This is a genomic window from Psychrobacter sp. SCQQ22 (assembly GCF_015864605.1).
Classification (GTDB): Bacteria; Pseudomonadota; Gammaproteobacteria; order Pseudomonadales; family Moraxellaceae; genus Psychrobacter; species Psychrobacter fozii.
Map to the genome: position 1 here is coordinate 132,653 of NZ_JADYWZ010000002.1, position 57,671 is coordinate 190,323.

The 57,671-nt window shown below is 43.5% G+C and carries 42 protein-coding genes and 1 pseudogene; 25 read left to right on the forward strand and 18 right to left on the reverse strand.

Annotation, left to right across the window (positions count from 1 at the left end):
- Positions 1-76: 76 nt before the first annotated feature.
- Together purB and I6E84_RS03370 are read left to right on the forward strand one after the other, a co-directional pair.
- Positions 77-1,480: an adenylosuccinate lyase gene (gene purB, locus I6E84_RS03365; protein WP_197216143.1), complete on the forward strand. Its 1,404-nt coding sequence runs from the start codon at positions 77-79 to the stop codon at positions 1,478-1,480.
- Positions 1,481-1,520: 40 nt separating this feature from the next.
- Entirely contained in the window at positions 1,521-2,168 is a 648-nt protein-coding gene (locus tag I6E84_RS03370) for a DUF2238 domain-containing protein (RefSeq protein WP_197216144.1), read from the forward strand.
- Between the two features lie 25 nt (positions 2,169-2,193).
- Here the strand turns inward: I6E84_RS03370 and I6E84_RS03375 are convergent, their stop codons facing one another.
- Positions 2,194-2,379 (reverse strand): NF038104 family lipoprotein, encoded by a 186-nt coding sequence (locus I6E84_RS03375; RefSeq protein WP_110922951.1) that lies wholly within the window; start codon positions 2,377-2,379, stop codon positions 2,194-2,196.
- A gap of 143 nt (positions 2,380-2,522) precedes the next feature.
- Between I6E84_RS03375 and I6E84_RS03380 the strand changes: the two genes are divergently transcribed.
- Positions 2,523-3,695: a cupin domain-containing protein gene (locus I6E84_RS03380; protein ID WP_197216145.1), complete on the forward strand. Its 1,173-nt coding sequence runs from the start codon at positions 2,523-2,525 to the stop codon at positions 3,693-3,695.
- Between the two features lie 240 nt (positions 3,696-3,935).
- Here I6E84_RS03380 and guaD read toward each other — a convergent pair whose 3' ends face one another.
- From guaD to I6E84_RS03420, 8 genes are all read right to left on the reverse strand, one after another.
- Positions 3,936-5,378: a guanine deaminase gene (gene guaD / locus I6E84_RS03385; RefSeq protein ID WP_197216146.1), complete on the reverse strand. Its 1,443-nt coding sequence runs from the start codon at positions 5,376-5,378 to the stop codon at positions 3,936-3,938.
- Positions 5,379-5,607: 229 nt separating this feature from the next.
- Positions 5,608-6,693, reverse strand: a complete 1,086-nt coding sequence (locus I6E84_RS03390) for an XdhC family protein (protein WP_320158620.1) — start codon at positions 6,691-6,693, stop codon at positions 5,608-5,610.
- Entirely contained in the window at positions 6,686-9,256 is a 2,571-nt protein-coding gene (gene xdhB / locus I6E84_RS03395) for a xanthine dehydrogenase molybdopterin binding subunit (protein WP_197216147.1), read from the reverse strand. Before xdhB ends, I6E84_RS03390 begins: the two co-directional genes overlap by 8 nt.
- Positions 9,257-9,479: 223 nt before the next feature.
- On the reverse strand, positions 9,480-11,114 hold the full coding sequence (locus I6E84_RS03400; RefSeq protein ID WP_197216148.1) for a xanthine dehydrogenase small subunit: 1,635 nt from the start codon (positions 11,112-11,114) through the stop codon (positions 9,480-9,482).
- Positions 11,115-11,375: 261 nt separating this feature from the next.
- On the reverse strand, positions 11,376-12,737 hold the full coding sequence (locus tag I6E84_RS03405; RefSeq protein WP_320158621.1) for a uracil-xanthine permease family protein: 1,362 nt from the start codon (positions 12,735-12,737) through the stop codon (positions 11,376-11,378).
- A 369-nt stretch (positions 12,738-13,106) separates the two neighbouring features.
- Positions 13,107-13,796 carry a 1-pyrroline-5-carboxylate dehydrogenase gene (locus I6E84_RS03410; protein WP_110922956.1) on the reverse strand — a complete coding sequence of 230 codons (690 nt, stop codon included), beginning with the start codon at positions 13,794-13,796 and terminating at the stop codon, positions 13,107-13,109.
- An 11-nt stretch (positions 13,797-13,807) separates the two neighbouring features.
- Entirely contained in the window at positions 13,808-17,059 is a 3,252-nt protein-coding gene (gene putA / locus I6E84_RS03415) for a bifunctional proline dehydrogenase/L-glutamate gamma-semialdehyde dehydrogenase PutA (protein WP_197216149.1), read from the reverse strand.
- Between the two features lie 775 nt (positions 17,060-17,834).
- Positions 17,835-19,130 carry an NCS2 family permease gene (locus tag I6E84_RS03420; protein ID WP_194197501.1) on the reverse strand — a complete coding sequence of 432 codons (1,296 nt, stop codon included), beginning with the start codon at positions 19,128-19,130 and terminating at the stop codon, positions 17,835-17,837.
- A 487-nt stretch (positions 19,131-19,617) separates the two neighbouring features.
- Between I6E84_RS03420 and tolQ the strand changes: the two genes are divergently transcribed.
- The 4 genes from tolQ (at position 19,618) to I6E84_RS03440 (ending at position 23,318) form a co-directional block, all read left to right on the forward strand.
- Complete coding sequence (gene tolQ, locus I6E84_RS03425; RefSeq protein ID WP_197216150.1) at positions 19,618-20,331, forward strand: protein TolQ; 714 nt, start codon at positions 19,618-19,620, stop codon at positions 20,329-20,331.
- A 13-nt stretch (positions 20,332-20,344) separates the two neighbouring features.
- The gene (gene tolR / locus I6E84_RS03430; RefSeq protein ID WP_110922960.1) at positions 20,345-20,803 is read left to right on the forward strand and encodes a protein TolR; all 459 of its coding nucleotides are present in this window, start codon (positions 20,345-20,347) and stop codon (positions 20,801-20,803) included.
- A 72-nt stretch (positions 20,804-20,875) separates the two neighbouring features.
- Entirely contained in the window at positions 20,876-21,889 is a 1,014-nt protein-coding gene (locus tag I6E84_RS03435; protein ID WP_227681285.1) for a cell envelope integrity protein TolA, read from the forward strand.
- A 136-nt stretch (positions 21,890-22,025) separates the two neighbouring features.
- A complete protein-coding gene (locus I6E84_RS03440; protein WP_197216152.1) occupies positions 22,026-23,318 on the forward strand; it encodes a PD40 domain-containing protein in 1,293 nt (430 codons plus the stop codon).
- 327 nt (positions 23,319-23,645) lie between these two features.
- Here the strand turns inward: I6E84_RS03440 and I6E84_RS03445 are convergent, their stop codons facing one another.
- The 4 genes from I6E84_RS03445 to I6E84_RS03460 all read right to left on the reverse strand — a co-directional run bounded on the left by I6E84_RS03445 (position 23,646) and on the right by I6E84_RS03460 (position 29,079).
- Positions 23,646-24,308, reverse strand: coding sequence for a cytochrome c (locus tag I6E84_RS03445; protein ID WP_197100275.1), 663 nt, complete (start codon positions 24,306-24,308; stop codon positions 23,646-23,648).
- 30 nt (positions 24,309-24,338) lie between these two features.
- Positions 24,339-25,940, reverse strand: a complete 1,602-nt coding sequence (locus I6E84_RS03450) for a flavin monoamine oxidase family protein (protein ID WP_197216154.1) — start codon at positions 25,938-25,940, stop codon at positions 24,339-24,341.
- Positions 25,941-26,112: 172 nt separating this feature from the next.
- Entirely contained in the window at positions 26,113-27,612 is a 1,500-nt protein-coding gene (locus tag I6E84_RS03455) for a cytochrome c (RefSeq protein WP_197216156.1), read from the reverse strand.
- Positions 27,613-28,467: 855 nt separating this feature from the next.
- On the reverse strand, positions 28,468-29,079 hold the full coding sequence (locus I6E84_RS03460; protein ID WP_197216158.1) for a flavodoxin family protein: 612 nt from the start codon (positions 29,077-29,079) through the stop codon (positions 28,468-28,470).
- Between the two features lie 490 nt (positions 29,080-29,569).
- On the opposite strand from I6E84_RS03460, the gene I6E84_RS03465 reads away from it, so the two are divergent.
- Entirely contained in the window at positions 29,570-30,826 is a 1,257-nt protein-coding gene (locus tag I6E84_RS03465; RefSeq protein ID WP_197100271.1) for a YeeE/YedE family protein, read from the forward strand.
- 96 nt (positions 30,827-30,922) lie between these two features.
- Here I6E84_RS03465 and I6E84_RS03470 read toward each other — a convergent pair whose 3' ends face one another.
- Positions 30,923-31,819, reverse strand: coding sequence for a polyphenol oxidase family protein (locus tag I6E84_RS03470; RefSeq protein ID WP_197216160.1), 897 nt, complete (start codon positions 31,817-31,819; stop codon positions 30,923-30,925).
- A 220-nt stretch (positions 31,820-32,039) separates the two neighbouring features.
- Positions 32,040-33,284, reverse strand: coding sequence for an RluA family pseudouridine synthase (locus I6E84_RS03475; protein ID WP_413786931.1), 1,245 nt, complete (start codon positions 33,282-33,284; stop codon positions 32,040-32,042).
- Between the two features lie 822 nt (positions 33,285-34,106).
- On the opposite strand from I6E84_RS03475, the gene I6E84_RS03480 reads away from it, so the two are divergent.
- The 16 genes from I6E84_RS03480 (at position 34,107) to yfaE (ending at position 52,766) form a co-directional block, all read left to right on the forward strand.
- Positions 34,107-35,198, forward strand: a complete 1,092-nt coding sequence (locus I6E84_RS03480) for an outer membrane protein assembly factor BamD (RefSeq protein WP_197216162.1) — start codon at positions 34,107-34,109, stop codon at positions 35,196-35,198.
- A gap of 206 nt (positions 35,199-35,404) precedes the next feature.
- Complete coding sequence (locus I6E84_RS03485) at positions 35,405-37,594, forward strand: DNA primase (RefSeq protein ID WP_197216164.1); 2,190 nt, start codon at positions 35,405-35,407, stop codon at positions 37,592-37,594.
- A 505-nt stretch (positions 37,595-38,099) separates the two neighbouring features.
- On the forward strand, positions 38,100-40,019 hold the full coding sequence (rpoD, locus tag I6E84_RS03490; protein WP_197100267.1) for an RNA polymerase sigma factor RpoD: 1,920 nt from the start codon (positions 38,100-38,102) through the stop codon (positions 40,017-40,019).
- A 325-nt stretch (positions 40,020-40,344) separates the two neighbouring features.
- Positions 40,345-40,788 (forward strand): MarR family winged helix-turn-helix transcriptional regulator, encoded by a 444-nt coding sequence (locus I6E84_RS03495; RefSeq protein ID WP_197216165.1) that lies wholly within the window; start codon positions 40,345-40,347, stop codon positions 40,786-40,788.
- Positions 40,789-40,800: 12 nt separating this feature from the next.
- Positions 40,801-41,595 (forward strand): siderophore-interacting protein, encoded by a 795-nt coding sequence (locus I6E84_RS03500; protein ID WP_197216166.1) that lies wholly within the window; start codon positions 40,801-40,803, stop codon positions 41,593-41,595.
- Between the two features lie 248 nt (positions 41,596-41,843).
- Positions 41,844-43,805, forward strand: coding sequence for an oleate hydratase (locus I6E84_RS03505; RefSeq protein WP_197216167.1), 1,962 nt, complete (start codon positions 41,844-41,846; stop codon positions 43,803-43,805).
- 199 nt (positions 43,806-44,004) lie between these two features.
- Positions 44,005-44,931: a bestrophin family protein gene (locus I6E84_RS03510; protein ID WP_194197490.1), complete on the forward strand. Its 927-nt coding sequence runs from the start codon at positions 44,005-44,007 to the stop codon at positions 44,929-44,931.
- A 234-nt stretch (positions 44,932-45,165) separates the two neighbouring features.
- The gene (locus tag I6E84_RS03515) at positions 45,166-45,486 is read left to right on the forward strand and encodes a YbeD family protein (protein WP_194197613.1); all 321 of its coding nucleotides are present in this window, start codon (positions 45,166-45,168) and stop codon (positions 45,484-45,486) included.
- Between the two features lie 527 nt (positions 45,487-46,013).
- On the forward strand, positions 46,014-48,290 hold the full coding sequence (gene nrdA, locus I6E84_RS03520; RefSeq protein ID WP_197216168.1) for a class 1a ribonucleoside-diphosphate reductase subunit alpha: 2,277 nt from the start codon (positions 46,014-46,016) through the stop codon (positions 48,288-48,290).
- A 154-nt stretch (positions 48,291-48,444) separates the two neighbouring features.
- Positions 48,445-49,449: a DUF2806 domain-containing protein gene (locus tag I6E84_RS03525; RefSeq protein ID WP_197216169.1), complete on the forward strand. Its 1,005-nt coding sequence runs from the start codon at positions 48,445-48,447 to the stop codon at positions 49,447-49,449.
- 331 nt (positions 49,450-49,780) lie between these two features.
- The gene (locus I6E84_RS03530) at positions 49,781-50,041 is read left to right on the forward strand and encodes a hypothetical protein (protein ID WP_197216171.1); all 261 of its coding nucleotides are present in this window, start codon (positions 49,781-49,783) and stop codon (positions 50,039-50,041) included.
- A 79-nt stretch (positions 50,042-50,120) separates the two neighbouring features.
- Complete coding sequence (locus tag I6E84_RS03535; RefSeq protein WP_197216173.1) at positions 50,121-50,372, forward strand: type II toxin-antitoxin system Phd/YefM family antitoxin; 252 nt, start codon at positions 50,121-50,123, stop codon at positions 50,370-50,372.
- Complete coding sequence (locus I6E84_RS03540; RefSeq protein WP_197216176.1) at positions 50,362-50,649, forward strand: type II toxin-antitoxin system RelE family toxin; 288 nt, start codon at positions 50,362-50,364, stop codon at positions 50,647-50,649. Before I6E84_RS03535 ends, I6E84_RS03540 begins: the two co-directional genes overlap by 11 nt.
- Before the next feature lie 94 nt (positions 50,650-50,743).
- Entirely contained in the window at positions 50,744-51,115 is a 372-nt protein-coding gene (locus I6E84_RS03545; RefSeq protein WP_197216178.1) for a hypothetical protein, read from the forward strand.
- 131 nt (positions 51,116-51,246) lie between these two features.
- Positions 51,247-52,380 (forward strand): class Ia ribonucleoside-diphosphate reductase subunit beta, encoded by a 1,134-nt coding sequence (gene nrdB, locus I6E84_RS03550; RefSeq protein ID WP_197216180.1) that lies wholly within the window; start codon positions 51,247-51,249, stop codon positions 52,378-52,380.
- A gap of 119 nt (positions 52,381-52,499) precedes the next feature.
- A complete protein-coding gene (gene yfaE, locus I6E84_RS03555; protein ID WP_197216182.1) occupies positions 52,500-52,766 on the forward strand; it encodes a class I ribonucleotide reductase maintenance protein YfaE in 267 nt (88 codons plus the stop codon).
- Positions 52,767-52,864: 98 nt separating this feature from the next.
- Here the strand turns inward: yfaE and I6E84_RS03560 are convergent, their stop codons facing one another.
- Positions 52,865-54,184: a S1C family serine protease gene (locus tag I6E84_RS03560; RefSeq protein WP_197216184.1), complete on the reverse strand. Its 1,320-nt coding sequence runs from the start codon at positions 54,182-54,184 to the stop codon at positions 52,865-52,867.
- A gap of 481 nt (positions 54,185-54,665) precedes the next feature.
- Here I6E84_RS03560 and I6E84_RS03565 point away from each other — a divergent pair, with 481 nt between their 5' ends.
- The gene (locus I6E84_RS03565; RefSeq protein WP_197216187.1) at positions 54,666-55,490 is read left to right on the forward strand and encodes a Nif3-like dinuclear metal center hexameric protein; all 825 of its coding nucleotides are present in this window, start codon (positions 54,666-54,668) and stop codon (positions 55,488-55,490) included.
- An 86-nt stretch (positions 55,491-55,576) separates the two neighbouring features.
- Here I6E84_RS03565 and I6E84_RS03570 read toward each other — a convergent pair.
- Positions 55,577-56,476: pseudogene (locus I6E84_RS03570) on the reverse strand (RNA-guided endonuclease TnpB family protein); the annotation flags it as partial.
- Positions 56,477-56,491: 15 nt separating this feature from the next.
- The gene (locus I6E84_RS14165; protein WP_265090845.1) at positions 56,492-56,731 is read right to left on the reverse strand and encodes a helix-turn-helix domain-containing protein; all 240 of its coding nucleotides are present in this window, start codon (positions 56,729-56,731) and stop codon (positions 56,492-56,494) included.
- Between the last annotated feature and the right edge of the window lie 940 nt (positions 56,732-57,671).

Sequence of the window (57,671 nt, forward strand, 5' to 3'; positions counted from 1 at the left end):
ATTATTAAATTATTTTTACTGTTGTACTTAAAACGATTTATTTCACTACAATCACTGACTAAGCTAAAGGATATCTATGACCACCTCTTTTTCTGCCTTGACAGCCCTTTCTCCAATCGACGGTCGCTATGCGTCTAAAGCCGACAGTTTACGTCCTTATTTATCTGAATTCGGTCTGATCAAAGCTCGCGTCACCGTTGAGATTCGCTGGTTGCAGTCATTGGCTGATAATAGCGCTATCGGCGAATTGGCAGCATTTGATGAAGCAACGAATGCTTTCTTAAATGCTATCGTTGATGATTTTAGTGAAGCCGATGCGCAAGCTATCAAAGATATCGAAGCCACGACCAATCACGATGTAAAAGCAGTTGAATACTTCATCAAAGACAAATTCCGTGGTCAGGACGCACTCATTGATTCGCTAGAGTTCATTCACTTTGCTTGTACCAGTGAAGACATCAACAACTTGTCATACGCCTTGATGCTCAAAGACAGCCGCGAGATCGTGGTTGCTAAAATGCAGCAAGTGACTGATAGCATCGTTGATTTGGCCATTACTCACGCCGAGCAGCCTATGTTGTCGCGTACACATGGCCAGACCGCTAGCCCAACGACCCTTGGTAAAGAAATGGCAAACGTAGCCTATCGCCTAGCCCGCCAAATCAAACAAATCGGTCAAGTTGAGCTATTGGGTAAAATCAATGGCGCGGTTGGTAACTATAACGCTCATTTTTCAGCCTATCCTGATGTAGACTGGCAATCACATGCCGAAACCTTCATCGGTGAGCGTCTTGAGCTAACGTTTAACCCTTACACCACTCAGATTGAGCCACATGATTATATCGCTGAGCTATTTGATGCCGTCAAACGCTTCAATACTATCTTGATCGATTTTAACCGTGATATTTGGCAATATATCAGCTTAGGCTATTTCAAACAGCGTCTAAAAGACGGCGAAGTGGGTTCTTCTACCATGCCGCATAAAGTCAACCCAATTGATTTTGAAAACTCAGAAGGTAACTTGGGCGTTGCGAATGCTATGTTGGCACATTTGGGCGAAAAACTGCCTATCTCACGTATGCAACGTGACTTATCAGATTCAACCGTATTGCGTAACATCGGTGTTGGTCTGGCACAAAGCATGATCGCTTTTGACGCTTGCTTAAAAGGCGTTGGTAAGCTTGAATTGAATGCGCAGCGTTTGAATGACGATTTGAACAATGCACAAGAAGTATTGGCTGAGCCGATTCAAACCGTGATGCGTCGCTACCGTGTGGAAAACCCATATGAAAAGCTTAAAGCATTGACCCGTGGTAACGCCATGACTCGCGAAGCCATACTAACGTTTGTCGAAAGTGATGAGTTGTCTGCTGTTAGCGACGCTGATAAAGCACGCCTACGTGACATGACACCAGCCACTTATATTGGTAATGCCACTGAGCAAGCCCTTACCATTAAAGATTGGATTGCCAAGCTTTAATTGACTGCTATTAACAGCTAGCAAAAAATAAGCGGGCAAAATGCAGCGACATTTTAAATCTGTGGTTGTCAGTACCATTGCGGTATTCATTGTAATGGTGCTGGCAAGTATTGAGCCTCTAGAATGGTCAAGCTACCTACTACATCAGTTGGGTACCTTGATTTTTTTAGGGTTTATGCTGCTAGCCTATCGTTATTGGCATATTAGGTCACGCTCCTATATTCTCGCTTCAATATTTCTATTCATTCATATTATCGGTGCACGTTATCTATACTCATATGTGCCCTATGATGATTGGACACAGCTCATATTTGGCGCCAGCTTAAACGATTTTTTTGGTTGGCAGCGGAATATGTATGACAGGCTCGTACATTTTAGCTATGGGCTTTTGCTGTTCTATGGGATGGTTGAGAGCTCAAAATTTATCTTTAAGATATCATCCATCAAACTTTTGATAGCGATTGCACTTATGATTAATATGTCGTCAAGTTTGCTCTATGAGCTATTAGAATGGGGAATTGCAACCACCTTATCGCCAGAAGCAGCAGAAGCTTATAATGGTCAGCAAGGTGATGTTTGGGATGCCCACAAAGACATGGCATTAGCACTACTCGGTGGGCTAATTGCTGCGGTGATTACTCTATTTCAAATTCGTTACGATAGGGCTATGATCAACATGATCAAGTAGCCGAAAATAACAGCCGAATAATAAACTAATCATCTTTTTTGTCGTCATCACTATCGCCCGGTATGATGGCTTTACCCACTGCGACCGTACCTTTTACCACGCCTTTAGTAGTTTTATAAGCAATCTTAGCAGGGACAGTCACAAGCTTATGTATACAGCCTTGCAATAAGAACACACTGGCGATAATGACAATAAAATGTAACTTTTTCATAAATTTCCTACGATTAATGAGAGGCTCCGATAGCAAGTATTATACTCGCTATTAGATAGGTGATAATCATAAACTATTAAACCCCTCCTATAAAGCAATCCTCATTATTAATCTTATACCTACCCAAAGACACGGATTTACTCATGACCTCTACACCTCTATGCTTGCCAGCCTCTATCACTGCTGAACAGTTCCTAGCAGAATACTGGCAAAAAAAACCGCTCCTTATTAAGCAAGGCTTGCCACAACTTATTGGCATGTTTGAACCTGATGACATGCTAGGCCTAGCACTAGAAGAAGAAGCCTCAGCACGCCTACTGACCCAGTCTGCGACCAAGACCGAAGGACAAGCACAGTGGCAACTTAAAAAAAGCCCGTTGACTGAAGCTGATTTTGATAACTTACCTGAGCAATGGACGGCACTCGTACAGAATCTAGAGCAATGGTCTCCTGAGCTTGGTCAACTGTGGCAAGCTTTTGACTTTATACCTCAGTGGCAGCGCGATGATATTATGGTCTCGTATGCGCCAAAAGGCGGCTCAGTGGGCAAACACTATGATGATTACGATGTATTTTTGGCACAAGGTTACGGTCACCGCCGTTGGCAGCTAGGCAAATTCTGTGATAAAGGTACAGAGTTCGTCGCCGATGAGCCAATCAGGCTTTTTGACGATATGGGCGAGATTATATTTGATGAGATATTAGAAGCTGGCGATGTGCTGTACGTACCACCTAAATTATCGCACTTTGGCGTTGCACAAGATGACTGTTTGACGTTTTCTTTTGGCTGCCGTCGCCCAAACTTGATGCAAATCATCGATAATATGGCTGATATCGCAACCAACGACAGCGATTTATTTATACCGATGCTACTGCCACAAGCGCTACAGGCATCAGGTGAGCTACAAGCTGACAGTATCCAAGCGATCAAAAACCAGTTATTGCAAATGCTACAATCTGATCGTGGTGATGACATGATTCGCCAAGCAGTGTCTGAAGTGGTTAGCAAGCGTCAATATGATGCACTCGTACCAGAAGAAACTTTGGATACAGACGAGCTGATGCAAGCTTTGGCTGAAGGCGCAACACTGCAAGCTGACTATAACAACCGCTTGATCTACAGCCACACTGATGATGGCATCCTACTATATGCGAACGGTCAACGTATTGATGGGCTAGATGATGCGTCAACGACGGTGTTGATACGCTTGGCCAGTGGCGAGCATTTAACAAAGCAAGATGTCACGGATATTGAACCAGATGAATTGAGTGAATGGTTAGAAAACGGCTGGGTTTGGATTAATTATCCTGAATAATGTGCTAATGCTGGTATTTAACTAAAGCTTAAACAGGCTTCATAGCGAAACATGCTCAGTGTCTATTTACAGAGTAACTTTAGTAAAATAGACACTGGGTGCCATTCAAATAAAGGCTATTAAAATAAGAGCCCTTCGAATAAAAGCCATTCGAATATGGACACTTAAACGCTGTCGTTTGAAGCGCTATACTGTGTTAAACAAACCATATTTTTATCACTTATTCTACAAACACTTATCCTATAAAGTCGTAGATCTTTTATAACGACTCACGCCAGCGATAACGGTCTGCTCAATCACTCTATCATCGCCTAGCATCATCAACACAAACAACTGCTCTTCAAGTGACTTGGTCTGTGTCATACGACGCTCAAGCAACTCCGTACCGCCCATATTTATCACGACAAAATCAGCTTCTTTGTTTGGCATGAAATTGCCAATTTTATCATCCAACAATAACGACTGCGCATTACCCAACGTAATCTGATACAACCCTTGATGGGCTGATAGTGATTTTTTCTGTAATTGCTGAACCTTATAAGCCTCTGATAAAGTCGTCAGCATCGATAAGCTAGTACCCGCCCCCACATCAGTCGCGATACTCACGCCGGTATAACTCAAGGTTTTGGACAAATCGAACAGCCCACTACCCAAAAATAAATTGGAGGTTGGACAGTGTGCTATTTGAGTACCCGTATCACGTAACACTTCATACTCTGAGGTTTCAAGGTAAATACCATGTGCCAGTGTGGTTCGTCTGCCCAGTAAGCCCATATCATGATAAACATCCAAATAGCCTTTGTGATTGGGATAAAGCTCACGTACAAAAGCCACTTCATCAAGGTTTTCGGCCAGATGTGTTTGCAAATAAACACTATCATAACTGCGGTATAGCTCACCCGTCATTTGTAATTGTTTTGGCGTCGATGTAATCGCAAACCTTGGAGTGATGGCCACATGTTGACGTCCATGCTCATGCCATTTATCGATGATATTTTGCGTATCTCGGATGCCTTGCTCAGTGGGCACACACAGATTCTCAGGGGCATTCTGATCCATCAGCACATTACCAGTAATCATGCGTGTGTTCAGTCGAATACTTTCAGTAAAAAAAGCCTCTACCGATTGCGGATGACTGGTCGAAAACACCAATGCACTCGTCGTACCGTTGGCCAATAACTGGTTTAAAAAGAATCGGGCAGTATCATGGGCAACTTTTGGATTACCAAAATTTGCCTCGGTGACAAAAGTATAATTATTGAGCCAATCGAGTAACTGCTCTCCAAAAGCAGCAATCATATCTATCTGCGGGTAATGCACATGAGTATCGATAAAACCTGGCATGATTAGATTGTGTTTACAGTTATGAATCTGTACTGATACTTTACTCTCTTGCTCGCTCTCATTGCCATACTGCGATATCATTGAGGCACAATCACCATAATCCACAACTAGACCTGTTGCATCATCGACTACGAGTGCACCGTCTGCAATATACTCAGGATAAACGTTCACGCCTGCGATGACAGGTAATAGTGAGGTACTGCTATCCAGCTCTATGGTATTGAGATACTGGGCATTGTCTGAATCTTTTGCCGCAGCCTCCAATTCTTTTGATCGGATAGCAAGGTCATCTTCGGTAAGATAATGCAGTAATTGAGCTTGATAAATATGTATAGCCATAAAAAATCTCACATTAATGGATCAGCACTTTGGCACAAGATTAGGCCGTGTTAAACACTCAAGCATGACGAGCATATTTTGAACACAAAGTGACTGAGTGCAGCCTATATATCGTTATGGCGTACAAAGATAAAAAACGAAAGTAATGTCTGAGTAATAAAAAGTTAAACCGTAAAGTTGAACAGTAATGCAAAGTTTATGGGTCAATATCAGTTATGACCTATGACATTTATGCACGATGATAAAGCTGTAAAACTTGAGCAGCGATAGATACCGCAACGGCCATAGGCTCTTTGCCACCAATCTCAAGTCCTATTGGCATGGTTAGCTTGGCAATCGCTTGCTCACTATAGCCGCGCTGAAGCAAACGAGTTCTAAAACGATTTTCTTTGGTTTTTGAGCTGATACAGCCTAGATAAGGCATAGATTGTAATGCGCTATCGTCGGTAGTGGCCTCATGAGCATCGGCATTTATATCTAGAGAAGCATCCAATGCAGCACGCACCAAGTCAAAATCAAGACTATGATCATGAGTCATGACTAATATAAAGTGCTGAGACCCTTTGTTGGCAGCTGCATTCCGGCGGCTGTTTGCAATGAATGGGCGTACAAAGTCCACAGGATCTTCTTCGATATGTGGACGAATATGCGCAGGCAATTGATAAGTGACTTGGTCATCTATAGCATTAGCATCCTGCGTCACATAACGCTCGAACATCTCAGCGCGGCTATCCACCCAATCGACCTGACAAGGTAAATCGGCAAGTATGGTCATTAATGCCGCTGCGACATGCCCTGCTCCAAAAACCAATAACGACATGGGCGGCATCACATTAAAGCACTCAAACATGACGGTGACACTACCACCGCAGCACTGCGCTAACTTGGCACCCAATGGGTAATGTTTGGTATAAACAGCGTCACGGCGTACTGCTTTGGCTTTTTCAGACTTACCTTCTCTTGATGGTTTAGAGCCTTTTGAGTCATCTGTATCTGGCTCACCTTTAAGCAGTTTCCTAGCAGTTATCGTCACATCATGCTCGAGACTACCGCCGCCCAACGTGTCACAGCAATCATCAAGCGTTACAATCATTTTAGACTGTAACTCTCGAGGTGCTGAACCATTAACAGCAACGACAGTGGCCAAAACATGTGCGATACCACGCTGCTGATATTCTGCCAGTCCATCATACCAACGCATCGAGGATATCAAAGGCATCGAGTGTACAGCTGAACACGATAACATTTGTGGCTCAGATAAGTGTGGCTCGGATATTTGTGATACTGGTGTTTGTGGCGCCGATATATTACTCACCGTGCGCAGGACCTCTAGCCGTTGATACATTTGGATCTTTTATCGCCTCGGGCTGATCGTCGAATAGCTGACCTTCAGTCTCTGTCGGATTGATATTTTTGCCATGAGATACTTGCTGCGGTAAGACTCGATCATCATCAATACCGTAATTATCATCAGCTGACGTTAAGCTCTCAATAGTGTCAACATCTACTTTATCAGCAATCTCCCACGCTTGACCTTGCATACGCATCACAGCTTTCAATACGGCCTCTGGCGTCGCTGGCATGGTCAACTCTGGATTTTTCTTATAATCCCCCAAGCTTGCGACCGCATTGTTAATCGCACACCAGACGCTGGCGGCCAACATAAATGGTGGCTCGCCCACTGCTTTAGAGTTATAAATAGTCTGCTCTTCATTCTTACGATCGAACAGTTTCACGCTCCACTGCTTTGGTAAGTCATGAGCCGTTGGAATCTTATAATTCGCCGCGCTATTGGAAGCAAGTTTGCCTGTCTTATCCCAAATCAACTCTTCTGCCGTTAGCCAACCCATACCTTGAACGAAGCCACCTTCAATCTGACCAATATCAATATCTGGATTAATAGATTGTCCAACATCATGCAAGATATCGCAGCGCAGTACCTTATACTCACCCGTTAAAATATCAATCTCGACTTCTGAACACGATGCACCCAGTGCAAAGTAAAAGAACGGACGACCCCATGCTTTTGATCGATCATAAAAAATCTTTGGCGTTTTATAATAGCCAGTCGAAGACAAACTAATACGATGCTGGTAAGCCAGCAATGTTAATTCAGCAAAAGTAAGCGTGGCTTTATCGGCAATATAGACATGATTATTCTCAAACTGAATGCTTTCTGCAACGACTTCAAAATGCTCAGCGGCAAACTCAACCAAGCGCTCTTTAATGGTAATACAAGCATTTTGTGCCGCTTTACCATTGATATCCGTACCCGATGAAGCCGCTGTGGGCGACGTATTCGGCACTTTGTCTGTACGTGTGGCCGTTACTTTTACAGTATCCAAATCTACATCAAATTCATTAGCGACAATTTGGGCAATTTTTACATATAACCCTTGCCCCATTTCAGTACCACCGTGATTAATCTGGATACTGCCATCTGTATAAATATGTACCAATGCACCTGCTTGATTCAAATGCTGTACGGTAAACGAGATACCGAATTTAACAGGCGTCAATGCCAGACCTAGGCGCTTATCACTGCCCTCTACTACAGCCTTTTGGTTGGCCTCTGTTATCTGCTGGCGGCGTTTATCGTATTCATTATCATCGGCTAGCGTCTGCATAATTGTGGCTAAATCAAAATGCTCAATCGGCTGCCCATAATGGGTGCTTTGACCGTCTTTGTATAAGTTCGCCAAACGTACTTGCAGTGGGTCTTTGCCCAACGTATAAGCGATATGGTCCATCATATACTCAGCCGTTAATAGACCCTGCGGACCACCAAAACCCCGATAAGCCGTATTAGATACAGTATGCGTCTTACAACGATGACCTGCTATCTGTGCCGCTGGATAGTAGTAGGCATTATCACAATGAAACATCGCACGATCGACGATAGCATCGGACAAATCAGGTGAATAACCACACAGTCCTGCTAATTGCATATCAACACCGAGAACTTGACCCTCGTCATTGACACCAACATCATATCGGTTAGCGAACTCATGACGCTTACCTGTCACCACCATGTCATCTTGGCGATCTAAACGCATACTTACTGGCACATTATGGCGTTTAGCAACAATGCCACACAGACATGCCCATGCAGCAGCTTGCGTCTCTTTACCACCAAACCCACCGCCCATTCTACGTACGACTGTCGTTACCGCATGAAAAGGCAGGTCAATCACTTCGGCGACGAGCTGCTGTACTTCACTGGGATGCTGCGATGAGGTATAGACTTCGAGGCCACCATCATCACAAGGTACGACGTATGAGACCTGACCTTCGAGATAAAAATGCTCTTGCCCCAACATATGAATATGGCCTGAGATGCGAGTAGTAGCCGATTCAAGCGCAGCGGGAGCATCACCACGCGTCATAAAATGACTGGGACGTACAAACTGTTCTTGATTTAATGCATCTTCAATAGTCAGTATCGCTGGTAATACTTCATACTCTATCACTGCTTTGAGCGTGGCTTTTTTGGCAGCGCGATGACTGGTTGCAACGACGACAAACAAGGTCTGACCCACATATTCTGTGATCTTATCCACCATCAGCGGATCGCCATCAAATACAGGACCGATATCGGTTTTGGCTGGGATATCTTCAAAGGTAATCACGTCGACTACCCCATCAGCCGCTTTTACTGCGCTGAAATCCATACTTAAAACACGTGCATGCGCATGGACACTTTTGCCTATAGCTAAGTGTAAGGTCGATTGTGGTTTTAGCATGTCATCGACATAAGTGGCCGTACCCATCACATGACTGATCGCACTATCATGCTTTGCGCCAGTACCGATTTTGTTTTTAGGTGGACGTACGCGACGGATACTGTAGCTATCAAATAATGAAGAATGATGACTCATGATGATGCTCTCTTATATTTTTGGTCAAACCTGTATGTTCGGCTTCTAGCGTTTTGACGGTATGATAAAAGCTATGTTGCGAACGGCTCTATTGAAAGTTAAGTCAGACGCTAAACTTAATAATATTATTGTCAAAAGCACTGTCGCAAAATCATAACGGTTATAAATATCTATATTTGGGGCAAAGGAAGTTCAGATCCACTTTCGATACCAGCTGTCTCTATCAAGCGCTTATCGTTTGCAGCTCTGCTACCAGTTGCTTACCGCACTTAATGAGCAGTCGTTGCACCACATGCATACGATACTCTCGACTCGCTCTCACATCTGTCATTGGTGATACATCCATTGGTAGCATTTTTGCAGCCTTCTCAAAACTAGCTACCGTCAAAGGCTGTCCAATCAATGCTTGCTGAGATTTTGTCGCTAGCAGAGGGATAGCCGCCATACCACCTAGCCCAAATTTGACATCCTCAATGGTCATGCCATCTGCTGAGATATCCAGTCTTGCTGCAAGCAGACAGGCAGAAATATCATCTTCATAACGCTTACTAATTTTATGGATGTATAGATATTGATTGTCTTGCAGAAGTGGTATATGGACGGCGACCACATAGCTGCCTGCACGTAGCTTGGTTTTTTTATAATCTAAAAAGAATGCTGATAAAGGTATCGTCTCATCAGAGTAAGATGCCTGAGAAACACCGTTACGATTAGCCATATCACAATGACGTAAATGAACCTGCGCATCTAATGCTAATAGAATCGGTGGTAAATCGCCAATCGGTGAGGCATTGGCAATATTGCCACCGATAGTACCCATATTCCGAATTTGTGGTGAAGCAATACGTTCAAATACCGCAGCAAATGTAGGAAAATACTGCTCAAGCACAGGCAGTATTTTTTTATAACTCATACCAGCGCCGAGTATCAGTGATTTTGTAGATGCTGATGCTACGTTTTGCTTATCATCTGATAGCGCATTGGCATTATCATTAGCATCCACCACTGACCAAGTCTTTAGCTCATCAATCGCAGAGAGCTGCACAATCACTTCATGATCAACCAAATGCTGCGTCACACTTAGACCCAGATCAGTCCCGCCTGCCCAAATAGTCGCCTTTGGATTGGCCGCTAGTACTTGATTCAGCGCATCAATTGACTGCGGCATAAATAACTGCCGCGAGTCTTGCGTCAATGCAGGTTCGATAGCATTATCTTTCAGTGGAACAGACGCCTTGCTAGTTGCCATCGCATCGGTAGCTAGCGCTATCGTGAGATCTTTCGCTGCTGTATGCGCTTCGTCGCGCTGCTGACCAATAGTACCCATGGCCAGACCAGCTTCAATAATTGGGCGATAACCCGTACAGCGACATAAATTCCCCGATATTGAAGCGACAATATCATCATAGCTTAGCGCATCTATCGTCGCATCCTGCACTTTTTGCAGACGATGGTTTTCATAAACGCTGGCCAGCGACATCACAAAACCAGGTGTGCAAAAGCCACACTGCGAACCATGACAGTCAACCATCGCTTGTTGGGCTGGGTGCAATGAGGCGCGATCTGGATGATGCTCAGGATTGTCCGCGAGATAAGCCGCTGTCATCAGATGATGACCATCCATCAGTGAAAGCAAAGTAATGCAGGAGTTTAGCGTATAAAAAGGAGTGGTAGATTGTTCGCTATCATCTATAGCCAATCGTTGCGCCATGATGGTACAGGCACCGCAGTCACCACTACCACAGCCTTCTTTGGTATCGGTCTGTCGTTCGTGCAAGCGTAAATACTCAAGTACCGTTGTATTCGGATTGAGGTGGGTTATCTCATGGTGCTTTCCGTTCAGATAGAAACTAATCATAGCAAGACTCGGCTAAAAAATTGGGCTTTATAAAATTAGGCAGCTCAGATAAACCACCAACATAAATATCTACTAAATCGCTCAAAACAATCAATCTATATTTAATAAACCTTAAACAATAATGGCATTTAATAATACTTTTTGGCTAGATAGTTAATTCATTTTAAAAGAGCGTCAAGGCAACCGAGTGCAGATGTAACTGTGATACTTCAAGCGAGGTTAACGCTGTCACTCTTTTGTAGAGGATTGACTATATTTTTATTATATATCAGTGTCTTGAGTATCCACTGGTAAAAACAAACTTAATGTAATGGCTGTGATAGCACCGATTGCTACAGGTGATATCAGCACGTTACGTATCAATTCAGGCACGTGTGATAACACCTCAGGCACCATAGACACACCAATACCCATTCCGACAGAGGTCGCGACAATCAACATATCACGGCGGTCGAGCTTGGCAGTCGACAATACCTTGATACCTGCCACTGCGACTGTGCCAAACATTACTAGCGTTGCACCGCCTAGTACTGGCTGAGGCATGGTTTGCAATAGGGCACCGAATATAGGAAACATCCCTATGATAATCATGAGCGCTGCAATATAAATCCCGACATGGCGACTAGCAACTCCGGTAAGCGCTATAACGCCATTGTTTTGGCTAAAAGTCGTCGACGGCATACTGTTTAAAGTCGCGGCAATCATAGAGTTCACACCATCTGCCAATACTCCACCTTGAATTCGATTGAGATAGACAGGTCCTGTGACAGGCTCTTTGGACACCACAGCATTTGCCGTTAAATCGCCTGTCGTCTCAAGCGCACTTACACAATACAGAATAGCTAATGGAATAAAGGCGGCGATATCAAATTGAAAACCAAATCTAAAGGGAATAGGAACTGTCACGAAGCCAACATTGCTCAGTGAAGAAAAATCCAACCTGCCCATAAAAAAGGCGGCTAGCATACCTAAAACTAAAGCAATAACAATCGAGGAAAGTCTTAATAAAGGATTTTTTGAGCGGTTAAAAACAATCACTGATACCAGTACAACCATACCTAGAAACAGGTTCTGTAAGCTACCAAAATCTTTGGCACCAAAGCCACCTGCAATATCAGTCATGGCTACTTCGATCAATGGAACACCAATGAGAATAATAATAGTACCAGTGACAACAGGCGTAAATATTCTTTTTAATTTATGAATAAAACGACTCAGTACAACTTCGACAAAGGCAGCGCAAAAACTAACGCCAAAGATAGTGGCCAAAATATCTTCTGGTGAACCACCACGTCCTTTTACAATTAGGCCAGCAGAAATAATCGCTGTCAAAAAAGCAAAGCTGGTCCCTTGTAGACTTAACATACCAGCGCCTACGGGACCTATTTTTTTACATTGAATATAAGTGCCAATACCAGAGGAGATTAGAGCACAGCTAATCAAATAAGGAACATATTCACCCAACCCCAAAGTCCCAGCGACAATCAAAGTGGGTGTAACAATAGCAACGATGCTGGCTAATAGGTGTTGTAAAGCCGCGAAGCTTGCCGGCCAAAAACTAGGATTGTCATTGAGCTGATACATCAACTCGCTGTTTTTTTGAGACTCTATAGATTCAGGCACTGTTAATCATCCTTGATTAATATATTTTTAAGTCTACTAACACTTCTTGATAACAGGTGTCAGCAGCCTCGCTAATAGTTTTGGTCTGAGTGATTTGGTGTTAGTGATAACACCGCTTTGAAAGATGACCATTTGGTCAGGTTTTATGATGATATCACTACTGCTGTTTGCCGACAAGCGATAAAATAGCGTTCATAAGTCATAGGATTTTAAGTATTCACCGTCTAAAATATGAAATACTTGAAAAGCAGCCATAAAAAAACGGTTAATGCTCATTTTCTAAGAGTTTTGAAGCTCTTGAAAACAAACATCAACCGTTATTCAAACAATGCTAAGTAGCGTCTTACTACCTAGCACATTTAATTTTTCTTATGTACCAAGCTCAAGTAAGCTAGCATTACCACCAATAGCCGTGGTATTGATGGTTTTGACACGCTCAGTGACAAAACGATGCAGATAATCAGGCGTTAGCATCTCTGACAAGCCTTCCATATCCGTCACGCTGATCACCTGCGTCAAAATACCATCAGTCTTAGCCAGCTCTTGGCTGATGGTCTGTGCATCAGCTCGGCTACCAGACACTGCCACTTGTGCAAGACGATCGATATACAACAAAGTAATGGTCTGTGAGTCATTAGCAACGCTCAACACATCTTCGCTAATGCCCGTTTCATAAAGCACTTTTGCTGCTTCAACACACATCTCATCTTGGCTTGGGCAATGCAATATGACTTCATTGCCTGTCAATAGTGCGGCAACCAGCTGGCCTAGTACGGCCATTGCACGGGCAGACTCACCGCCCACCACCATCGTCTTACCGCGACCAGTGACATACAAGTCGTTTGACTCGCCAGTGGCACCAACCATACGGTGCATCTCATCCAAGCTAGGTGCTGCACTCAATAGATGATTGAATAAGCGCTTGGCCTTGTTGGCATCACCAGTTAGCAGTGCCAGCTTTGGAATGGCTGCTTGTAGATAGGTTGCACGGTTTACTGCGCCCAGTAACCTCCAAGACTCACAGACCTGTGCATGATTTTTTTTGAATTCAGTCGCCATGATGCTACTCCTTATGCAAGTTCTGTTTGAGTGGTGGTTTGGGCTTGGCTATTGCTAGCCTCGATATCAGTCGCTGGCTCTGAGACTAGCTGCATGAGGCGCGATACATAGTGCGGGCCACCCGCTTTAGGGCCAGTACCAGACAGACCACAGCCACCAAATGGCTGGACGTTGACCACGGCACCAATTTGGTTACGGTTGATATAGGTATTACCGACAAACGCGCGGCGCTCGATGTTTTCAGTGGTGGTTTCGATACGACTGTGGATACCCAAAGTCAAACCAAAACCTGTCGCATTAATTGCATCGATCAGCTTGTTCAAATCACGAGCTTGGTAACGCAGTACATGCAAAATCGGGCCAAAGTGCTCACCGCCGATGACATCGATGCTTTTGACTTCAATCGCCGTTGGCAATACAAACGTAGACTGATCTTGGCTCACGACTGAGGTTGAGCTCATTGGTGTCTGTGCCAAAATCGTTGCAGTTGGCTCTGCTTCCATACGCGCGATATGCGCCTCTAGGCCTTGCTTGGCATCCGCATCAATCACTGGGCCCACATCGGTGGCAGCATACAGTGGATTACCAACAGACAGTTCTGCCATGTTGCCTTGTAGCAGCTCGATCAAATCATCTGCCATCTCTTCTTGCACGCACAAGATACGGCAAGCTGAACAACGTTGACCCGCTGAACCAAACGCTGATAATACCGCGTCTCTAACGACCTGCTCTGGCAGTGCCGTTGAATCAACGATCATCGCGTTCTGACCACCAGTTTCTGCGATAAATACTGGCAGCTCACCGCTGGTTTGGGCATGGTCGTTTAGGCTTTGATTGATACGCTGAGCTGTTTGAGTAGAGCCGGTAAAGATCACACCTGCGATGTTGTCAGCCGCCGTCAATGCGCCGCCCACATCACCTGCACCAGTGACCAATTGCAGGGCCGCTGCTGGAATACCCGCTTGATACATTAATTGTGCAGCAAAGTGCGCAATCAAACTGGTTTGTTCAGCAGGTTTGGCCACTACCGTGTTACCTGCAGCTAGTGCCGCCACGATTTGACCGGTGTAGATTGCCAATGGGAAGTTCCATGGACTGATACAGACAAAAGTACCACGTGCTTTGTAGACTTGACGCGCTTGTTTACCAGACAAATCGGTAAACTCATAAGCAGTCGCTTCTAAACGCTCGGCTTCATCTGCATAAAAACGGCAGAAATCAACCGCTTCTTTGATCTCATCAATACCATCTTGCAGAGTCTTACCCGCTTCAACTTGGCACAATGCCATCAATTCAGCGTAGTTCTCTTCGTATAGCTCTGCAATCTTACGCAAGATCTCAGCACGCTTTGCAGCTGATACATTTTGCCACTCATTTTGACCAGCAACAGCAGCATCGATGGCTTGGCGAGCCAGTTGAGCGTTGGCGTATTTGACGTCACCAGCGCTAACTTCATGGTTCCAAGGCGCACGTACCGTCTGAGCATCTAACTGATGCGTTGTGCCATCGACTTCGTAATCATTAACGGCTTTGCCATTGATGATAGGTGTCGCTGACCAAGACTTGTCTAAGTAGCTATCGATAGCCGCTGTAAACGGAGCCCACTGCGAATCAATAAAGATATTAGGACCAAAGCTGGCACGACGTTCACCATAGATTCCTGATGGTAATGGGATATCTGGGTTGTTCAACGTGGCATTGGCCAGCAGCTTGTCATATGGATGTACAGTCAACTTATCAATAGGATAAGACTTGTCTAGTAACTGATGGACAAACGAGCTGTTTGCGCCGTTCTCAAGCAAGCGACGTACCAAGTACGGCAGCAAGTCTTTGTGAGCGCCTACTGGTGCATAGATACGTACTGGAATCTGATAAGCATCTAAAATATGATCATAAAGTGCATCACCCATGCCATGCAAACGCTGGAACTCAAAGTCTCTGTGCGCGCTCATCGTAATGATTGACGCAAGCGTATGAGCATTATGTGTGGCAAACTGTGGCCAGATTAGCCCACGCAAATGATCCGATAATAAGAAACGCGCGCAAGCAAGATAAGCGGTATCCGTGCCTTCTTTACGAGTCCAAACAGGATAGCCTGATAGACCTTTTTGCTGAGCCAGTTTGATCTCTGTATCCCAATAAGCGCCTTTAACTAAGCGTACTGGGATGCGGTCGCCTACTTCACTTGAGAGACAAGCCAACCAAGCAAGCACTGCGATAGCGCGTTTAGAGTAACCCTGTACAACGATACCCAAACCATCCCAGCCAGCCGTCAAGTTATCACGGTATAGAGACTCAAACAGTTTTAGAGAAATCTCAAGACGATCTGCTTCTTCAGCATCGATGCTCAGATCAACATTGACCTCACGTGCCGCTTCAATAAGCAACATGCAGCGTTGACGCAGCAGTCCCATGACTTGCGTTTCTTGCGTGGCTTCATAGCGAGGATGCAGTGCTGATAATTTGATAGATACTGATGGCTTTGGCATGCCGTCTTTGACTTTAATGCTCGCAGTGGCTTTGATGGCATGCAGATAATCGTTGAAATATTTTTCAGCATCTCTATGCGTGATGGCCGCTTCACCTAGCATATCAAATGAGTAGGTGTAACCTCTATTGCGATATGGTTGGCTGTTTTTATTGGCGTCTTCAATGGTTTCGCCCAATACGAACTGATGCCCCATGATACGCATGGCTTTTTGCATCGCACTACGAATGACAGGCTCGCCCATCTTTTTGGTCATACGGTCTAAGAAACCTGATGCCGTTGTGCTGCTATCAATGCTCACGACGCGGCCCGTCATCATCATGCCCCAAGTAGAGGCATTGACCATAAAGCCGTTGTCATTTTTGATGTGCTTTTTCCAATCAGCCACACTCATTTTGTCATGAATCAAGGCATCAGCCGTATAGTTGTCTGGCACACGAATCAAGGCTTCTGCCAAGCTCATAAGCAAGATACCTTCTTGGGTATCAAGACTATACTCAAGCAACAACGAATCGACCATTTTGACAGCTTTGCCATCATTACGCACATGCTCAACCAACTTACGCGTTTGCTCAGCAGCAGCATCGCGCTCTTCATCGCTAGGTTTGGCAAGGGGTAACAGCTCAGACAACCAACGCACTTCATCCACACTATATAGCGGTGAAATACGGGTATGTAAAGCTTCTAATGACTGGGTAAGATATGCCGGCTTCAGCAAATCAACAGCGGAAAACAAGATAGGCTCTTGCGGGGTAAACTGGTCTACTGGGTTCATAATAACTCCATAACTATCGTTTAAAAACCATAATAAATGGTGCTTTAGGAAGTTTGATCGTCCTGTGTGACGGCTCACAACCGCTATCAAATTGAATAGTGGTTATCAACGGATACTCACAGTAATAATCAAAAGACCAAACGGCGCCATCACAAAACTAAAAATCCAGCAGAGGCTGGAGACGGTTAAGTAGGTCGTTCGACTGTTAAACGGGCTACGCTAACAATACAAAGGCAACAACGCAAAGCTAAGCGGCATTAGTGCCTTCTTCTTGTTAGTAGTGAAAGGAGTATGATGGTCAGATACCAGTTTATCAAAACGACATACGGTCGCTTTAATAAACACCAATCTATCATCTTAGGTGACGCTAATTCACTGTAAGAAAAACCTCTACGGCGTTGATTGAGGTGATGCGCTTAACGTGGCTATAATATCATGAAAAAAAATTTCGAACTAACGATTTTTTTTATTTTTATCGATAAATAAATCTTTATATAACAATAGCTTATGTCATTATTGCTGACCATGACGCTTTGGTTATGTTTTTTTGTTTACTATTGCCGATTGATTGTCATTACAGCACTAGATATCAGTATCAAAAATACTAGCGCGTGCCTTCAATTCACTCGATAGTCATCTCAATGGGCTAACACTCGATATAACGCTTATATCAATAAAAACCCCTCCTTATCTGACATAGATAAGGAGGGGTTTTTATTGCAAGCTAAGCTAAAACTGTATCGTTTAGCAAAGACTGCTGACTGGCTTTAAACCGTTAAACAAAGACAATTTTTGCCAATAGTACGAAAGTCAATATCCATACTGGAATGCTAATGTCAGAAAACTTACCCGTCAGTGCTTTGGTCGCCGTATAAGTGATGAAACCAAGTGCGATACCATCTGCGATAGAGTAAGTCAGTGGGGTAAATAATAATACGACAACGACTGGCGCTGCTTGAGTCAAGTCAGACCACTCTACGTCTTTTAGAGTGCCTAACATCAATACCGCCACATAAAATATCGCGCCTGCTGTTGCATAAGCAGGGATCATACTGGCTAATGGCGCAAAGAATATACTAAGCAAAAATAGCACGCCGACAGTCACAGCGACCAATCCAGTACGACCACCTGCAGCAATACCTGAAACGCTTTCGATATAACTGGTTGTCGATGACGTACCAAGTAAAGTCCCTGCTACTGTCGCAGTAGAATCTGCAAACATCGCTTTACCCATGTTCTTAACTTTACCATCTTTATCTACCAAGCCTGCCTGTTGCGTGGTTGCAATCAACGTACCTGCTGTATCGAATAAATCGACGAATAAGAAAGCAAAGATAACGCTGATCATACTCACATCAAACGCGCCAGCAATATCAAGCTGCATGAATGTAGGTACAATCGATGGCGGTGCAGAGACAATACCAGTGAAATGCGTATTGCCAGTTAATAAGCTGACCAAAGCCACAAGCAAGATACCAATAGTCACCGCACCAGGGACTTTCTTATAAGACAAAGCGAGAATAACAATAAACCCAACAGCAGCCATCGCCGGTCCAAAGCTTGTCATATCACCTAAGCCAACCAACGTAGCGTCATGATTGACGATGACGCCTGAGCTTTGTAACGCAATGAACGCTAGAAATGCACCAATACCAGCGACCACGCCCTGCTTGAGCGACACGGGAATAGAGTTGATGATCATTTCGCGAATTTTGAACAGACTCAACAGCACAAAAATACAACCAGACAAGAACACCGCGCCAAGCGCAACTTGCCATGTGTACCCCATACCAAGTACCACGCCGTAAGTAAAGAAGGCGTTAAGACCCATGCCAGGAGCCTGAGCAACAGGTAAACGAGCATAAAGTCCCATGATCAAACACCCGATTGCTGCTGCCAAACAAGTAGCAACAAACACAGCGCCTTTATCCATGCCAGCATCTGCTAGCACGTTGGGGTTAACAAAGATAATATAGGCCATCGTTAAAAAAGTGGTCAAGCCAGCAAGAATTTCAGTTCTTACCGTGGTGTTTTCACCGTTAATCCCAAAATAGCGTTCGATTGCATTCATAAGTGTCGCGCCCAGCTTGCTAGTGAAAGAACAAATTTATTAATGCCTAAAGTCAACACAACGTCAGCAGACAAATCATGACGTCATCTATAGAAAGGCAGCAGTAACGAAGTGTAACATTCTAGAGAAATTACACTATAAATTCAATCACTACCAGTACCCGGGGCGTACAAACGCGATTTCTCCTACTACTTAGAAATCATATTTAGACAGAATTTTAGGTAAATAAAACATATTTTCAAGATATCTATCGATAGATGCACAAACAGAATTTACCTTTTCAATAAAACAACATAGCTAAACATTCATTAATTATTTGGTATTTAACACTTTATTAAATGACCTTTCCTTCATTTAGCAGTACACTAGGCGGTTAATATAAGTGTGCAGAATTATTGCTCCACCATATTTTTATGTTATCGAATACCCTATTTGGCCTGCGTATTGCACCATGCCAGCTCTTGTCCATTATCCGTGAGTTCATTACATGCCTGAGTCATTAAATATTATTGATCTTATTACCCAAGCCAGTCTATTGGTGCAGATTGTGATGGCACTATTATTATTAGCGTCTTTATTCAGTTGGATCATTATTTTTCGTATGAGTGCGCGGCTTGGTACAGCTCAAAGTTTCGATCAACAGTTTGAAACTTGGTTTTGGTCAGGTGAAGATTTAGCCAAACTATATCAAGGTGTGCAAGGCTCACCTGAACGCCAAGGACTTGAGCAGATTTTTTATGTTGGATTTTCAGAGTACCTAAGAATGCATAAAAAGCGCCAACCTAAAGATGACATCATCGATGGCGTTGAGCGTAAGCTAAGAGTTGGGCTAGGTCGTCAACAGCAACTGCTCGAGTCAGGACTGACAACGCTGGCCAGTATCGGATCAGTGGCGCCTTACATCGGATTATTTGGTACAGTCTGGGGTATTATGAATGCCTTTTTAGGATTGTCGCAGACAGAACAAGCCACCCTCGCCTCTGTTGCGCCTGGTATCGCCGAGGCCTTAATCGCCACTGCCATGGGTTTGTTTGCAGCGATTCCTGCTGTACTGGCTTACAATCACTTTACGGCAAAATCTAGCCGCTTATATGACTCGCGGGCGCTGTTTTGTGATGAGATGACCGGCATGCTCCAACGTGAGACCAGTGCAGCAAAACCTGTCAGCAGAGAAACGCAATCTACTACCAATCAAGCATAAGGACGATGAAGCCATGAAGCAAAGTCCCTATCGCCGTGAAAAGAAAGCGCTAAATGCAGAGATGAATGTCGTTCCTTACATCGATGTGATGCTGGTGTTGCTGGTCATATTTATGGTGACTGCGCCGATGTTGATTACAGGTGTTGATGTCGATCTGCCAAAAGAGCAAACCAACACCATGAGCCAAAGCCAGCTACCGGTGATCGTATCTCTAACTGGTAATGGAGAGATTTTTATCAGTTACGAAAGTAATGTCGATTTGCCAGTGAGCGAACCTGAACTGATTAACACCTTGTCTAATTTGCAGACTCAAAACAGTGATGCCGGAGCGTCACCCGTACAGGTGATGATAAATGCCGACCAAAACAATCAATATGGTGCAATCATGACGCTAATGGCGACGTTGCAACAAGCTGGTATTCAAAAGGTGGGACTACTAACAGGCGCTCCTCTACCCACGCCTTCACTGTAATAAACAGATTAATAAGCACCACATTCGATCAAGCTTATAATAGAATCGTAGTCAACCCAATGAACCACGTTCATGAGTATAAATATTATGCATAATGCTCCTGCCGTCTATGTGCCTACCCAACCTGAAGGCAATGGGCTGACCTTGCCTACGCTACTCAGTTTACTCGCACATGGCCTTGTGATTGGCCTGCTCGTCTATAACTATCAACACACTGAAGTAGACATGACTGGTAGTATCGAAACGGTCATGGTATCACCTGAGCAGCTGGCTGATATGCAAGGTCAGATACTGGCCAATCGTGCTGCCGCGCAAGCTCAAGCAGCCAATGCTAGCAGCAGCTCATCGACAGTTACGCAAGCGAATGAGTCTAACAGTAACAATGCCAACCAAAACAGCAGCCAATCAAGCTCTCAGCAAGTACCTAGTTTTAGCCGCCCTGATGACACTGCTGGGCGTCCTTTGCTCATGAGCGAAGAGCATCATCAACGCTTACTTGAACAAAATAGAGAGTATGAGCAGCGGATGGCTGAATGGGCAGAGGAATTAGATGAATCAGTGACAGAAAAGCACGATGCGATTGAGCGAGACAAAAGAGATGAGCAAGTAGAAGAGCAACAAAGGCTCCAAGAGTATCGTAATAAGCCAAATGACACTCCCAAAATTGTACGTCCTAATAATAAAAGCACCAATATAGAATTTGAAAGTAATGATTCTGATGGCACACCTAAGAATTACAGTCTAGCAAAAGGTGACTCTGTCGTATCTAGCGATACAACAAGCACCACAAAAGAAAGCAGTCGTTCAGCAGCAGGTGGCAATCGCGGTGCTAGCAACAATGAAATTATCAGCTTAATCAAACGTAACTATAATCCACCGACAGGAGCGAAAGGCACGACTCAGCGCGCGACTCTAACGATTACTGTAAATGCTAGCGGCAAGGTAACCAATGTCTCAGTTTCAGGACCTGATAGTAGAGTCAATGAGGCAGCCAAACAAGCAGCTTGGGATGCGGATAGCTTCCCAATAGATACTAGCGATCCCAAATATCCTACTTTCGATATACAGTTTAGGGGTAGTAACTAATAAGTTGCTCATGTCTCACATTATTGATAACGTTACCTTAATAATCTTATACTGTTGAAGGTATTCCCATACCTTTATGGTTGATTGATTACTTGTAGAAATGATCACTATACTTTTTCAGGAGCTTGAATTACTCATGCGTACTCACAAAAAACTACTCACATCTTTACTTGCCAGTGCCTCAGCTTTGCTTGTCGCTCCAAGTATATTTGCAGCTCCTGTCGTTCTGGAACTAGATTACGACATTCCTACTCAACAAAACCAAGCCGCTTTTGTTCCCTTCGCTGGTGACACCGTCATGTCTTCTATTATCCTAAATGACTTAGGTAAAACCGAGCTAAAAGTGACTAGCGAAAATTTGCCACAGCAACCGCATAGTAGCAACGAGTTAGCAGGTACACTACCCGTATGGCAAAGTATCGGTATTCCTTACCTAGTCGTCGGTAGCAGCAGTACCAATCGCGGTAAAGTGACCACCAACTATGAAGTTATTGAAGTAAAGTCAGGGCGAATACTAGCAGGCAAACAAAGTCTAACGGCTAATAACGATAAAGAAAGTATGCGTTATGCTGGGCACGTCATCGCAGATAAAATATATGAGTTGATTACCGGGACGCCAGGAGATTTTTCAGGACGTATTGCTTATATTGAAGAGGAATTAAGCGGTAAGAATAAAGTCTCACGCCTAAAAATCATGGATGCTGATGGTGAAAATGCGAGAACACTTGCTGAAGTCAAAGGGTCTATCTTTTCACCCGCTTGGTCACCAGACGGTAAACGCATTGCTTACTCTGTACAACGTGATCAGTCTTATCAAGTCATCTACGTACAAAACGTTGATGGCGGCGGCGCAACCGCATTAACGCCATTTCCTGGTAGTAACTTGAGTCCATCATTCTCACCAGATGGCAGCAAAATATTATTCTCTAGCAGCTTTGAAGGCAGTGCTGATATTTACGAGATAAGTGCCAGTGGCGGTCAACCTAAAAGACTCACTAGCTGGCCAAGCAGTGAAGTACAGCCAAGCTATGCGCCTGATGGTCAATCTTTTGTGTTCGTCAGTGACCGCGCAGGTTTCAATAAGCCACAAATCTATCGTTATGAGTTTGGCTCAGGACGTACTACGAAGCTATCAAATAGTGGTTATGCGACTAGCCCGCAGTTCAATAGCGATGGTTCACAAATTGCCTTTTTGAATGGCTCATCAGCCGCTATCATGAATAGCAATGGCGCAATAACGGCTAATTTGGGCAATACGGGCATTGATGAAGCACCGAGCTTTTCGCCTAACGGTAAGCGCGTAGTCTATGCTTCAAAACAGGGTGGTAAAGGCATTATTACAATAAAATCACTAAATGGTGGTGAGACGTTTGGCAAGTCCGGACAAGGTACTATTCGCTCACCAGTATGGTCAGCCAGTCCGAAGTAAATAATCCACTTACTTTCTTTCTCAATCTATAAATCCTTGTATATAAAAAAGCGCCTAACTATCTGTTAAGCGCTTTTTTTCTAAGAGCAGTAGTGAAGTAATTTGTATATTAGGGCGTGTCCTCAATTCAATCGATAGTCATCTAAATGGGTTAAAAATGGCTAAATCTTGCCAAACAACGTCAAATAGCTGACTAATATCTCGATATTATCTGCGCTATTTTCCTTGTTTGACTGCGATTTATCTCATTTTTATCACCATTTTTAAAATGAGGACACGCCCTAGATATTTTTCTTTAATAGCCATTAGCTAAAAGTGTAAACAGTATTAATCATCACTCGGATCACCTGCTGGTGGGTTGTCATGACGCAGTTTTGCTACGTCTTCAGCCGTTACCGTCTCGGTAAAGCCATTCAAGTCACTGACCACATATTGAGTAACCGCAGCCATCTGCTCATCATTCATCATCCCATGAAATGACGGCATACCGCGAAAACCATTCATTAAGATATCAATGATGTAATACTTTGATTGCATCTTACTGTTATTAGCCAGTGGTGGATAATAGCCTGCGCCGTAAGCACCCTCACCTTTATGCATATGACAGGCTGCACAAGAGTCGTGATATAGCTTTTCACCATCTGTTGTCACAAATGCATTGGTGCCTTCAAATTTTGCTTCCCACTTAGTAATACTTGGGTCATTTTCCATATTGGGCAGTGAGCTGTCATCGACGATATTTGTAGAAGGTTTTGCAAGCTCATCACGACTCATATGGACTGCACCCCAAGCGCCTGTATTACGGCTGGCTTGATAATCAGCAGGTTGCGTAGCTTCTTTCTCTTGTACACTGGCTATCGTTTGTGCATCATCCGACCGCTGACTACAACCTAGCAGTGTCGCACTACTCACCACACTTAGCAACATCACATTCAGCAGTTTGGGTGTCATGTTTTTTATGACTGTCTTCTTCACGATTGCATTATCCATGATAGCCTCTGAATTTTATAGTTATTCGTATTAACCCAGCATTTTTGCTTTTTTATGTAGGCGCTTTGCGGCATCCATACCAGATAGAATAGCGCCTTCCTGCCATGCTGGAATGTGTGAACAATGCTCGCCTGCCAGTACGATACGATTATCAATACTGCACAGGGTATCGTAATGCTGCCGACGGGTCGATTCGTTCCAGATGCCATAGCAGCCAAGCGTCCATGGGATACGGTGCCAGACAACTGACGTACCTGCGCGGAATTCTTTGGGATACTGAGGATGGATATATTTACCATAGGCAAGTGCAACATTGATACGCTCTTTCGGCGTTAGGGTATTGAACTTATAAGATGTCGGGCCGTAACCATACGCGCCTAGCAACACCCCTGTCCCATCTTTGAACATATTTTGTGACGGATAGGCAATCTGAGCAATGGGCATGTCGGTATAAGTCAGACCACCAAATATCCACTCATCTTCTTCCCAAAATCGACGATTAAACTCTAAGCCAACTTTATAAGAGCTCTCATAAGGCACAGCGGCCATCGCCTGTTTCATAGGTTTTGAGACATTGATATCCATCTGCGTCAATATCGTTAGTGGGATATTACAGACGCACCAATCTGCACGGATGGTCTTAGTGGCGCCATCTGGACTATTGCTGTCGACATAATCGACCGTCACACCACTTTCGTCCTGATGGATTTTGGTGACTTTTGCATTAAACTCAATCATATCTCGACATTCGCGGGTGAATGCATCACCGATTTTACCCATACCGCCCACTGGCTGAAACATGGTTGGCTGATGCCCATAAGTCATATGATTGCTATAGATATCTGCCCACATACCCGACTCTAATATCTCACTGATAGGCAGTGGCTTTGATGGGGTCGCGTCAGGCATCAAACCGCCACCCGGAAACACACTAAAACCGCGATGCTTGCTGGTCTCATTACTGGCACGGTAGCGATAGTCTTTATCGAGCACACCCCAACCTTTTAAGCCTTCTAACAGTTTCTCTTTATCTTCTTTATTCACAGAACGATCGAGAGCACCGACGTTAACGGACTTCGATAACAACTCCGCGACGTGACCTTGGATATCGTTTTTTACATCACCCAAACGTTGAGGTACACCGCCAAAATGAGTGCTACGGTGCAGATACGCACGATCATTGGTCTGAATAAATGGCTGCAGCTCAACACCGAACTGTTTGCAATAATGGAAGATGGCATAGTGATGACTGGGCAAACGCCATGGCCCACCATTAAAATAATTGCCTTCTTCAAAATCACAAGTGACTTCTTCACCGCCAAGCTCTGTATATTTATCACCGCTGTTCAACGTCCAGCTGCGACCACCGCCACGGTTCTGATATTCGAGAACCTTGACATCATAGCCTGCTTTACGTAACTCATAAGCCGCTGTCAGTCCACCAAGACCAGCACCGAGAATGACAATGCTAGCACCCGGAGGTGCACCTTTTAGATCCATGGTCTCTTTGAAACTCGACTCTGAAGCAAATCCCAATGTCGTCATTGCCTGATACATCGCCGTTGCACCCGCTGTCTTACCAATCATCGAGAGCAGTTGGCGCCGCGTTGGAGACTGAGGCATGTCTTTCATAATAAAGTCCTTAAAGTAGGCGTTCGTGCAAAACAGGAGGCATTGAGACGATGAATCAGCTTGGCTTCATTTTTCATTTTTCATTTGTTGTTTAAGCTGTCGTACCTTACCGTGTTTCCTCTAACGCCTTTCTTGTCATAAGTATTTAAATCGTATTTATAAAATCACTGGATTAACGGCGACGCCTAGCACGCAAGATTGCTCGTATGATAAATACAATAATAATGACGGCCACAATAATGCCGACTATTGCCAGCAGGCCCGCATATTTGATTAAAAATGGCGTATCAGCACCCGTCGTTGCGATGCGATCGACATCATCAGCGCTCACCTCACTACTCATAAGGCCACCAAAATTCACACGTACATAATTGGTGATACCAGCGATTTGCTCGCTATTAAGCTCATCTGAAAACCCTGGCATAATAGGCGAAGTATTGATCGCCCCTTCTACTCCATGAAGAATCATATTAACGAGTGCATCAGGCTTGTCGCGACGAATACTGCTGAGTCCGACGATAGGCGCATAACGTGCATCAGGCTGTCCATTACCATCGACACCATGACAGCTGCCACAAGCCGCCAGATATAGCGATTCTGATGAAACACTATATTTGCCAACCTCTGCTTTAGCTTGAGTCAAATACTCATTTTGGGCGAGTAAATCGTGCGTAATGGACTCGTTGACTGGTGTTGGTAGACGAGAGATATCAACGGCTGCGACCTTATCCTCTGTTTGAATCGCAGGGACGGCTTTTAAATAAGAAGCAATGGCACTCAAGTCTTCATTTTTGAGATATCGAGTACTGTGCGCAACTGCCTCGCCCATCGGCCCACCCGCATAAGCTCGTTGGTCAAGCTTGCCAGTGCGTAGATATGTGACAATATCTTGTTCACTCCAATTGCCAATACCACTTGACTCGTCAGGTGTGATATTGGGCGCATGCCAATGACCAAGCTGAGCGCCTGATAGATATTTTTCTTTATCAAAGCCCATGGTGCTATTACGCGGGGTATGGCAAGTGCCACAGTGCTCTAGGTTATTGACGATATATTCACCGCGTTGCTGTGTTTGGGTGAGTCCATCACGGTTCTCGGTAGAAGGGACATTTAAAAAGTTCCAGCCCAGCATGAGCGTACGAATGTTAAAAGGAAATGGCAATTCAGTTTTTTGCGTTGGTGCCTCATCGACTACTGGTACAGTTTGCAGATAGGCAAATAACGCGCTGATGTCTTCTTCCTTCATGCCGCTATATGCAGCATATGGCATGGCAGGATATAACATATGGTCGGGTGCTCGACCTTTTTGTAGCGCATTCTTCAAATCCACCTCAGTATAGTCACCGATACCATAACGCTTAGACGGGGTAATATTGGTTGAATAGATACTCCCCATCGGAGTGTCAATCGCTGTACTGCCAGCATAATCCTCACCGTGGCATGCCATACAGTCAGCAGCACGAGCAATATAGGCACCGCGGTTGACGATATCGCTATTAGCGGGACGCACATTAGGCAGACTGGCATTAGGTAAACTGGAATCAGCTAATGTGGTGGTGGGCAAGCGAGCACTGGCCGTGCTTGTATCAGGAAGGCTTGTTCCTTCAGCCATCACAGCACTGGAGGTAATACCCATTACGAGCATCGATAACATCATAGGAATTGGCTTCATAATATCCTCATATAGCTGGTGCCTAGGGTATTTCACAGAGAGGTTTGACGACATATTTGATAGTGAGTAGCGTCTTTATAACTATTTATTTTTGCTGCTCTATGCGTCAAACATCAAACAATTCATTAAAAAACAAAATAATGAGTAAACTATCTTTATGGAAGGCATCTAACAAAAAAGCACCTAGTAAAGAAAGCATCTAGCAAAAATAGTTTCTAGATAATGTCTACTCACCTCACCAATGTAAGACTTTTTCGCTACTATTACTTGAATGGTAACTTATTGGCCTAAAATTTTTACAAAACTTAAAGAACTGTCTGACGGCCATCTATTTCTGGCAAATTATCATGTGTTTTTATAGAGTAATAATACGTATCTCAAAAAATCCTTTAAAAACAATAACTAAATAGACTGTTTAAAAATATTACGTCTCTCATGAATGATCTATCACTGCGATGAACCATTGCGAATAAGCGATATTTACTATCATTATTCGTTTGGGCTGTACATAATGGATACATAGACCGAAATCAAAATCGTCTGATTATAGATAATATTTTTATGATGCTATGACACATAATTATTGCACCTCACCATATTTTGTTTATGATAGGCGCTATTTCCACGTTGCCAATCGCCACCTGAGACATCATCATGAAGTCATTAACGCTTACTTATATATTCACATCTACTCTGTTATTAACAGGTTGTCAGTCGTTCCAGTTTGTTGATAGTCCGATTCCTGTCACATCAAATTTGACTCAATCGAATGACCAGTAACAGAACTGAGAGACACAAAAAAAGCAGACTTAATAGTCTGCTTTTTTTATTCAGGTTACGGTCGATAAAGTCGCTTTAACTCTGTGTATTGGCTGGTTGATGCTTGATAATAGTTTTGGCCAGATGATCACCAAACCAAATAGCAGTGTCGATATCTCCAGATCCTGGTGTTTCTTCAGGTGGTCCATCGAGCGACTGCGTCATTAAACCTAGGAAGCTAGATAGACGGTTTAGGTCGTGAGTTTTATGACCTGTCGGCATCAATGGTAGTCCAATCCAATTCATCCCATGCTGCATGGCATATAGAGAAATCTGCTGTAATACTGCAAGTTTGTCACCGCTTAATCCGCCAGAGTTGGCAAAAGCTGCTGCCCACTTCCCTTCCCATTTACGGTGATACCAACGCTTTGAGGTTTCATCCATAAAAGTCTTAAATTCGGCCGTGACGCTACCCATGTATACGGCACTGCCAAATACTAGCAGATCTGCTTGATCTAAAAACTCCCAATCCACTTCATGGACATCTACCGCCTTGGCTTGCGATTCTGGTAACTGCTGACGGGCACCTGTTACTATGGCCTCAGCCACACGCTTGGTATGACCATAATTACTATGATAAATAACCGCGATAGATAGATTATTAGCTTGGTGAGTGACAGTTGAAGCAGACGATATAGATGTAGTCATACGGGCTCTAGTAATGAATGAATTGATGAATAATGAGTCGCTAAATAATAGTAACGTTTAGAATTTTCTGAGTAATTACAGCCATTATAGCCTGTAATCATATCGTTAGTACCGGATAGCTGTCGTTAATGACGCTATCGTCAGGTGCAAAGATAATCACACTACCTATTAACAGACTGTCATAGAGTAGCAATATTCAGCAAATTATCAACTCACTTATGTAAATCGAAACTTTGTCGAACGTTATGTAGCACATCTTGTGCGTATTAAATAAGAAAAAATAATCGTTAATAATTACATTTATTTATTCCATATACGCATATGTTAATTCCAGCTTTTCTTTCAGGCTTGTTTCTATTTTTACCGTAATAGGATTATGATGTAGCGCTTATTCCTAAGTTACGCATAAATACAATTAATGAATTAAAAAAATCATAAGAAAACTATAAAGAAATCACAATCAAATCGATAAGCAGAGGAGACTACTACTGTGACAACGTTAAGAGTTCAACCCGTAAACGAGGCGCGAGATCCAATCGTAAGAGACAGTCTTCGCTTGAATGATCCACAAAAAATGCTGGTAGCAGGCGGCGCCATTGTGAGCTTTCTCATGCTGGTCTATTTGCTAGATACGCAACATATTTCTCAGTCACTATTGCTCGGCATTGGCTTGCTGCTGGGCTATACCCTCTTTCATGCTCGCTTCGGTTTTACCTCCGCATTTAGGCGGTTAATGTCAGTCGGTAATGGACAAGCGATGCGCTCACACATGCTGATGCTCGCCATTGCTGTGACGCTGTTTGCCCCTATTCTAGCCTTTGGCACGACCATTTTTGGTGGGCCAGTCGCAGGTTATGTCGCGCCAATAGGTGTCAGTCTCTTCGTTGGCGCATTCGTCTTCGGTATTGGTATGCAGCTTGGTGGCGGCTGTGCCTCTGGTACTCTTTATGCTGTCGGTGGTGGTCGTTCAGTGATGTTCATCACGTTTATCTTCTTTATCGTTGGTGCCACTATTGGTGCTTACCATCTGCCATTTTGGACAGAAGAGCTGCCGAGCTTTGAGCCGTTTTCTTTGGCTACCTCTACCGGTCTTGGTTACAGCGGTGCTTGGATGGTCTCTTTGGCTCTTTTTGCTATAATCGCATGGATAACCTTGGTCGTTGAAAAAAGAACCAAAGCCCCTAAAATGGCGCCTGTTCCTTCCGAAAAAGGCTGGAAACGTATTTTCCGTGGTTCTTGGCCGCTATTTGCAGCAGCGATTGTACTAGGTGTACTGAATGCATTAACGCTAGCAACACGTGGTCAGCCTTGGGGTATCACGTCCGCATTTTCATTATGGGGATCTAAAATTGCGAGCGCTTTCGGGGTTGATGTCGCGAGTTGGGGCTATTGGCAAGGCGCAAACGCAGCAGCGCTAAATGCGTCTATATTTGCTGATTCAACGACGGTACTAAACATCGGTATCATCATTGGTGCTTTCATTGCGTCAGCGGCTGGTGGCTTATTCAAATTTACGACCATTACTAAAGGCAACTTTGCAGCTTCAGTGATTGGTGGTTTGATGATGGGTTATGGCGCACGTCTAGCATTTGGTTGCAATATCGGTGCTTATTTTGGTGGTATCGCTTCTTTTAGCTTACATGGCTATATCTGGGGCATACTCGCGATGGCTGGTACGTTCTTGGCTCTGTATTTACGTCCTTTATTCGGCTTGTCAGTGCCAAAGTCTAGCGACTCAGTCTGTTAATAAAATAGTGGTGATTGAATAAAAAAACAGCAGGTTAATTTTAACCTGCTGTTTTTTGTTATATAAAGCATATTGTGTTAATCAGACAACACTCATTTAGCCATCACTGCTCTGCATACTACGGGCAATCACTAATGCCATACGTCCCGTGGCTGGCTGCTGCAAATGTGTCTGACGACGATACGAGTAATAACGACTGTCGGCATAACTACAGTCTACAGGTAAGTCATTAATAACCGTCACGCCAGCAGTCTCTAACTGCATAGCCGCAAGCTTTGGTAAATCCAGCTTAATTTTGTCATCTTGAGATGGTATAGAAAAGAGCACCACAAAATCATCAAGTTGTGTCTCTGACATTGCTTGGTTCTCTTTGCACCCTGCAAATAGCTTGTCACGGACGTCTGTATTCACCTCATAATTCGCCTGACTAATACAAACGCCTATCCAAGCTTGAATCGGCATCGTACTATCAAACCTATTCACTGTTTTTTTGATAACACCGCAAGCCAAGCCTTGCCAGCCTGCATGAATCGCGGCTATCTGTCCTGTCGCCGGTTGGTACAAGACGATAGGCACACAGTCAGCCGTCATTATGGCAAGTCCGATACCTTGTTGCTGACTGACCATCGCATCAGCCGCCATGGGTGTCATACTGAGCGCGGAGGCATCGACATCGTGAACTTGATTACCATGGACTTGACTGACCCAGTGCAAACGTTTAATCGGCACATATTGAAAGCGCTTTGATGCTGATGCTAAAAAGCTTTCATTGATGCCAGACAGTAGACACATGCGGTTTTTCAGCACCTTTGCCGCATCATCATTGACATGCAAGCCTAAATTTAGATCACCGTAATCTGCCGGATTTTGCTGTCCTATTGTTTGAGTTTTTGACTCAGAATCATTGACAACATCAGTCAAAAAAGCCGCCGTTTGAAAAACAGCGACATCATCAATTTGCGCTAGCAATGTCATAGGAAGCTTATTAATCATGACTGGATCTACCATCTCAATGAATCATGTATATGTGGCTGACAATATTTCAATACTTGGTTTTATAGTTAGTTCTATAGCTTATATAGCGTAGATACAGATTTATATCAGGCTCGCTCAGTCTACAAGGTGTAGTACTTTCACTCACCTGTCTAGCCTCTTCTGAATTCTAAACCATATTGAACACACCATATTTTACACAACTACTCTGAATAATTGCTTACTCAGCATCATAACCATCGCTAAGTACGGCTATGAGTTGTTGCATATCTTCAGGCAGCGGCGTGTTGACTTCCATATCTTCACCTGTCGTTGGATGTACAAAACCTAGCGTATAAGCATGCAAGGCTTGGCGTGGGAAATTATTAATCGTTTGACGCTGTGCTTCTGTGAGGCCGGCTCGCAATTGACGACGACCACCATAAACGCGGTCGCCCACTATCGGATAAGTAATGTGGCTTAAATGCACACGAATCTGGTGAGTCCGACCCGTCTCCAGTCCTACATCTAATAGACAGTAGTTACCATTAAGCGGTGTCACGTTTAATAGATGAGTGACTGCCTCACGTCCTGCTGTCATCACAGTCATTTTGGTACGTTGATTGCGGTGACGACCGATTGGTGCGTCAATATGACGATGGCGCGTTAGGCTTGCCTTATCACCTGCCACCACACACTGATAGTGGCGATAGACTGACTTGTCTTTTAGCTGCTCCATCAGTGCCATCTGCGCAGGTTTGGTTTTACCGATAAGCAACAGTCCAGAGGTGTCTTTATCAATTCGATGCACCAGACCTGCACGTGGCAAATGGTGCTGCTGCGGATAGTGATACAGTAACGCATTGACCAAAGTACCGGTCTGATTGCCAGCACCAGGATGCACGACCATGCCGACAGGCTTATTAATAACCAGCACGTCGTCATCTTCATAGACGACATGGATGTCTATATTTTCTGGTTGGTCTTCACTATGCTGCTCTAACGTTGTCGATAGATGCAACACATCATCAGCTTTGACACGAACCTTTGGTTTTTGCACACTGCCGTTATAGAGTAAGCTACCGTCAGTGATCCAGCCTTGTATCTGCACACGCGAGAAGTCTTTGAATGCTAGCGATGCAACCTTATCGATACGCAGACCTGACTGATCTTCTGTGACAGTATGGGTCAACTCTATCGCTACTGGAACGGCTGGACCCGAAACTGAAGACTCATCATCATCGCTATCGTCAATGTCGCTATCATCAATATCACCATCATCGATGTCATCTGCATCACTATCTGGTCGCATCACTTCTTCTGAAATCGCATCATCATGCAATTGCTCATCAAGCGCTGGCTGATTGTCGTCAAGTAACTCACTATTTTTTAAAACGTCATTTGTCATCGGTGACTCTTGTGCTGATGAATCAGTATCTAACGATTGATTCGGTGGTAAATGGGTGGTTATAGCATTATTATTCATAATAAATTAATACATAGCAAAGCGCCTAACCTCATTCTGTCAGGCAACTTTTTAAAAATTTTACAAAAAATCAGACTGCCAGTCACGTATTTATTGCTTATCATAATAGCAATCATCGTCAAAAAAATCGGCAGCAATATCGCGATAGTGTACCATGCCGAGTGCTTAAGCCCTATAGAAGCTGCTCGTTATCTGTCATTTTTGATGATAACTGATAAACACTCAGTATCGCCGGTTAACTCTCTAAAATATGACATTGCTGTAATTTACTGTATATTTATCGGAATCAGCGACATTCGATATCGCTCGTGATAGCCGCTCATGCTAAAATGCCGAACTGAAATCAGATATTATGTGGCTTTTTGCTAGCCGTATTGCCAGCCATATCATAGATATTAGCACTAATAGGTACTAGCACGATAAGTACTGAGGCATAAGTACTGAGGATCGGCAACCACGACCTGACTCATGTATTGCAAGAAAAATCTTTGCTACTGTCATGGTCGAATATCCAATACGATAGATTGCACATATCGAAAAAATAGACGAAGCAAACGTTATTCTATAAAGTATGACTATGTTTTGCTGTATGCTATTGCACTGAATTAAAAAATAACGTTTTTATTAGGGTCTGTTAAGCCCATACACCATTACAATAAACTGCATTCAATAAAAACCATGTTGATGGTGAGGCTGCTCGACGATGAGTATGCTTGATACTAGACAGTTAGCGGATGCCTCAAAGCATCGTTTTTTATTATTAACCTTTTATGTAGCATAATAGCGCTGCTGTTATTATGCGCCTCGTGTCGGAGAAGAAGTATGCAAGCTGTTGGCAATACGTTTATCAAACTGTCCTCAATAACTCTACTTACGCTAAGTGTAAGCCTAGTCGGTTGTCAAACTTTCAAGAACCTGACCGGCGGTGCTGACGTCGATGCGGTAGAAACCGCTCAAAAATCAGAGCAAAGTTATTATAACGATGCCATCGAACAGCTTGATAAGAGCCACCACACACAAGCTATCGAAGAATTGACCAACTTACGTACCTTTTACCCTACCGGGCAATATGCTGAACAAGCACTACTCGATATGATGTACGCACAATATGAAGGCGGTAAATATGAAATGGCAGCGGCAAGCGCTGAACAGTTCATTCGTCTATACCCTTCTAATCCACAAGTAAGCTACGCCTACTATGTACGCGGTGTGGCAAACATGCAAGGATCGTCAGAAGGCTTAAAACTGTTCAAAATGAACCAAGCCGAACGTGATACTGCTTATTTGCGTATTGCTTTTGCCAACTTCCAAGAGCTTGTTAATAAATACCCAAACAGCCCTTATACACCAGATGCTGCACAGCGCATGACTTTCATTTACAATCAGTTTGCTGAAAGCGAAATGAGTGCTGCCAATTGGTACATCGAGCGCGAAGCTTATGTCGCTGCTGCCAACCGTGCTAAATGGGTATTCCAGTACTATCCACTCAGTGAATCCATTCCAAAAGCCCTTGCCACGCTAACTTATAGCAACGAAAAATTGGGTCTAACGGATTTGGCAAATGAGTACAAAACCCTATTACAGATTAACTATCCAAGCTGGTTAACCAGTGATGGCAGTGTGAAGCTAGAGACCAAACGTGACAGCACTTGGCTGAACAAAATCACCTTTGGTAAGCTTGGTCGTTCAAGCGTAGATGATGAGTCAGTAGCGACAGGCAACTACAATGGTGCTACCAAAACACAGATGATTCGTAATGCCAATCAGCTAAGATTGCCGAGCGCAAATGCCGCTTCTGCCAATGCACCAGCAAGTAATACTGCTCCTGCACGTGGTACAAATGGCAATCCGCAAAACAGTCAGCCACCACGCGGCATCACCCAACCAAACCAAGATGCGCCTATTATTCCATAATTTGTCAATCCATAGTCTTTTCAACCACATTCTGTCAATGTGAATAATGAATGACTTAGAATCTGTCTCATAAGAAATAAGGCCAACGCTCATGTTGGCCTTATTTTTCTGTTTCTATTTATCTAATACTTTATCTACTGTCAGCTATTACTACTCGCTGATTGTGGATGCCCAACATAATTGACCTATGGTAAACTGTTTTTTGTATGAGCATTCCTAACCATATCCTTGAGCAACTAAATAGCCAAGCTGACTTAGTCAGTATTATTGGGCGTCATACTACGCTCAAAAGAGCGGGTGGTGAGTTTAAGGGCTGTTGTCCTTTTCATGGTGAAAAATCACCTTCTTTTTATGTCAATCCGCAAAAAAACATCTATCACTGCTTTGGCTGTAGTGTCGGTGGCAATGCCATTAGCTTCTTACGTGATTATGAAAACCTCACCTTTATCGAAGCAGTCAATGAGCTATCCAAGCAAACGGGTATCGAAGTACCTAAAGAAGAGCGGCAAAACGTTAGCTATCAGCGTAGTGCACCCAAACCTGCTGTTCCTAAACCTACCACGCCCAAAACTAGTGCGCCTAAATCAAGCTCACTGCCGTCTGTGCCTAGCCCAGCTATCGACCAAAGCAACTTAAGTCAGAACAGCACAGACCAAGGCGGTGTAGAACAAGGCGGTGTAGAACAAAGCCATGTGGCACAGGCTAGTTATGATGATGCTCATAGCTACGACGATTATCCACCGCTAGATGCCTACGACTCTGCGCCTTATCCGGCAGATGCTTATGGTTCAGAGTATCCAGATGATACGAGCTACCCACCAGCTTGGCTCAGCGACAGCGATGAGACCATCAATCTACACGGTATGGATAATAGTGCCGATGCTGATGGCAACCTATACGATCTGTTAGAGCAAATTCAGCAGTTTTATCAGAATAGTCTGACGACTCACCCTCATGCCAAACATTACTTTTTATCGCGCGGTATCACTGAAGACATCTTTGAGACGTTTGGTTTGGGTTATGCACCCTTTGGTTGGCAGCATCTTGAACATCAGTTTCCGCAGGATATTGAAGGGCTTAAAGCCTTAGGCTTAGTGCGCCAGTCAGAATCTGGACGCGATTACGACCTATTGCGTGATCGAGTTATCTTTCCGATTCGAGACAATCAAGGCCGTACAATTGGCTTCGGTGGTCGAGCACTAGATGATGAAGTAAAGCCTAAATACATCAACTCGTCCGACTCGCCCGTTTTTCACAAGCAGCATGTACTGTATGGCTATTATGAATCTCGCCAGCAGCGTGCCAATGACTGGCTCGTGGTCGAAGGCTATATGGATGTCATCGCCCTCTATCAAGCGGGCATTTATGGTGCCATCGCGTCGATGGGTACAGCGATTAATGAAAGCCAAATATCACGATTACTGACGTTAAATCCTACCCTAACCTTGAGTTTCGATGGGGATAGTGCGGGACAAAAAGCCGCTTGGCGCACCCTAGAAGTTGCGCTACCTGTGCTGGCCGATGACAAAGAGCTGCGGTTTTTGACTTTGCCGAACAATCATGACCCTGATACGTTTATCAAAAGTCAGGGCGGTGATGCCATGCGTGCACAAATCGCCAATGCCATGCCTTTGTCGCAGTATATCTTTGCGTATTTAAGTGAGCGCTACGATCTGACCTTGGTAGAAGGTAAAGCCAAGCTCATGTCCCAAGTACGCGCATTAACCATGGCATTGCCTAAAGGCAGTAGTTTTAAGTATTTGCTTAACAATGACATTTATCAAAAGCTGGGCGGCAAACGCAGTCAGAATATCGAAGCCAAGGACGCCCTGCTAGATTTCGATGGTGACATGACCATCAGTCAGCAGTTACAGCTGTGCTTTTTGTTCCAACCACGCGCCTTGCTCGAAGATCCCATTGAGTCGATTTGGCAACAGGCAGGTATTAGTGACTTACAACTGCCTGCACATATCAAACAAAAAGCTGCGAGCGATACCTTGCGGCCGCTTGCTTGGGAAGATTTGCAAGATACTGACCTGCTAGATATTGTCAGTACGATTAAGCGTTGCTTAAGGTATTTACCAGCAGACGCTAACGCAGCGGCGCACTTTATATTGTCCAACGTGCGACCGATGACGCAAGAAACACTCAGCCGTAGTTGGGGTGGGTTTTATAAAACCTTGACGGCAAGAAATATTTTAAGCCTTGATGAATTGGTCGAAAACTTAGTCATGCAATTGCTCAAACTACATTTGCAAAAAAAGATGCAGGAGCTGATTAAAAATCCTGATCATATTAAGCTGGCGATTGTTCGCAAGCAATCACAGCTGTTAAATGACTGGCTACGTGCGCAGCAAGCCGAGCAGTCAGCACAAATGACCACGGTTAAATCTTAACATTGACCTTCATTTTTGATGAATAAAATATCAACCCTTTAAAAATACAGCGGCTGCCCCCACTACTAATGATTATGCCGAGTAGTCAAAACCGAATCTAAAAGAATGTTAAACATTCAACTGATAGCAAATAATCAGTAGAAAATGATCGGTAAGTCTCACTGTCTCGTGCTTGATTACTGTGGTCTGTGTTAAACTATGCGGCTGTATATTTGCAGCATTGCTTAGCGAACTATCATAAGCACGCATCATCAGGCACAAATTTTAGGTATTATTTTTGAGTAGCAGTTTTCAACGAATGCTATTTTGAAGTCTTTTTTAATGTTTAGCTGTTTTTCAGCATTGTTATTGTAGTGTTTTGAGCCTTTATTCATATCCACTCATTTTTGATATTATTGACAACCTCTACGCCATATTTTGATCAATCGACTGATAAGATCAACGCACCCAGCCAGCGATAGCGCGTCACGATATAAAAATGTCCGATGCAAGTAAGCGAGTATTTATGAACGATAAGTCAGTTTCTAAGTCCACATCTCAACTGGCCACCTTAATCCAAATGGGTAAAGAGCAAGGTTATCTAACCTATGCTGAGGTGAATGACCAACTGCCCGACTCTATTACCGAAAGCGATCAGATCGAAGATATTGTGCAAATGCTAACCGACGTTGGTATCAAAATCTTTGAGTCTGCCCCTGATGCCGATGACATCTTGATGAACGATGATTCAAGTGATGATGACATGGCAGCAGATGAGGCAGCGGCAGTATTAGCCTCTGTTGAGACTGAGCCTGGTCGCACCACTGACCCAGTACGTATGTATATGCGTGAAATGGGTACGGTTGATCTACTGACCCGTGAAGGTGAGATTGCCATTGCTAAGCGTATCGAAGAAGGTATTCGTGACGTACAGCATGCCATGTCTTACTGGCCTGGTACGGTACAGTTCGTCCTTGACGAGTATCAAAAAGTACAAGATGGCGACAAAAAACTCTCTGACGTCATCACTGGTTTCTTAGATCCTGAAACCGAAGCAGACAAAATCGCTGCTCAAGAAGCAAAAGAAGCGGCGAAAGAAGAAAGAGAGCGTATCAAAGAAGAGAAAGAAAACCCACCACCAGTCAAGCCAAAAGCCAGTGCAAAAGCCGCACTTGACGATGACGATGAAGACGAAGATGGTGATGAGGAAGAAGCCGAAGAAGAAACCAGCGGTATCGATCCAGAAGAAGTACGTCTGCGTCTAGAAGAGATCGAAAACCTATTCATCAAAGCCAAGCAAGCCCTAATTGATTATGGCCGTGGTAGTGTACAAGCAGATACCGCTTATGCCCTACTTGCTGAACGCTTTATGATGTTGAAGCTGAACAACCGCTTGTCAGATCAAGTCATGGCCATCATGCATGATGTCTATGATGATGTGCGTAAGCAAGAGCGTCAAATCATGCGTTTGGTGATTCGCCGTGGTCGTATGCCGCGTGAAGAGTTCCGTAAAACCTTCCCTAGCAATGAAACCAATGTTGATTGGCTCATTGAGCGTATAAGCGGCAAGCCTGCCTTTGCTGCTACGTTAGAGAAAGTCACTGATGACGTGATCTTATTACAACGTAAGATTCGTGATTACGAGCAAAAGCTCGATATGAAAATCCACGATATGAAAGACGTGGCACGCCGTATGGCTGTCGGTGAAGCAAAAGCTCGCCGTGCTAAGAAAGAAATGGTCGAAGCCAACCTACGTCTGGTTATCTCTATCGCGAAGAAATATACCAACCGTGGTCTACAGTTCTTGGATCTGATCCAAGAAGGTAACATCGGTCTGATGAAAGCCGTTGATAAGTTTGAATATCGCCGTGGTTATAAGTTCTCGACCTATGCGACATGGTGGATTCGTCAGGCAATCACCCGCTCTATCGCTGACCAAGCGCGCACCATCCGTATTCCTGTGCATATGATTGAGACGATCAACAAGATAAACCGTGTCTCACGTCAGTTGCTACAAGAAATGGGACGCGAGCCAACGCCTGAAGAATTAGGCGAACGCTTAGAGATGGACGAAGTCAAAGTCCGTAAAGTGCTTAAGATTGCCAAAGAGCCTATCTCTATGGAAACCCCTATCGGTGATGATGAAGATTCACACCTAGGTGATTTCATCGAAGATGGTACGATCTCTAGCCCTGTCGATGATGCGACGGCTGCTGGTCTACAAGAAGCGACTCGTGATGTACTCGGCAACCTGACTGAGCGTGAAGCACGTGTCCTAAAAATGCGTTTCGGTATCGATATGCCTACTGACCATACTCTTGAAGAAGTCGGTAAGCAATTCGATGTAACGCGTGAGCGTATTCGTCAGATTGAGGCAAAAGCACTACGTAAATTGCGTCATCCATCACGCTCTGAGCACCTACGTTCTTTCCTTGAAAATGACTAAATTTTTAAGAAAGTACTGAGCCTAGCTCATATTTTTTAAATAGTTAGAAAAATAAAAAAGCCGAGTATATCTCGGCTTTTTTTGTGCCTGTTCGTTAATGACAGACTTTCTCAATCACAAATTTCGTTAATTATAGAGCTCTTTAATCACAAAGCCCTCTATCCCTCTTTTCTGTCCTCCTTATCATGCATGTCTACCATGCTGCTTTCTTATCTAACAATATCTAATCATGGACAAAGTACTAACTTCAAAAACCACTTTATAGTTGACACTATCAACCTTATTCTATATAGTTGCTTCTATCAACTATATTAAAGGTTCTCTTATGTCGGATAATTCATTGAGCGAAACGCTTCATCAATTAATGCATACCTATACCAATCTATTATTAGAAGGCATTCGGCAGCAAGGTGTGGATTTGTCCGTGACAAACATCCGAACACTAAAAGGGGTTTGTTACAACCCAAAGAGCACCGCACTATCTATCTCTAAGCACATGCAACGAGACAAAGCGCAAATCACTCGTGCCTTAAATGACCTGTTAGCGGCTGAGCTAATCCTTAAGACAGACAACCCATTGGATGGTCGTAGCCAATTATTACAACTGACGACCAAAGGCGAGGCAATTATGGCAAAGCTCGATGCGGCAGAGGAATGGACCAAAGGGCAACTGACTCAAGATTTGAGCCCTGTCGATATTGCCCTGTTCTTTCGCGTCAGTCGTACCATGATAGACAACGTTAGCATCAACAAGACTACCGATAAATAAGGACAGATCCGTATGAACAACACAATAAATCAAAAACCCGTACGAGAAATCATGACTGTTGCCCATAAACAAATGATTACTCCGCACTATATTCGTATATACCTAACAGGTCAGGCAGAGACGATCGCCAATATTGCCACCATGACAGTCGGCGCCAACAATAAAGTACTTATCCCTAGAGACAAGACGCAGCCTATCGACCTAGAGGATAAATCTACTTTCGTTGTCCGTACTTATACGCATCGCGGTGCCGATGTCGAAAAACAACAGATATGGATTGATTTTGTCGCTCATGGTGATGAAGCACCTGCCTCAGGTTGGGCAACTCATGCTCAAGTTGGCGATGAGATTGGTATCTTAATGAAGCCTAAAAATAAAGCGCTTTGCCCTGCTACAGATAACATTTTGTTGGTTGGTGATGCCACTGCCATACCCGTACTTGGTTCGATACTAGAAAGCTTGCCTGCCAGCGCGACCGGTCAATGCATCATCGAAGTGCATGGTGCAGAAGATGAACAAGAGCTGCCTACTCTAGCCAATATCACCATGACATGGCTACATAACCCACATCCAATGCAAGGCAGTCAGCTAGTCAATACGGTTAAATCTCTCACCTTACCAAGTGCGAGCCAGAGCCGTTTCGCTTATATCGCTAGCGAGTTTTCATCGGTTAAAGCCCTGCGTCATTACTTAAAGGTCGAGCAACAGTGGTCAAAAGATGAGCTATATGCTTTTTCCTATTGGAAAGCAGGCGTAGCTGAAGACCAATCTGTAAGCGATAGACAAGCAGAGAAAAACACAGACTAACCAACCGCGCTTCGTTACGATAGGAAAATAACTATCGCTGCAGAGCTGAGGTTTTGCGTATTGAATACGTCAACAAAAACATCATTACTATAGGGCGTGTTGAATCCTCAACACGCCCTAATCTGTTTATGTTCAATCATATACTTGATGGTTCAAAAGTTGCGACGTCCCAGGTTTACTTTGTGTGTCCACAGGGTACATAATAAGTTTTGAGTCTTTAGATTCTTTCACCTGCTAAGGGGATTACAATGAACAATACCAATGACAATCAAAAACAATTAGACCGCTTCCCACATCAGCCAGATGCTAATAAAGACTATCCACATCATACCCCTCAAAACACCCTACCATTTGCTGACAAAATCGGTAATTATCAACGCAATATTGGCAGACCAACCAACGTTTATAAAGACAGCAAGGTCTATATTATCGGTGCTGGTATTGCTGGTTTGTCGAGTGCTTACTACTTCATTCGCGATGGCAAAATACCGGCAGAAAACATCACCTTTTTAGAGCAGTTAGATATATCAGGCGGGTCGATGGATGGCTCAGGTAATGCTAAGGATGGTTACCTGATACGCGGTGGCCGTGAGATGGAATTTACCTATGAAAACTTTTGGGACGTCTTTCAAGACATACCTGCAGTAGAAATGCCCGAGCCTTACAGCGTGCTAGATGAATATCGCCTGATTAATGATGACGATCCTAACTACTCTATCGCTCGTTTACTACACAATCAGGGGGGGATTCAAGATTTTAGCGGGTTTGAACTTAAGAAGTCAGACCAATTGGCCATCATACGTCTATTGCTCAAACGTAAAGAAGCACTGGATGATGTGAGAGTTAATGAATACTTTAGCGACAGCTTCTTTGAGAGTAATTTTTGGATATTTTGGAGTACTATGTTTGCCTTTGAAAAATGGCATAGCTTACTCGAGTTAAAATTATATATGCACCGTTTTTTGCATGACTTAGATGGCCTGCATAATATGTCGATGCTCGTATTTCCAAAATACAATCAATATGATGGCTTTATCGTACCACTGCGCAACTATCTCATCGAGAAAGGCGTCACATTTCAATACAACACTTCAGTGACCGATTTAGATATTGAGTTTGAGCAAGCAGATAACAGTGCGTCAGTGGCAGACTCAGCGCATGAGCCCACCAAAATGGTCAAAGCCATCCTTGCAGAAGTAGAGGGTACGCCCACAACCATTGCCATCACTGAGAATGACTATGTTGTGGTGACCACAGGAACCATGACAGAAGATAGCCGTTATGGTGATAATCATACGGCACCAAATTTAGACACTGTCTTAGGTAATCAAGGTCAATCAACAGGCTGGACACTTTGGAATACTCTTGCCAATAAATCGGCTGTCTTTGGTCATCCTGAAAAATTCAACGGCAATGTCGCTGAATCTTCATGGATGTCAGCGACGTTGACCTGCAAACCATCTGCATTGATAGATATACTCAAAACGCTTTCTGTGAATGACCCCTATTCAGGTAAAACGGCGACTGGCGGTATCATTACCTTTACTGACTCTAACTGGATCATGAGCTTTACCTGTAACCGTCAGCCACATTTTCCAGATCAGCCCGATGATACGTTAGTGCTCTGGGTCTATAGCCTACTGATGGATAAAGAAGGCAATTATGTTAAAAAACCCATGCCAGAGTGTACAGGCAATGAGATTTTAGCAGAGCTTTGTTACCACCTTGGTATTATTGATCAGTTAGACCACGTGGTTGAGAACACCCTAGTCAGATCTGCCTATATGCCATATATCACCTCACAGTTTATGGCACGTGCACATGGCGACCGCCCCGAAATCGTGCCCCAAGGCTGTACCAATTTGGGCTTGGTAGGACAGTTTGTTGAGACAAAAAATGATGTGGTATTTACTATCGAAAGTTCTGTGCGTACCGCCAGAGTTGCAGTATATAGCTTGCTTAATGTTAAAAAACAAGTACCAGACATAGACCCATCGCAATATGATATTCGTCATTTATTACGTGCAGCAAATACATTAAATGATGGTAAAGGATTTATTGGAGAAAGCTTATTGCGCAAGCTCCTAAAAGACACCTATTATGAGCATATCTTGCCGCCCGCTCATTTAGATAATCAGGAAGAGAGCAAGCGTAATGATTTTATTTTTTCAGAATACTGGGAGTCTATCAAGGGGCTTTGGCATAAATAAAATACTTGAACATAAATACATCTGTTTCGTTTGAAAAAATGATGGTCGCTTAGCGTTTAAGTGGCCACTCTTTATTTCTGGCGTTTCGCAGTCTTCGTTAAATTCATGGCGATTGGGGCTTTACAGATTCTTATTCTATATTAGAATCATACCCTGCACTTCATCGTGCATCTATATACCTCATCGCTAGGAAGCCAACATGATTGTCCGGCAAACACCAAACGCCCTTAAGATATTTCTTACCCTGCGTGGATCAGTCATTCCGAAAGTCTATCCGCAAATTTTACTTATCGCCATTCTCAGCACACTCATAACGATTGTGCAACACTGGTATCCTGACTCTTTTCCTTATTATGGTATGGCTCCTTTTACCTTGCTAGGGATCGCATTGTCATTGTTTCTAGGGTTTCGGAACAATGCCAGCTACCAACGTTGGTGGGAAGCACGAGGGCTATGGGGTCAACTGGTCTATGACTCTCGCAGCTTTGCCCGCCAAGTGCTTTCATTTGTAGATGATGACACCGAAGCTGGCCGCGATGCCCAACGTTCGATGATTCATCTGACAATCGCCTTTTCTCACGCTGTGCGCCATCGGCTGCGCGGTACGTCTCCTTGGCAAGATGTCGACCCTTTTGTAGCAGCGACCTATCATGACAGTATGCGTCAATCGAGGAACCTACCTAATTATCTGATGCGCCTCTTAGGTAAGCAGCTTGGTGATGTGCGTCGTCAACAGTTATCATCGGAACTTATGGTACAAAACATGGACGAGCGCTTGACGTCTATGACGATTGTATTGGCAGCCTGTGAGCGTATTCATTACACACCACTGCCGTTTGCTTACATGTTGCTAGTGCATCGTACGACTTACCTATATTGTATTACGCTGCCTTTTGGCTTGGTGGCCTCGCTCGGTTGGGCGACTCCCCTCATCTGTGCTGTCATTGCGTATACCTTTTTCGGTTTAGATGCCCTTAGTGAAGAGCTAGAGGAGCCATTTGGTTTTGCGTCTAATCAACTGCCACTTATGGCATTGTCACGCACGATTGAAATCAACTTATTAGAAGCGATGGGAGAGACAGACCTACCGCCTGAGATCGCACCTATCAACAGTTATTTGCAGTAACTGTTTGCGACAGAGAGTGATAATAAGGTGGTGGCGTTCCCTACCAAAGTAATTGTCGTGCTCCATCACTTGAATAATAGGCCTAGTGCCACTATAAATGGGCAATAAAGCTATTTTCTTAATAGCTCAAATTTTAATAAAAGCGAGGCACACATCATGAGTGATGATTCAAAAGACACTGATAATCAAAACAGCACCAATCAAAGCGCCAACCAAAATGCCAAAGACGTCACGATGACGGACATGACACCCAATGAAGGCGTCTTAAAAGGTAAAAGAACTGACATCCAAAATCCAGATCTTTGGGACTTTCCAATGAACTATCCGCTCAGCATCATTGGTCATGAAGGCGAGCACGAGGGCTTGCTTAATGAAGTGAAGCTAATCCTCGGTAGTCAGTTCCCTGATTTTGATTTGGCCTCTATAGAAGTCAAACCCTCTAAAACGGGTCGCTTCCATTCAGCGCGCGTTAATTTATACCTCACAGATGCCGATCAAGTGAATACACTTTACGCGTCATTGGACAATGCCAAAACAGTTCGTATGGTTGTATAAACAGGTAATGGGTGTTTAGAAAAAAATAACCCCTTTTCCGTCTAAATCGTCACTCATATGGGTGGCGATTTTTTGTGGTTTGGTGTACAATCTGCGCCCGCATTATTGCCAGTACGATCACTATTATCAGTCGACAATAACCGATAAAATAAAAATCAAACCGTCACGATATTTTTACAAAAAATTTATAATGAGCGCATTTGCGTCTAACCCTTATCCCATCGTCCTTTGCCAAAATTTGGACAACGCACAAGCCCTCAGCAACATAGTTTCACTCTAAAATCAATATAGTATTTTCAAAATTTTCCCGCTATATTGTGCCTACCAATTAACAAACACGCTATATGTAGTACTCAGTGATTTTAATCGTCACTACGAGTATTGGGTATTTTTTGCCTAAAAAAAGAGCAGCTAACGCCAGCAGTTACCATGTTTAGATAGCGTGTTTAAATAAGCAGTACGATAAAAAACGTTGAGCGGGCTTTACCGTTTGACGAATAATATAAGCAACCAAAATAGAGGCCAGCATGACACATATCGACAAAATCAAAGTGACCAAACGTGACGGACGATTAGAACTTATTGATTTAGATAAAATTCATAAGGTAATCGAGTGGGCAGCTCACAATTTGGATAATGTGTCGGTATCACAAGTTGAGCTAAAATCGCACATCCAGTTTTATGAAGGCATCAAAACTCGTGATATCCACGAGACCATTATCAAGTCGGCTGCTGACCTTATCTCTGAAACCACGCCTGATTATCAATATCTAGCGGCGCGTTTGGCTATTTTCCATTTACGTAAGATTGCTTACAACAAATTTACGCCGCCGCATCTGTATGATCATGTCAAAACGCTAACTGATGCTGGCAAATATGATGAGCATATCCTAGCTGACTATAGCCGTGCTGAATTTGATGAGTTAGAAGAATACCTTGATCACTGGCGCGATATGAATCTTGCCTATGCCGCTGTTGAGCAAATGGCAGGCAAATACCTCGTCCAAGATCGCGTGAGCAAAACCGTCTTTGAAAGCCCTCAGTTCTTGTACATGCTGGTCGGTATGTGCTTGTTCAGCCGTTACGAAAAATCAGAGCGTATGAACTACGTGAAGCGCTTCTACGATGCGACGTCACAATTCAAAATCTCTCTACCAACACCAATCATGTCTGGTGTGCGTACCCCATCACGTCAGTTCAGCTCATGCGTATTGATCGAATGTGGTGATAGCTTAGACTCTATCAACGCGACCACTAGCGCCATCGTACGCTATGTGTCACAGCGCGCTGGTATCGGCATCAACGCGGGTCGTATCCGTGCCCTTGGTAGCCCTATCCGTGGCGGCGAAGCACAGCATACTGGTTGTATCCCGTTCTATAAGCTGTTCCAAACTGCGGTGAAATGCTGCTCGCAAGGTGGCGTCCGTGGCGGTGCTGCGACGTTATTCTATCCACTATGGCATTTAGAAATTGAGTCATTACTGGTACTCAAAAACAACCGTGGCGTCGAAGACAACCGTGTCCGTCATATGGATTACGGCGTACAGTTAAACAAAACCATGTACACGCGCCTGATCAAAGGTCAAGACATCTCGATATTCTCTCCAGGTGACACCCCAGGCCTCTATGATGCGTTCTTTGAAGATCAAGACAAATTCGAAGAGCTATACACCAAGTACGAAAATGACCCAAGCATTCGTAGCCGTCAAATTCCAGCAGCAGATTTGTTCAGCTTAATGATGCAAGAGCGTGCCAGTACTGGTCGTATCTACATCCAAAACGTCGATCATTGCAACACCCATAGCCCATTTGACGCGACGGTTGCGCCGATTCGCCAGTCAAACCTATGTATGGAAATTGCCCTACCGACTAAGCCACTTGATAACATCAATGACGAAGAAGGCGAAATCGCGCTTTGTACGCTATCAGCGGTCAACTTGGGTAAAGTTGAAAACGTCAGCGATATCGAAGAGCCAGCCGAGCTAATCGTCCGTGCGCTTGATGCCCTGCTCGACTATCAAGACTATCCAGTCAAAGCCGCTCAAAACGGCAGCATGCGTCGTCGTACGCTCGGTGTGGGCGTGATTAACTATGCTTATTACCTTGCTAAAAATGGCGTGCGCTATTCAGATGACTCAGCATTAGGTCTCACGCATCAAACGTTTGAAGCGTTGCAGTTCTATCTCTTGAAAGCGTCAAACAAATTGGCAAAAGAGCAAGGCGCTTGCCCTGCGTTCAATGAGACTACATATTCACAAGGTATCTTGCCGATTGATACGTACAAAGCCGACTTGGATAAAATCTGCCAAGAGCCGCTACATCTCGATTGGGAAACGCTACGTGGCGAGATCACTGAGCACGGTCTGCGCAACTCCACCCTAACTGCCTTGATGCCGTCTGAGACCTCTAGTCAGATCGCCAACGCGACCAACGGTATCGAGCCACCACGTGGTCTGGTCTCTATCAAAGCATCAAAAGACGGCATCCTAAAGCAAGTCGTGCCTGAGATTGATAAGCTAAAAAATCAGTACGAGCTACTGTGGCAAATGCCAAACAATGACGGTTACCTAAAGCTGGTCGCTGTCATGCAGAAGTTCGTCGATCAAAGCATCTCTGCCAATACCAACTACGATCCTGTTCGTTATGCTGGTGGCCGTGTACCGATGAAGATATTGCTAAAAGATTTGCTAAACGCTTATAAAATGGGTGTGAAGACGTTGTACTACCATAACACTCGTGATGGTGCGAACGATGCCCAAGCGGATATGGAAGATGATTGTGCTGGCGGTGCATGTAAGATCTAGGACTGCAAGAGAAACTCTTTAAATAGAATTTCTGGTGGATGGCGGGTTTGGCTTTTGGGTTAAGCTCGCTATTTGCTTATATCTGCTTTAAATATTGACACGGATATAGCAAAGTAATATTGAAACTTATCAAATAACTTCAAGGACTGGAAAGATGAGCGATATTAAAATTTCACCTGTTAATATAGATTTAACACCTTTAGTAGAAAGTGCACCTAAAGGTGTTAATAAACTTTTCGATCTTTTATTTTCAAAGCATCTTAATCGTCAACAAAGGACAGATAGGCTTTCTAGTGCTCAAATAGAAAAGGATATTAAACTAATTGAGAATGGTATAGCAGAGTTTAGGGATGGCAAGTTCATTTTAAATTCAGAAATGGTAAATAATCCCACTACTGTTGTCCGCAATATAATTAATAATCAAACAACTATAGAACAAGAAAATATCCAGCAATCATTAAATAAAGCATTGGAATACCTGTCTGGAATTGAAGACCATGAAGTATCTGATGATATCATTGAACAAACCTTCTTTAATAAATGGTTTAATTTCTCAAAAGAAGTTTCTGATGATGAATTGCAATCTTTATGGGGCAGATTACTGGCTGAAGAACTTTGTTCTCCTAACACTATTAATTATTTAGTTCTAAATACCTTTTCATTGATGTCAAAAAGACAGTTAGAATCATTTCTCAAAATTGTTCCTTACACAGCATATAGCCATCTTATATTTTATGACAATAATAGACCAAAGGATGAAGCGTTTGAAGGTACATCATCTTTTGAGTTACAAGAACTTCAAGATTTAAAGCTAATAAAAGAATTCAATTCAACTTTTCAAACTAGCTTTCCTCTTTCTTCTGGTATGCTTGACAACAAAGATACACCTTATATATCCAAGTCTTATAAAGGAAATTATGTATTATTCCTAAAATCTGAAAGTAATAAAGAATTATCAATAACTGCTTACCAACTAACATCTATTGGACAGAAAGCACTGGAAATTGCTGAGAAAGATGCTGATATAGCAAGTCAGTGTCAGTTTCTAGCAAAAAAACTTTTTAACTTTAGCGGTTTAGAGCATATAACAGATATAGAAATCCAAAGACGAGACTCTAATGGAAAATATGAGTTTATCGAGAATATCAAAAGAGCATAATAAACGAGTTGTAGGGTGCGCCCAGCGCACCGATGATATGCAAATTGTGTTTAAAGATGTGCGAGGCGTACTCTACGCCTACTACGTCAAAATATTGGTCTTTGAATCAAATCATGAATAGAGCAAAAAGCATCTGTGATGAGTGCCAATCATCATACTTTACACTTAGCTCAAAGATGGCAAGTTTATGCCCCAATTGCGCTCACAAACTGTATGCCTATCCAAGCTGTGATCATCATTTTACAGATGGTGTTTGTGTAGAGTGTGGCTGGAATGGTCAAGATTCAGCAAGCGTAGGTTGGGTGGAGCTTGCGACACCCAACGATTTTAATTGAATAATACGTTGGGTCTCGTGCCTCGACATCAACCTACTCTAAAGCATAGAAAGTTGTTAAGAAAAAAGAACGATGCCCTAACACGGTCGTTTAGCCCTGACTATAGCGGTATCCTGCTGACGACGATGGCGATGCAGGCTGTATCTGGGAGTGGTCGCTCGAACGTTGGAACACTACCAGATACAATAGGCTGCACGCCAGCGGCAAAGCAGATACAAGCGGTAGGCGGGATTGGCTACCCAAAATATTTAAATTGAACACAGTAACAAATAAGACCGAATTTTCGTGCTAAAATTAGCCCTATATTTAGAGCTTAATTTTAACGGAGAATACGTTATGCAACCAATATTTGCCACACAGACAGCCAGTATCTCAGAGCTAAAAAACAATCCTTCTGCATTGATTAAACAGTCGGATGGTGAGTCCATTGCTATTTTAAACCACAACAAACCCGTGGCTTACTTAGTGTCATCAGACGTGTTTGAGCGCATGATGGAAGCGATGGACGATATGGCACTCAGCCAAACCGTGAGCACACGGTCAAATGATGGGCAAACACCTATAAAGGTCGATTTAGATGACTTATAGTCTTGAGTTTCACCCGTTAGCGTTAAAAGAGTGGAAAAAGATAGCGCCAAGTATTCAGCAACAGTTTAAGAAAAAATTACAGCAGCGACTATCAAACCCTCATGTGCCTGCGTCAAAACTCTCTGGACACACGAATACTTATAAAATCAAATTACGCACCATAGGTTATCGTCTGGTATATACCGTCAAAGATGACGTGGTAGTAGTTTATGTATTAGCAGTCGGCAAAAGAGAAAACAACAAAGTATATGACAATCTAGCGACGCGCCAGCCATGATGAAGCTAAGACATTGACACAGTTATCATAAAAGGCGTCCAGCGCTATCAAAGAAATATAGAAACACACAAACAATAAAAACGACGGAGGTCATGTGCAATATACCGCAATCATCAAAGACGGTGGTTTGTTTATCCCAAATGTATTTTCAGACCTAAACGATGGTGGCTCGCATATCGTACAAGTCGAGGTTGATATTGCAGAGGTGCGTCAACAGTTAAATAGCAGCGAAGCACCGAAGGCAGCCGTCGCTAAGAAAAATGTGGCAAAAGCACCCAAAAAACCAGCGTCAAGAACCACCAAAAAAGACACAAAAAGACTATCGGACGATGCGGATGTGAGTACCCTCCGCAAAAGCGCACTCGATGAATTAGAAGCGCTCGATGATAGTGAGCTGAGCGAAATATTCAAAGCCTATATGAATGAGGGACAAGAATCCTCACAGATATCGCTAGAAAATCTGTAATAGACAACTGGCAATAGCAAATTGGTCATAAATAACCTCTAACGCATTTTTGCTCAGACTTTTTTACTCAGACTTTAAAGTAACATTTTCAAAATTGAATTCACCACCGTATCACTTATAAAGGTAGAACAATGACTTACTCGATTTTTTCACAGACGCCAAACAATGCGCTAACAGAGCCGATGTTCTTTGGTCAGCCCGTCAACGTGGCACGCTATGACCAACAAAAGCACCCTATCTTTGAGCAACTGATCGAAAAACAACTGTCGTTCTTTTGGCGTCCAGAAGAAGTTGATGTGTCAAAAGATCGTATGGACTTTGGCAACCTGTCTTCGCATGAGCAGCATATATTTTTGAGTAACCTCAAATACCAGACCCTACTCGACTCTATCCAAGGTCGTAGTCCAAACGTGGTGCTATTGCCGCTCGTGTCTATCCCTGAGCTAGAGACTTGGATTGAGACATGGTCATTCTCTGAGACCATTCACTCACGCAGCTATACCCATATCATTCGCAATATCGTCAATGATCCAAATATTATCTTTGATGACATTATGAAAAACGAGCACATCTTGGAGCGTGCCTCTGATATCGCTCAGTACTATGATGAGCTGTACCGCAACTCGCAGCTATATAGCCTGTACGGCGCTGGTACGCACAACGTCAATGGCGAGGAAGTGACTGTCGATTTGCGATCACTGAAAAAACAGATGTATCTGTGTATCGTCGCTGTCAACGTCCTAGAAGCCATTCGTTTTTATGTGTCGTTTGCTTGCTCGTTTGCGTTTGCTGAACGTAAGCTAATGGAAGGTAATGCTAAAATCATCAAGCTCATCGCTCGTGATGAAGCGCTGCATTTGACTGGTACGCAGCACATGCTCAACCTCATGCGCAATGGTCGTGACGATCCTGAGATGGTCGAAATTGCTGCAGAGTGCTATGAAGAGAGCATCGAGATCTTCCGTAAGGCTGCTGAGCAAGAAAAAGAATGGGCAGGTTATCTGTTTAAAGATGGTTCGATGATTGGTCTGAATAAAGACATCCTGTGTCAATATATTGAATTCATCACTAACTTGCGCATGGAAGCTGTTGGCCTGCCAGCCGTGTTCCCGAACTCGAAATCAAACCCGATTCCATGGATCAATACTTGGTTGTCGTCTGACAATGTGCAAGTAGCACCGCAAGAGACCGAAATCAGCTCTTACTTGGTCGGTCAGATTGACTCTGACTTATCAGACAGTGATTTTGATGACTTTGAATTATAAGAGCTTTGAACTTTAAACTTTAGAGCGTTAGAGAAGCACTTTTAATTTAGGGCATGCCCTCATTGTAAACAGTGATGTTTGAGCGCATAAAACGATAGGAAAATGGATAGGACAAAGCGATGACTTGGGTAATGACCAGTAAAAAGCAATTCTACTTGCATGATGACGAGAGTCTGCTCGATGGGCTGCTACGTACTGGACATGATATCAATTATCAATGCCGTGAGGGTTACTGTGGTAGCTGCCGAGTCAAACGCATCGCCAGCTCACACACGGTTGACTATCCGTTTGACCCGCTTGCGATGATTGAAGAAGATGAAATCCTGCCCTGCTGTTGCCGTGTGCAAGGCGTTATCCATATCAATCATGAGCCTATCGTAAAGTAGAGAAAAACAAATAAAAAGCGCGCTATCTATATAAGATAGCGCGCTTTTTTTATACTGATATCTCATTACTATGAGAGATGATGAGAGAGATAAGGCAACTACTGAGGAGCACCATCGTTTTCAAACAGTTTCAGCAGCTCTTCACGCATACGATCGCGTTCTGCTTCTGACATCATTGGAACGTTTTGCTGTTCGCTTTGGAGATCAGGTTGAGCAAAGCTCTCAGCTTGTACAGAAGCAGGAAGTGCAACAGGCTCTTGCTCTGGACGTACTTCTAGCGAAATGGTGACCTGCTTGTTATTACCATTGCGCAATACCTGTGCATCAAGCTGTGTATCAGGAGACTTGCGAGCGACATATTGGATCAACGTATTAGCATCCGTCATCTCAATGCCATCAATGGTCAAGATAATATCACCCACTCGTAGACCACTCTTCGCAGCTGGGCTTTTATCAATGACACTTAGCACTTCTACGCCAGTCGACGTTTCTAACTGCGTTGGATCACGTAGCTGTGATTGTATCTCGATACCCAACCACCCTCGACTGACCTTACCGTCTTTAATCAAGGCATTCATAACTTGCTCTACGATAGAGGTAGGAATGGCAAAACCGATACCGAGAGAGCCACCAGATTGTGAAAAAATCACAGTATTGATACCGACCAACTCACCGCGAGCATCCACCAGCGCACCACCTGAGTTACCAGGGTTGATAGCAGCATCCGTCTGAATGAAGTCTTCAAACTTATTCACACCTAATCCAGTACGACCTGTCGCTGAGATGATACCTTGGGTCACCGTCTGACCCACACCGAACGGATTACCAATCGCCAATGCCAAATCACCCACACGAATAGGATCTTCACGGAATCCTAACGGCGTCAATCCTGTCATATCGACTTTAATTACGGCCAGATCACTGTCTGGATCGGTACCCACCACTCTAGCGCGGCTCTTGCGACCATCATTAAAGGCCACCGTAATCTCATCGGCTTTTTCGACGACATGGGCATTGGTCACGATATAGCCATCTTCTGACACAATCACACCAGAGCCTAGGTTGGTATTGCCTTGCTCTGCTGATTGGCCACCATGATACTCAAAAAACCGGCGCAGCACAGGGTCATCCATATAAGGATGCTCTGCGACGGTCTGTGTGGTATAGATATTGACGACCGACTGGGATGCACGGGCGACCGCATTATGATAAGAGGAGATAGGTGCTGGCGTATCGGCAACAGGTTCTGAGGCTTGCTGCTCGGCAGGGGTGGTTCTCGGTGGTTCCCACTTAGCCTCTGACGTCGATTTCATACTCGTAAACAACCAGATAAACGCTGCCAGCACTAGCAGCAATAAGACCCAAGGTAACCATTTTAATAAAGAAGTCTTGTTATTGGTGTTCCGGGATGACGACATATACAACCTCTATAAATTTAATACAAAAAAATGATGATAAGTAATGAGCGAACACTGCTGCTGGTTTGATTGTTTTTATTTAATACTAGGGCGTGTCCTCATTTTAAAAATGGTGATAAAAATGAGATAAATCGCAGTCAAACAAGGAAAATAGCGCAAATAATATCAAGATATTAGGTAGCTATTTGACGCCGTTTGGCAAGATTTAGCCATTTTTAACCCATTTAGATAACTATCGATTTAATTGAGGACACGCCCTAAAACCAGTATTGATGCCCCGCTCTAATGAGACGCTATCAATCAGTACAGCTCACGCCTACAAATTATAACCGCCAACCATACCAAATGGTAACGTATCGTGTACCATTTCAGTTAGTAGCTTTGTCTACTCTTTTACAACGCCATGTTAAAATGATTATTATAAAAAACTATGGATTATTTGCAATCATTTGACCGATTGCGACACCAATAAGGGCATACCATGACGGCTATCAATACCTCGACAGAATCAACTAACACTACCATAACAGCAGAGGCGCTAACGCAGTTTTGTGACGACTATTTGTCAGCCAATGCGTTTAAAGATTATGCACCCAATGGCTTACAAGTAGATGGTGGACGACCTATCCAACGTATCGTCACGGGTGTGACCGCTTGTGAAGCGTTGATTGATGCAGCTATCGCTGATAATGCCGATGCGATTATGGTACATCATGGCTACTTCTGGAAAGGCGAACCTGCCACCATCACAGGCATGAAAGGTCGACGTATCCGCAAATTAATGCAGCATGGCATCTCTATGATTGGCTATCATTTGCCGTTAGATGCGCACCCTATCGTGGGCAACAATGCCATGCTCGCTGAGATGTTAGATCTGACCATCACTGAGCCACTCTATCCTGCTGAATCTCACCCAGTTGGTAATATTGCCACTTGTGTACCACAAAGCACCGATGATCTTATCGCGAAGATTACTCAAGCATTAGGGCGCACACCACTACATATCGCAGCTGAGTATCATGAAAACTCATCTTCTAAAACAAGTAATAGATTGATAGAACGTATCGGTATCTGCACAGGTGGCGCACAAGATATGATCGAACAAGCCGCATTGATGGGCTGTGATGCGTTTATCTCTGGTGAAATCTCTGAGCGCACCACCCATATCGCGCGTGAGCTTGGTATTGATTACTTTGCCTGCGGACATCATGCGACAGAACGAGGCGGCATTCAAGCACTGGGTAAGATAGTATCTCAAGAATTTGGCGTGCCTGTGACTTTTATCGATATCGACAACCCTGCATGAACTACCCACTACCTTTAGAGGTAGGGGTTTCTTAGGTAATGCCCATACTTGATACAATGTTTTGTATCAGCGGTTAGGCAAATTTACTAAGCTAACCCTGTCGCACCGACAGTTTTTGATTGTTTAGCCAGTAGCAATCCTTGATTTAAGATATTGATACTGGCGTTAAGGTCGCGGTCATTTTCTTGCAAACAACTTGGACAATTCCAAGATCGCACCGACAGCGGTAATTCAGCTTTCGTTAGCAAGTGACCACAGTTTGAGCAGGTCTTAGAGGATGGATACCACCGGTCTATTTTGACAAGCGTTTTACCGTACCACTCTGCTTTATAGGTCAGCATAGTGGTGAATGTTGACCACGAGCTGTCTGATATGGCTTTAGCCAGTTTGCGGTTCTTAACCATGCCCTTGACGTTCAAGTCCTCTATCGCAATCACATCGTGGTTTTTAATGATATTGAATGAGAGCTTATGTAGAAAGTCTTTGCGGGTACTGGTTATTTTCTCATAAACTTTAGCGACTTTAAGTTTTTGCTTTTGATAATTACGGCTCTCTGACAGTTTGCGCTGATCCGCTTTAGCAATCGCTCTGCGTTTGGCTAAAATCTTTTGTGCGCGAGCCAGTTTGTCTTGCAATTTCGATAGAAACTTAGGATTGGCAACTTTTGTACCGTCTGATAAGACGATAAAGTCTGTCAATCCTAAATCAATGCCGATGTTTGATTGGGTTTTTGGTAATGCGTTAACGATGGTTTCAACCAATAGGCTGACGTAGTATCTACCTGATGGGGTGCGGCTAATGGTGGCGCTCTTAATCAGACCATTTATTTTGTCGGGGAACTTGGCGTTGATATGGCCTATTTTGGGTAGTTTAACGGTGCTGTCTGTGATCGCTACCGTTCCTTTTTGATTGTTGGTGGTATAGCTGTCCCTAATACCCTTTTTCTTGAAATTAGGGAAACCTGAGCTTTGCTTGAAAAACTTGTTGTAAGCACCTCTTAGCTACTGCTGCACATTAGCCAATGCTAAGCTATCCACTTCCTTTAGCCACTCAAACTCTTTTTTATACTGAGCAGGTGTGTTGTTTAAGGTGGTTTTTGTGGCCTTGTAGTGGTCTATTTTATCGCCAAGCATCTTGTTCCAAATAAAACGACTACAGCCAAACGACTTGGCAAAAAATATCTGCTGATCCTCGTTTGGATATAGTCTAACTTTATGGGCTTTTAGAATTTGCGTGGGCATGGAGGCTTATTATGAATAAGTGATATAATAATTATTAATTATAATACCACAAGCACTAAGGGTAGTGATTAATAACGCATTCATCCCACTACTTTAGAAGTAGGGGAATTCTGCGCTAAGATGTTAAAACTTCAGTTTATAACCTCAATTATTATCTCTAAATTCATAGTTATTTATGGGAATTGGGAATAGAGACGACTCTTTCAATTCTCACAATCAATGATTATGACCTCAATCTATGCACCAAAAAGGGTGCTTTTTCTAACCGTCTGTAGCCCTATTGTTAAGTTTTATCGCTAATTTCTTAACTATACTTGAATAATCGGATGAATATCCGCATATTCTTACTTGAAGAAAGAACGTCTTGTCATGAGACTTCCCATTTATTACAGCTTCCGGTTATGGCGCTTAAATTATGGTAAATATCTAAAACCTCATTGTTCTATATGATAAATGAGCTGATATGGCTTAGCCAAAATACATTTTTATGGCTGACTACTCCTGAATTTTAGCGTTGCAATAATGGTTTAGTGATACCTGATTGATAGATTATTTTGATAGATATTCTATTCACTATCAAACAGACTTATCTGCTGACCTTTGTTGCTGAACAAAATATTTGAGTTGTTATTTACTTTACTACAAACCATTTAAAGAGTAGATAGCGACTGATTTAACGTAAAAAAGTTGGATACTCAGATCTATTGGTATTCCTTCTATTTTTGCGTTTTTGTTTCAATAACTTATTTCATGACCTTACCTATGTTTAATATGTAGTTGTTTTGGTATTAGCCTTATCTGTCCACCGTTGAAGGAATCATTTGATTTATACCCTTCTCGGTGTTGTGCGTTTTTGTGATTTATATTGATACGTTAGGAGTAATATTTCAGCTCTTAATGTATATGCCAACAGATAGTTAGCTAGTACAAAACAATACCG

Excerpts from the sequence above, each read along its gene's own strand:
- purB (WP_197216143.1), top strand. The coding sequence starts at position 77 with ATGACCACCTCTTTTTCTGCCTTGACAGCCCTTTCTCCAATCGACGGT.
- I6E84_RS03370 (WP_197216144.1), top strand. The coding sequence starts at position 1,521 with ATGCAGCGACATTTTAAATCTGTGGTTGTCAGTACCATTGCGGTATTC.
- I6E84_RS03375 (WP_110922951.1), bottom strand. The coding sequence starts at position 2,379 with ATGAAAAAGTTACATTTTATTGTCATTATCGCCAGTGTGTTCTTATTG.
- I6E84_RS03380 (WP_197216145.1), top strand. The coding sequence starts at position 2,523 with ATGACCTCTACACCTCTATGCTTGCCAGCCTCTATCACTGCTGAACAG.
- guaD (WP_197216146.1), bottom strand. The coding sequence starts at position 5,378 with ATGGCTATACATATTTATCAAGCTCAATTACTGCATTATCTTACCGAA.
- xdhB (WP_197216147.1), bottom strand. The coding sequence starts at position 9,256 with ATGAGTCATCATTCTTCATTATTTGATAGCTACAGTATCCGTCGCGTA.
- I6E84_RS03400 (WP_197216148.1), bottom strand. The coding sequence starts at position 11,114 with ATGATTAGTTTCTATCTGAACGGAAAGCACCATGAGATAACCCACCTC.
- I6E84_RS03410 (WP_110922956.1), bottom strand. The coding sequence starts at position 13,796 with ATGGCGACTGAATTCAAAAAAAATCATGCACAGGTCTGTGAGTCTTGG.
- putA (WP_197216149.1), bottom strand. The coding sequence starts at position 17,059 with ATGAACCCAGTAGACCAGTTTACCCCGCAAGAGCCTATCTTGTTTTCC.
- I6E84_RS03420 (WP_194197501.1), bottom strand. The coding sequence starts at position 19,130 with ATGAATGCAATCGAACGCTATTTTGGGATTAACGGTGAAAACACCACG.
- tolQ (WP_197216150.1), top strand. The coding sequence starts at position 19,618 with ATGCCTGAGTCATTAAATATTATTGATCTTATTACCCAAGCCAGTCTA.
- tolR (WP_110922960.1), top strand. The coding sequence starts at position 20,345 with ATGAAGCAAAGTCCCTATCGCCGTGAAAAGAAAGCGCTAAATGCAGAG.
- I6E84_RS03435 (WP_227681285.1), top strand. The coding sequence starts at position 20,876 with ATGAGTATAAATATTATGCATAATGCTCCTGCCGTCTATGTGCCTACC.
- I6E84_RS03440 (WP_197216152.1), top strand. The coding sequence starts at position 22,026 with ATGCGTACTCACAAAAAACTACTCACATCTTTACTTGCCAGTGCCTCA.
- I6E84_RS03445 (WP_197100275.1), bottom strand. The coding sequence starts at position 24,308 with ATGGATAATGCAATCGTGAAGAAGACAGTCATAAAAAACATGACACCC.
- I6E84_RS03450 (WP_197216154.1), bottom strand. The coding sequence starts at position 25,940 with ATGAAAGACATGCCTCAGTCTCCAACGCGGCGCCAACTGCTCTCGATG.
- I6E84_RS03455 (WP_197216156.1), bottom strand. The coding sequence starts at position 27,612 with ATGAAGCCAATTCCTATGATGTTATCGATGCTCGTAATGGGTATTACC.
- I6E84_RS03460 (WP_197216158.1), bottom strand. The coding sequence starts at position 29,079 with ATGACTACATCTATATCGTCTGCTTCAACTGTCACTCACCAAGCTAAT.
- I6E84_RS03470 (WP_197216160.1), bottom strand. The coding sequence starts at position 31,819 with ATGATTAATAAGCTTCCTATGACATTGCTAGCGCAAATTGATGATGTC.
- I6E84_RS03475 (WP_413786931.1), bottom strand. The coding sequence starts at position 33,284 with ATGAATAATAATGCTATAACCACCCATTTACCACCGAATCAATCGTTA.
- I6E84_RS03480 (WP_197216162.1), top strand. The coding sequence starts at position 34,107 with ATGCAAGCTGTTGGCAATACGTTTATCAAACTGTCCTCAATAACTCTA.
- I6E84_RS03485 (WP_197216164.1), top strand. The coding sequence starts at position 35,405 with ATGAGCATTCCTAACCATATCCTTGAGCAACTAAATAGCCAAGCTGAC.
- rpoD (WP_197100267.1), top strand. The coding sequence starts at position 38,100 with ATGAACGATAAGTCAGTTTCTAAGTCCACATCTCAACTGGCCACCTTA.
- I6E84_RS03495 (WP_197216165.1), top strand. The coding sequence starts at position 40,345 with ATGTCGGATAATTCATTGAGCGAAACGCTTCATCAATTAATGCATACC.
- I6E84_RS03500 (WP_197216166.1), top strand. The coding sequence starts at position 40,801 with ATGAACAACACAATAAATCAAAAACCCGTACGAGAAATCATGACTGTT.
- I6E84_RS03505 (WP_197216167.1), top strand. The coding sequence starts at position 41,844 with ATGAACAATACCAATGACAATCAAAAACAATTAGACCGCTTCCCACAT.
- I6E84_RS03510 (WP_194197490.1), top strand. The coding sequence starts at position 44,005 with ATGATTGTCCGGCAAACACCAAACGCCCTTAAGATATTTCTTACCCTG.
- I6E84_RS03515 (WP_194197613.1), top strand. The coding sequence starts at position 45,166 with ATGACGGACATGACACCCAATGAAGGCGTCTTAAAAGGTAAAAGAACT.
- nrdA (WP_197216168.1), top strand. The coding sequence starts at position 46,014 with ATGACACATATCGACAAAATCAAAGTGACCAAACGTGACGGACGATTA.
- I6E84_RS03525 (WP_197216169.1), top strand. The coding sequence starts at position 48,445 with ATGAGCGATATTAAAATTTCACCTGTTAATATAGATTTAACACCTTTA.
- I6E84_RS03535 (WP_197216173.1), top strand. The coding sequence starts at position 50,121 with ATGCAACCAATATTTGCCACACAGACAGCCAGTATCTCAGAGCTAAAA.
- I6E84_RS03540 (WP_197216176.1), top strand. The coding sequence starts at position 50,362 with ATGACTTATAGTCTTGAGTTTCACCCGTTAGCGTTAAAAGAGTGGAAA.
- nrdB (WP_197216180.1), top strand. The coding sequence starts at position 51,247 with ATGACTTACTCGATTTTTTCACAGACGCCAAACAATGCGCTAACAGAG.
- yfaE (WP_197216182.1), top strand. The coding sequence starts at position 52,500 with ATGACTTGGGTAATGACCAGTAAAAAGCAATTCTACTTGCATGATGAC.
- I6E84_RS03560 (WP_197216184.1), bottom strand. The coding sequence starts at position 54,184 with ATGTCGTCATCCCGGAACACCAATAACAAGACTTCTTTATTAAAATGG.
- I6E84_RS03565 (WP_197216187.1), top strand. The coding sequence starts at position 54,666 with ATGACGGCTATCAATACCTCGACAGAATCAACTAACACTACCATAACA.
- I6E84_RS14165 (WP_265090845.1), bottom strand. The coding sequence starts at position 56,731 with ATGCCCACGCAAATTCTAAAAGCCCATAAAGTTAGACTATATCCAAAC.